The sequence below is a fragment of the Streptomyces shaanxiensis genome, assembly GCF_039537145.1.
GTDB classification, from domain to species: Bacteria; Actinomycetota; Actinomycetes; order Streptomycetales; family Streptomycetaceae; genus Streptomyces; species Streptomyces shaanxiensis.
The window spans coordinates 1,080,861-1,138,531 of the sequence record NZ_BAAAZY010000010.1 but is presented as its reverse complement, the minus strand read 5'-3'; the positions used below and the strand labels follow the sequence as shown (position 1 = coordinate 1,138,531).

General features: G+C 70.3%; 27 protein-coding genes and 5 pseudogenes (2 of these 32 cut by a window edge). 17 read left to right on the top strand and 15 right to left on the bottom strand.

Going from position 1 to position 57,671, the window contains the following annotated elements; all coding sequences use genetic code 11:
- Positions 1-314: the end of an AraC-like ligand-binding domain-containing protein gene (locus ABD932_RS18505; protein ID WP_345014009.1), read on the top strand. The gene continues 643 nt to the left of window position 1, outside the view; only the last 314 of its 957 coding nucleotides appear in the window; its start codon lies off the left edge, out of view; the stop codon is at positions 312-314.
- A gap of 91 nt (positions 315-405) precedes the next feature.
- Positions 406-1,200, top strand: coding sequence for a hypothetical protein (locus tag ABD932_RS18500; RefSeq protein ID WP_345014007.1), 795 nt, complete (start codon positions 406-408; stop codon positions 1,198-1,200).
- A gap of 71 nt (positions 1,201-1,271) precedes the next feature.
- Here ABD932_RS18500 and ABD932_RS18495 read toward each other — a convergent pair whose 3' ends face one another.
- Positions 1,272-4,541: a carboxyl transferase domain-containing protein gene (locus tag ABD932_RS18495; RefSeq protein WP_345014005.1), complete on the bottom strand. Its 3,270-nt coding sequence runs from the start codon at positions 4,539-4,541 to the stop codon at positions 1,272-1,274.
- Positions 4,542-4,543: 2 nt separating this feature from the next.
- The gene (locus ABD932_RS18490; RefSeq protein ID WP_345014003.1) at positions 4,544-6,328 is read right to left on the bottom strand and encodes an AMP-binding protein; all 1,785 of its coding nucleotides are present in this window, start codon (positions 6,326-6,328) and stop codon (positions 4,544-4,546) included.
- A gap of 990 nt (positions 6,329-7,318) precedes the next feature.
- Here ABD932_RS18490 and ABD932_RS18485 point away from each other — a divergent pair.
- Both ABD932_RS18485 and ABD932_RS18480 read left to right on the top strand, forming a co-directional pair.
- Positions 7,319-8,101 carry a calcium-binding protein gene (locus tag ABD932_RS18485; protein ID WP_345014001.1) on the top strand — a complete coding sequence of 261 codons (783 nt, stop codon included), beginning with the start codon at positions 7,319-7,321 and terminating at the stop codon, positions 8,099-8,101.
- A 65-nt stretch (positions 8,102-8,166) separates the two neighbouring features.
- A complete protein-coding gene (locus ABD932_RS18480) occupies positions 8,167-8,943 on the top strand; it encodes a calcium-binding protein (protein ID WP_345013999.1) in 777 nt (258 codons plus the stop codon).
- A 115-nt stretch (positions 8,944-9,058) separates the two neighbouring features.
- On the opposite strand, the gene ABD932_RS18475 is transcribed toward ABD932_RS18480, so the two are convergent.
- From ABD932_RS18475 to ABD932_RS18460, 4 genes are all read right to left on the bottom strand, one after another.
- The gene (locus tag ABD932_RS18475; protein ID WP_345013997.1) at positions 9,059-9,460 is read right to left on the bottom strand and encodes a helix-turn-helix transcriptional regulator; all 402 of its coding nucleotides are present in this window, start codon (positions 9,458-9,460) and stop codon (positions 9,059-9,061) included.
- Complete coding sequence (locus ABD932_RS44010; RefSeq protein ID WP_425587475.1) at positions 9,361-9,816, bottom strand: cupin domain-containing protein; 456 nt, start codon at positions 9,814-9,816, stop codon at positions 9,361-9,363. Before ABD932_RS44010 ends, ABD932_RS18475 begins: the two co-directional genes overlap by 100 nt.
- Positions 9,817-11,225: 1,409 nt before the next feature.
- Entirely contained in the window at positions 11,226-12,464 is a 1,239-nt protein-coding gene (locus tag ABD932_RS18465) for an SLC13 family permease (RefSeq protein WP_425587488.1), read from the bottom strand.
- Positions 12,465-12,583: 119 nt separating this feature from the next.
- Positions 12,584-13,702 carry a PrpF domain-containing protein gene (locus ABD932_RS18460; RefSeq protein ID WP_345013994.1) on the bottom strand — a complete coding sequence of 373 codons (1,119 nt, stop codon included), beginning with the start codon at positions 13,700-13,702 and terminating at the stop codon, positions 12,584-12,586.
- Between the two features lie 172 nt (positions 13,703-13,874).
- Between ABD932_RS18460 and ABD932_RS18455 the strand changes: the two genes are divergently transcribed.
- The 5 genes and pseudogenes from ABD932_RS18455 (at position 13,875) to ABD932_RS44005 (ending at position 18,029) form a co-directional block, all read left to right on the top strand.
- Positions 13,875-14,828 (top strand): LysR family transcriptional regulator, encoded by a 954-nt coding sequence (locus ABD932_RS18455; RefSeq protein ID WP_345013992.1) that lies wholly within the window; start codon positions 13,875-13,877, stop codon positions 14,826-14,828.
- 376 nt (positions 14,829-15,204) lie between these two features.
- A pseudogene (locus ABD932_RS18450) lies at positions 15,205-15,369 on the top strand (MFS transporter); the annotation flags it as partial.
- A pseudogene (locus ABD932_RS18445) lies at positions 15,361-16,242 on the top strand (RICIN domain-containing protein); the annotation flags it as partial. The pseudogenes ABD932_RS18450 and ABD932_RS18445, both read left to right, overlap by 9 nt.
- Positions 16,243-16,377: 135 nt before the next feature.
- Entirely contained in the window at positions 16,378-17,331 is a 954-nt protein-coding gene (locus ABD932_RS18440; protein WP_345013989.1) for an expansin EXLX1 family cellulose-binding protein, read from the top strand.
- 368 nt (positions 17,332-17,699) lie between these two features.
- Entirely contained in the window at positions 17,700-18,029 is a 330-nt protein-coding gene (locus ABD932_RS44005; protein ID WP_425587474.1) for a hypothetical protein, read from the top strand.
- Between the two features lie 49 nt (positions 18,030-18,078).
- Here the strand turns inward: ABD932_RS44005 and ABD932_RS18430 are convergent, their stop codons facing one another.
- Positions 18,079-19,221: a CE1 family esterase gene (locus ABD932_RS18430; protein ID WP_345013987.1), complete on the bottom strand. Its 1,143-nt coding sequence runs from the start codon at positions 19,219-19,221 to the stop codon at positions 18,079-18,081.
- A 50-nt stretch (positions 19,222-19,271) separates the two neighbouring features.
- A complete protein-coding gene (locus ABD932_RS18425) occupies positions 19,272-20,918 on the bottom strand; it encodes a glycoside hydrolase family 27 protein (RefSeq protein WP_345013985.1) in 1,647 nt (548 codons plus the stop codon).
- Positions 20,919-21,386: 468 nt separating this feature from the next.
- Between ABD932_RS18425 and ABD932_RS18420 the strand changes: the two genes are divergently transcribed.
- The 3 genes from ABD932_RS18420 (at position 21,387) to ABD932_RS18410 (ending at position 26,254) form a co-directional block, all read left to right on the top strand.
- Positions 21,387-23,027: a glycoside hydrolase family 43 protein gene (locus tag ABD932_RS18420; protein ID WP_345014469.1), complete on the top strand. Its 1,641-nt coding sequence runs from the start codon at positions 21,387-21,389 to the stop codon at positions 23,025-23,027.
- Between the two features lie 85 nt (positions 23,028-23,112).
- Positions 23,113-25,176 (top strand): glycoside hydrolase, encoded by a 2,064-nt coding sequence (locus tag ABD932_RS18415; RefSeq protein WP_345013983.1) that lies wholly within the window; start codon positions 23,113-23,115, stop codon positions 25,174-25,176.
- Positions 25,177-25,288: 112 nt separating this feature from the next.
- Entirely contained in the window at positions 25,289-26,254 is a 966-nt protein-coding gene (locus ABD932_RS18410) for a glycoside hydrolase family 6 protein (protein ID WP_345013981.1), read from the top strand.
- 519 nt (positions 26,255-26,773) lie between these two features.
- Here ABD932_RS18410 and ABD932_RS18405 read toward each other — a convergent pair.
- Positions 26,774-27,480: pseudogene (locus ABD932_RS18405) on the bottom strand (sugar ABC transporter permease); the annotation flags it as partial.
- Positions 27,480-27,710, bottom strand: a pseudogene (locus tag ABD932_RS18400) (Tat pathway signal sequence domain protein); the annotation flags it as partial. The pseudogenes ABD932_RS18400 and ABD932_RS18405, both read right to left, overlap by 1 nt.
- Before the next feature lie 337 nt (positions 27,711-28,047).
- On the opposite strand from ABD932_RS18400, the gene ABD932_RS18395 reads away from it, so the two are divergent.
- From ABD932_RS18395 to ABD932_RS18380, 5 genes and pseudogenes are all read left to right on the top strand, one after another.
- On the top strand, positions 28,048-30,501 hold the full coding sequence (locus ABD932_RS18395) for a SpoIIE family protein phosphatase (protein ID WP_345013979.1): 2,454 nt from the start codon (positions 28,048-28,050) through the stop codon (positions 30,499-30,501).
- 1,587 nt (positions 30,502-32,088) lie between these two features.
- The gene (locus ABD932_RS18390; protein WP_345013977.1) at positions 32,089-32,391 is read left to right on the top strand and encodes a hypothetical protein; all 303 of its coding nucleotides are present in this window, start codon (positions 32,089-32,091) and stop codon (positions 32,389-32,391) included.
- Between the two features lie 112 nt (positions 32,392-32,503).
- Positions 32,504-33,244: a class I SAM-dependent DNA methyltransferase gene (locus tag ABD932_RS18385; protein ID WP_345014467.1), complete on the top strand. Its 741-nt coding sequence runs from the start codon at positions 32,504-32,506 to the stop codon at positions 33,242-33,244.
- Positions 33,245-33,423: 179 nt separating this feature from the next.
- Positions 33,424-33,537 (top strand): annotated as a pseudogene (locus ABD932_RS44000) (S-(hydroxymethyl)mycothiol dehydrogenase); the annotation flags it as partial.
- A 92-nt stretch (positions 33,538-33,629) separates the two neighbouring features.
- Positions 33,630-34,082, top strand: a complete 453-nt coding sequence (locus ABD932_RS18380) for a DUF6069 family protein (RefSeq protein WP_345013975.1) — start codon at positions 33,630-33,632, stop codon at positions 34,080-34,082.
- 72 nt (positions 34,083-34,154) lie between these two features.
- Here the strand turns inward: ABD932_RS18380 and ABD932_RS18375 are convergent, their stop codons facing one another.
- The 5 genes from ABD932_RS18375 to ABD932_RS18355 form a co-directional block, all read right to left on the bottom strand.
- The gene (locus ABD932_RS18375) at positions 34,155-35,156 is read right to left on the bottom strand and encodes a beta-ketoacyl-ACP synthase III (RefSeq protein WP_345013973.1); all 1,002 of its coding nucleotides are present in this window, start codon (positions 35,154-35,156) and stop codon (positions 34,155-34,157) included.
- 429 nt (positions 35,157-35,585) lie between these two features.
- Positions 35,586-36,203 (bottom strand): PAS domain-containing protein, encoded by a 618-nt coding sequence (locus tag ABD932_RS18370; RefSeq protein ID WP_345013971.1) that lies wholly within the window; start codon positions 36,201-36,203, stop codon positions 35,586-35,588.
- A 1,031-nt stretch (positions 36,204-37,234) separates the two neighbouring features.
- A complete protein-coding gene (locus tag ABD932_RS18365; protein ID WP_345013969.1) occupies positions 37,235-37,714 on the bottom strand; it encodes a glycosyltransferase in 480 nt (159 codons plus the stop codon).
- A gap of 81 nt (positions 37,715-37,795) precedes the next feature.
- Complete coding sequence (locus ABD932_RS18360) at positions 37,796-39,490, bottom strand: 3-hydroxyacyl-CoA dehydrogenase family protein (protein ID WP_345013968.1); 1,695 nt, start codon at positions 39,488-39,490, stop codon at positions 37,796-37,798.
- A gap of 91 nt (positions 39,491-39,581) precedes the next feature.
- On the bottom strand, positions 39,582-57,671 hold the 3' portion of the coding sequence (locus ABD932_RS18355) for an SDR family NAD(P)-dependent oxidoreductase (RefSeq protein ID WP_345013966.1). Its footprint extends 11,730 nt past the window's final position; the window shows 18,090 of its 29,820 coding nt (coding positions 11,731-29,820); the start codon falls outside the window, past its right edge; the stop codon is at positions 39,582-39,584.

The window sequence follows — 57,671 nt, the reverse complement described above, 5'->3', positions numbered from 1 at the left end:
CGGTGGTCCGCCGCCATGTGCGCGAGCACGCGGCCGACCCCGGCCTGTCCGGCGCCTCCATGGCCCGTGCCCTCGGCTGGTCCCTCCGCCAGATCCAGCTCGCGCTCCAACAGGTGGGCACCACGCCTCGCGACCTGATCCGCGAGGAGCGCCTACGTATGGTCCGCGAGCGTCTCCTGCGCGCCGACTGCGCGCACATGACGATCACGGACCTGACGTACGCCTCGGGCTTCTCCTCGGCGAGCGCGATGAGCACGGCCTTCCGTCGGCGCTTCGGGGTGAGCCCCCGGGAGATGCGTTCCAAGGCCCGCTGATCCCGCCCGCACGCATCGGCATCGACCCCGCGCGAACGGGGCCTCCCCGTGTCATTGACGGGCAGGCAGTTGATCGCGAACGATGACCGCCATGCGCTTCCTACGGCGGGTACGTGAGGATCTCTCCGCAGGAGAGAACCTGGAGCTCTATGTCACCGCGCTGCTCTCGCTGACCTTGGCCGTACTCGGCGCGCTCGACGTGGCCGACGGCGAGGTGCTCTCGGCCGCCATCCTGGCGACGCTCGCCCTGCTGGCCGGGAGTCTGTTGGGCAGCCGCCGCCAAGTCGCCGACCTGGCCGCGCAGATGCGCGCTCGCAGCCAGGGAGAGGTGTCGGCCCAGGACTTCTTCAGCACCGACAAGCCGGACGTCGTCCAACAAGTGCACGGCGCACGGGACATCAGGATCGTCGGAGTCACACTCGCGCGAACGCTCCGCAACCTCATCGACGAGTTGGAACACCGAGCGGTCGCCGGAGCGTTGGTCAAGGTCGCACTCATCGACCCGGACACCACGGCACCCGCGGAGGCCGCCCGACGCAGCACAATGCCTGACCGGCCCGAGGTCTACCAAAACCGGCTGCGCCCATCGATCGACCTGCTACGGGACCTTGTTGAGAAGCCGGGAGTCGACGGGCGGGTGGAGGTGCGCTTTCTGCCCTTCGTCCCTGCCTTCGGGCTGGTACTCCTCGACCCACAGCGGTCCCACGGGATCACCTACGTCGATGTCTACTCACACAGTTCTGCCAGCGGGGATGCCGTCTTCACGCTGCGGCCGGGCCGGGACGGACATTGGTACGAGCACTTCCACGGCGAGTTCGAGCGTGTCTGGGCGTCGGGGCGGCCGGCCGACTCCTCGGACGGCTTTCCCGCCGTTCCGAGCGTCTGACGCCCTGCGGGCACGGCCGGCTGCGCAGCAGCACCGGTTGAACGGCCGTGTGCCCGGGCGTCGGCGGGACTTCACCAGGTGTCGACGCGGCGGCGCGAGCCGCGCTGCCCGGGCTCAGGGTCAGGGTCATGCAGCAGCGTGCTGATCCAGCGTCGGGACTCGGCCGGGTCGATGACGTCGTCGATCTCGAAGACCGATGCGACGTTGAGGGCCTTGCCGTGCTCGTAGGCGGCCGCGACCCTGCGGGCGAACTCCCGCTCGCGCTCGTCCACGTCCTCGATGGCGGCCAACTCCCGGCGGTAGCCCAGCCGCACCGCACCCTCGATGCCCATCGGCCCGAACTCGCCCGTGGGCCACGCCACCGTGAACCGGGGGATGCGGAAGCCGCCGCCGGCCATGGCCTGGGCGCCCAGCCCGTAACCCTTGCGCAGCACGATCACCCCGAAGGGCACCGTGAGCGCCGAGGCGTGTACGAACATGCGGCTGACATGCCGGACGGTCGCGGTCTTCTCCGCCTCGGGGCCGACCATGAACCCGGGTGTGTCGCACAGGGAGACCACCGGCAGCCCGAACGCGTCGCACAGCTGCAGGAAGCGGCTCGCCTTGTCGGCCGCGTCGGAGTCGATGGCGCCGCCCAGATGCCGCGGGTCGTTGGCGAGGATGCCGCACGGGCGGCCCTCCACCCGGGCCAGAGCGGTGACGACGCCGCGTCCGAAGTGCCGTCGCAGCTCCAGGACGGAGTCCACGTCGGCGAGGGTGGCTACGACCGCACGTACGTCGTACGCCCGCCTCCGGTTCTCGGGAATGAGGTGGCGCAGTTGCCGCTGGTCGGGGCACTCCCATTCCGTCACCGGGCCCTGGAAGTACGACAGATACGTGCGCGCCAGCCGGACGGCATCCGCGTCGTCCTCGGCCTCGAGGTCGATGACGCCGTTCGCCCGCTGGACCTCGACCGGCCCGATGTCCTCCGGGGCGTAGCTGCCCAGTCCCCCGCCCTCGATCATCGCCGGGCCGCCCATGCCGATGGTGGCCTCGGGCGTGGCGATGATGACGTCACAGCAGCCGAGCAGCGCGGCGTTGCCGGCGAAGCAGCGCCCCGAGCCGATGCCGACCAGCGGCACCTTCCCGTTCAGGGACGCGAACAGCGTGAAGGCCATGCAGTCCAGGCCGGAGACCACCGTGCCGTCCACATCGCCCGGCCGGCCGCCGCCCCCTTCGGCGAACAGGACGACGGGCAGGTGCGCCTGTTCGGCCAACGCGAAGAGGCGGTCCTTCTTGCGGTGGCCCATGATGCCCTGGGTGCCGGCCATCACGCTGTAGTCGTACGACATCGCCACCACGCGGGCGGAACGGGGGCCGAACCGGTCGGCCCCCACCGTGCCCACCCCGCCGACCAGGCCGTCGGCGGGGGTGCGGCGGATGAGGTCGTCCAGGGACCGGCGGCTGCGCTGGGCGGCGATGGCCAGGCCGCCGTACTCGACGAAACTGCCCGGGTCACACAGGTCGGTGATGTTTTCGCGGGCGGTGCGCCGCCCCTCGGCGTGCCGCCGGGTGACCGTCTCAGGGCGGTCGGCGTCGTTGCCGAACCGCTTGCGCGCCCGCACCTCCTCCAGATCGGCGCGTGGGGCGTCCGGATCCGGCCGCTCCTTGGGGCGCGGCTCACCGTCCGCCGCGCCGGTTGTCTCCATCACCACCAGCGGCTGACCGTGCTCGGCCAGTTCACCCAGCTCCGCGCGTACGGCGACGACCACGCCGTCGCCCGGCGCCTGGAGCAGGTGCTCCATCTTCATGGACTCCAGGACCACCAGGGTGCTTCCGGCCCGTACGCGCTCTCCTTCGGCGACGGCGACGTCGACGACGGTGGCCGTCATGGGGGCGGTGACGGTGTGCGTGCCCTGCGGCTCGAACGCGTCGGCGACCCCCGCGTCCTTCTCCGCATCCTTGTCCGGGTCTGTCTCCTGCGAGACCAGTGCGGGCAGGAGTTCATCAAGGAGCGCCGTGTGCAGCCGCCCGGCGACGACCTCGGGTGCCTCCAACAGCCGCCGCAGCACCTCGGTGTTGGTGGCGACTCCCTCTACCCTCAGCTCCGCCAGGGCTCGGCGGGCGCGGGCGAGCGTGTCGGGCAGGCTGCCGGAGCCGTCGTGGGCGACGAGCTTGGCCAGCAGTGAGTCGAAGCGCGGGCTGACCCGGCCCCCGGGAAACGCGGCGGTGTCGACGCGCACACCCGGCCCGGCCGGCGGCCAGAAGACGTCCAGCGTGCCGGCGGAGGGCAGCACCGTCCCGTCGGGGCGAACCGTCTCGGCGTTGACCCGCACCTGCACCGCGCAGCCGCGGGGAACGGGAGCCTGCCCCGCCGCGATGCGGTCGAGGCTCTCGCCCGAGGCCACCCGCAGTTGGGCCTTGACCAGGTCGATGCCGGTGACCTCCTCGGTGACGGTGTGTTCGACCTGGATGCGCGGGTTGGCCTCGAGGAAGTAGAAGCCCGGGGAGCCGTCGCCGGTGTCCACGAGGAACTCGAACGTGCCGAGACCGGCATAGGCGACCTCCCGGGCCATGCGCAGCGCCGCATCGTGCAGCCCGGCCCGCACCGCCTCGTCGAGGCCGGGCGCCGGCGCGATCTCCACGATCTTCTGCCGGTTCCGCTGCAGGCTGCAGTCGCGGTCGCCGTAGCCGACGACGGCGCCCGTGCCGTCACCGAGCACCTGCACCTCGACATGGCGGGCACGCCGCAGCAACTGCTCGACGTAGACCGCGCCGTCGCCGAAGGCGTGCGAGGCTTCGGAACGGCAGCGCCGGACGGCCTCCTCCAACTGCCCTGCCTCGTACACCGCCCGCATGCCGCGCCCGCCGCCGCCGGCGACCGCCTTGACCATCACCGCGGCCCCCTCGCCGAGGCCGGCCATGAACGCACGCGCCTCCTCGATACCGGTGTCGCCGTACGTCGCCGGCAGCACCGGCACACCGAGGCGCGCGGCGAGTTCACGGGCCGCGGTCTTGTCGCCGAGCGTCCGCAGCACCTCGGGGCCCGGCCCGACCCAGGTGAGTCCGGCGTCGGTGCACTGCTGTGCGAAGTCGGCGTTCTCGGCCAGCAGTCCGTAGCCGGGGTGGACCGCGTCGCAGCCCGTGCGCACCGCCGCGCCGACCAGGGCCGCCGCGTCCAGGAAGGCCCCCGGCCCCTCGCCGTCGAGCACCACGACCTCGTCCGCCATGCGGGTGTGCAGCGCGTCCGCCTCGTCGCGGGAGCGCAGCGCCACCGTCTGCAGGTCCAGCTCGCGGGCGGTGCGCATCACCCGTACCGCGATCTCACCGCGGTTGGCGACCAGCAGCTTGGCCAGACCCATCGTCACCGGTCCTTTTCGTCAGCATCGGCAGCGGCCGGGGACGCATCGGAAGCGGCCAGGGACGCCGGAGAGACGGCGATGCGCGCGGCCCGCTCCAGCAGTTCGCCCTTCGTCACCTTGCCGGTGGTGGTCATGGGCAGGGCATCCACGCACCTCACCACGGGCACCTTGTACGGGGCCATGTTCGCCCGCGCCCACGCGCGCACGCCCTCGGCGTCCAGCGCGGCGCCGGGGCGGGGCTGGACGAACGCCAGCGGCACCTGGCCCCGTTGGGGATCGTCCATCGGTACCACCGCCGCGGTCAGCACATCCGGGTGCCGGGCCAGCAGCGCCTCCAGCTCGGACGGGAAGACGCTCATACCCGAGACCTTGATCATCTCCTTGGTGCGGCCGAGGTAGTGCAGGCACCCGTCCTCGTCGATCATTCCGATGTCGCCGGTGTGCAGCCAGCCGCCGCGCAGGACCCGGCCGGTGGCCTCCGGCTGCCGCCAGTATCCGGTGAGCACAGAGGGAGAGCGTACGAGGATCTCGCCGCTCTCGCCCAGCGGCAGCGGCTCGGCGCTTTCCCCATCGGCCACCATGAACTCGGTTCCCGGCACGGGCAGTCCGCAGAAGACCGGCTCGGTCAGCAGGTCGTGGTCCCCGTGCTGGAACCCGGTGGTGAAGGAGTCCGCGGTGTGCGTCTCGGTCATGCCGTACGCCGCCTCCTGCAGCACGCTGTGCTCGCCGACCAGGGAGCTCCACCGGGCCCGGATCGCCGGCGTCAGCTTGCGCACGAACGACATGGCCCGCGGCTGCGCCAGGCTGGACAGGTCGGTGCCGGGCAGGCCGGGATGCTCCATCAGCTCGACGTAGTTGTCGACCGTGCCCAGCATCAGCGTCACGCGGTACCGCTCGATCGCCTGCAGCACGGCCTCGGGGTCCCACCGGGTGAGCAGCACGATGCCGCTGCCGGTGAGCAGCGGCAGCAGGATGCCGAAGTCCTCGCCGGCGATCCAGAAGACCGGCACGTAGATCAGCAGCACGTCGGGGTTGTCGCCGGAGAGGTCCATGCCGCTGGCGGCCGCCGCCGTCGCCGCGGTGTAGAGCATGTGCCGCTGGGAGTGTTCACACCCCTTGGGCAGGCCGGTGGTTCCTCCGGTGTAGTTCAGGGCGGCGAGCGCGTCCAGGTCGGCCGGCTCGTCCTGGCCGCGGGCGCCGCCGACGGCCTGCCCCCACCCAGTGCCGGTCGGGCCGGCACCGGCCAGGCCGGAGGGCAGCGGCAGCACCGGATCGGAGGGGAGCATGTCTGCGAGGCCGGTGACCAGCACGCTCCGTACGGCTGTCTCGGACCGCACCGCCTCGACCAGCGGACGCAGGGTGTCGAGAGTGATCAGGATCTCCACCCCGGCGTCGGCCAGCTCGTGCCGCAGCTCGTACTCCCGGAACATCGGGTTCACCGGGACGTGCACGGCTCCGGCGCGCAGGATGCCGAGCATGGCGACGATGAACTGCGGGCAGTTGGGCAGGAACACCCCGACGCGGTCTCCGGGGCGTACGCCGCTGCGCTGCAGCCAGCCGCACAGCCGCGCCGTCAGGTCCTCCAACGCCGCGTACGTGATCTGCTCGCCGTAGAAGGTGATCGCGACGCGGTCGGGATGGCCCCGGGCCCAGTGCCGCAGGTGGTCGGTGAGCGGCCGCTGCCCGAGCGGGTACACCACCTCCCTCGGCATCGAGGCCGGCCATACGCGCTGCTGGCGGGCCCGTACATCGGCCAAGTACTCCTCCACGCGCGCGTTGTCCGCCACGACGGCCTCCACCCGGCTCTGGCATACCAACTGGTCGGCATGTGCCGCATCACCGTAAAGGGAGCCCGCGAGCCGGGACAAGGGTCCGGACGCAGTGGGGGCAGGCCGGGGACTTCCGTCTCCTTGAACTGCGCGAGGCCGGGCCGTTGACTCGCGCGGCCGGGCCGGTGGCTGCCGACCCGCCGACGATGATCCCCACACCGGCAGGTTACGAACAAGCCAGAGCCGCGTCAGGAGGCTCGCGTACGTGTCCGAAGTGCTCTGGCGCAGTGGCGGCGCGGCCGCCACTGGACGCCCTTGACGTCCACCCTTCACACCGAGGCAGGCCGGGATACCCAGGGCCGCCGGCGCAGAGCCCGAATCCGCTTGGACATGCCGGCGGAAAGCCCTGTTCACGAGCCCTTTCAGATCGACCGTGCGGGCCGAATCAACTCACCCCGCGACTAATTGAATTCGGTACGAGTGAATCGTGAATTGACGCCGCCGGGGCTGATGAAAATCAAGCGCAGGTATGCGTGCAGTTCATCCATCCCCGGTCAGGGAGACGATCCACGCGCGGAGACCGCGTATTCGGCAATGGCGCTAATTCGGCTTCAGCACGGCTTCGCATCCCGGCATGCTCTGGGTGCCCAGGCGCCAGGGCCGATCACCGGTCGAGCAGGCGTCGGCCAAGGCGCGATGGGAGGGGTCTGCGAGGACCGAGAACTGTTGAAAGCGGCAAGGACATCCGGGTGTCGCGCCGGGATGAGCCGCAGCCGCACGTTCAGCGCTTGCGGCCACACCATTTCCCCCGTTTCCCTCGCACTCCGCGAAGGCCGGCTATTGGGTCCCGGCCGCGGTCGGCAGACCACGCGCCGGAGCCGTCAATACCTGTCTCCTCCGATTGGCCCGGCGATCGAAGCAAGGTGACCGAAGCAAGGTGACCGAAGCAAAGGGAAATGCGCACGGCTGCGAGATCGAAATTCAGCGCCCTATCGTCAGGAGCAGGTCATGAAAAGAACGAAGAGAACGCGTCACCACACCGTGGCACTTCTGGCCACGGTGTGCGGTTTCACTCTGTGCCTCACAGGCGTGGCCCGCGCGGCCGGCGCACCGACGCCACACATTCTCGCCACGACACTGGTGAACAAGACCGGCACCACCATCACGGTCACCGCCGGAGTCGGACGGGGCAACACGATCAGTGTCTGGCAGTCAGGCAGCAGCATCAGAATCAGAGACACCGGAGACACGGTCGCCCCGTCCGGCGACTGCTACGCCATCAACACGACCGAAGTCGCCTGCAGGGCCGCCGACACCACCGAACTCGTGGTCAACGCCGGCGACCAGGACGACAACGTCACCTCCTCGCTGGCGGCCCTCGGCGTCACCCTCATCGGCGGTGCCGGCAACGACAACCTCTACGGCGGGTCCGCCAACGACACCCTCGAAGGCGACGAGGGCTCCGACTTCCTCTCCGGCGGCGCAGGCAACGACACGCTGACCGCAGGAGCCGAGGCGGACAGGATCTTCGGCGGCTCCGGCAATGACTCCATCGAGGGACGCGGCGGCTCGGACGTCGTGGACGGCGGTGCCGGCAACGACGTGATCTACGGCGGCAACGGCAACGAGCGGATCGTCGCCGGCACCGGCAACGACTACGCCGAGGGCGGCAACGGCCGGGACACCATCGACGCCGTGGACAACGTCAGCGGCAACGACTACGTCGAAGGCGGCGCCGACGTGGACGACTGCCGCGCCGACTTGGGCGACAACGTCAGCGGATGCCCCTGACCAGCGCGAGTGAGCAGCACGCCAGTACCCGTACAACAGCGAGACAACACGAAAGGCGGGCACCGATGAGAACACGGAGTATCTGCACCACGGTGGTGGCGATCGGCGCACTCACCTGCGCCCCACTGACCGCCGCCTCCGCCGCGCCCGGTGCGGCCCCCGGCGGGGGCCTGGCAGGCACCACGGTCGTGCAGGAGGTGGGTGACGCCCTGGTCGTCACAGCTGACCAGGGGGTGGCGAACGACATCACCATCCGGCGTCAAGGCAACGTTGTCGTAGTGACGGACGCCGGGGACACCGTGGCCGCCGTCGCCCCGTGTCAGTCGACCGGGACGCACACTGCAGAGTGTCCGCTGCCGGTCACGTCGATACGGGTCAACGCCGACGACGCCGATGACAGGGTCACCATCTCCCCGAACCTGGAGGCCGCGGGAACGGTGATCGGCGGTGCGGGTGACGACCGCCTCATCGGCGGCCCCCGGGCGGACCGGCTCGTCGGCGATGATCCGGCTGCCACCGGACTGCGGGCGACGCCGGGCAACGACACCATCAACGGCGGCCCCGGCAACGACACGATCTCCGGGCTGGCCGGCAACGACACCATCAACGGCAATGCCGGCAACGACACCCTCAACGGCGACAGCGGCAACGACACCCTCGGGGGTGACCAGGGCAACGACACCCTCACCGGGGGCAGCGGCAACGACACGCACATCGGCAGCGAGGGCAACGACACCCTGAACGCCGTGGACAACGTGATCGCCAACGACAGCCTCGACGGCGGCCTCGGCTTCGACACCTGCAACCGCGACACCGGCGACACGGCCCTCAACTGCCCCTGATCAACGACCCTTCGTGCGGCCGGATGTGAAACTCACGAGGAAGCGTGAGAGCCCCCTGGGACCGATCGGGTCGAAGGCGTCGCCGGACAGCCGTACCGGCTGTCCGGCGACAGGATCACAGGCGGGCAGAACGACAGCAGGTGAAGACCGGCTGCTGGTCGGCGATAGCGACGGTGGTGGGACCCTTGGTCAGGCCGCGCTCGGCGCCTGCCGAAGGTGGCGCCCGTACGCGCCTACTGCACCGGTTGTGTCGTGCGTTGTGCGCGCCTGAGACGCGTCCGGGAGCAACACCGAAAGCGCGCTTGAAGGCGCTGGCGAAGGCGAATTCGGAGGTGTACCCGATCTGTTGGGCCACCACTGCTTGTGGATCGTCTCCATCGCGCAGGATCCGAGCCGCGGCGCTCAGCCGCCACCAGATCACATACGCCATCTGCGCCTGTCCCACCAAGTGGGTGGCCCGCCTCGCGAAGACCGTCCTCGACATGCCGAGCCGATGGGCGAGTTCTGCACCGTCCACGGGTGCGCCGTGTGGCGGTGAATGTGGTTCAGCGCAGCGGCGATCGCCGGATCGGTCAACGCGGCGCACCAGCCGGCGGAGGGGCTGCGAGAGGTCTCCACATCCAGCCACGCACGCAGGACGTAGACCAGCAGCAGGTCCAGCAGGGCAGGCAAGGCGGCGTCCACTCCCGGCCTTGAGTCCCGCACGTCCGCACCGAGCAGATCGACAGCGGTCCGCAGCGCCGGGTGGCGGCCTGGTCCCGCGGGAATGTGGATCACCTCGGGCAGTGCCCGCAGGAAGGGGTGCACCTGTCCACGGTCGAGCCGGTACGCACAGCACAGCAAAACGGCCCGCCTCCGCCGTGCCCTGCCCACGGGTCACTTGCGACGACGTCCCTGCCTTCCGGGTCCGCCTCGGGTGGCAGGAGGGCCAGCATCTGGTCGGGATAACTCCTGATGCCGTGCATGGCCCCGTAGGGCAGGAAGACCACATCGCCTGCCGTCAGCAGCAACGCCGCGCCGTCGGGCGGCAGAACAACGAACACGGGTGATGACGGGGGAATTCAGTCAGCACCAAACCAGCACGAGAGTCAGCACGACACCGCCAAATCACCCCCAACTACGCTTCCCGAACAGCACTCCTTTCGTCCCTCTCCAAGCCTCTCAGCCGCCCTCAACCGCCCCTCCACGAGCGGGCATGGTGGTCCCACGCATACCACGCCCCGAACTATGTTGCCCCACCACATGTGCGCCTGACCTGCACGTTTCTACGGTGTGCGAACACGTACCCGTCCCCACCGCACACGAGGAAGTGGCGCACATGGCCTCCGGAACCACCGCTCCCCCACCACCCGCGAACCTCCGTCGCATCGTCGCCGCAAGCCTCATCGGCACCGCCATCGAGTGGTACGACCTATTTCTCTATGGCCACGCCACAACCGGATGAGACGGGACTCCTCGGCTCGGAGATCCGACCGCCACCGGACCATCACCGCCCCAGCTGAGACCGTCTCCGCGAGTCGAACACCCGCAAGATGCTTTAGCGGCTTTCGCATGTGCTCGCTGCCCAGGTCAACATGGGTGCGGGTCAGGCAGCCCAGGATGTCGTCGGCACGAACGAACTGTCTTGCCGGGAACGTCCTGGCGCTTCTGGGCACCGCGCTGACCTGCGCGGTAGCCCCGTCGCATGGGACCGCGTGCACATCAGAGATGGTTGGCCTGCCCGCCTGCGTGTTCGTGTCACCAGAGCGAGTGTCCGCAGACGGTCGTTCCGCGGTGGCCGTCCAGTCGCGGAGCCCCAAGACGCCGTACTGCCACCCATCGCTCGACGATCCCAAGGTCGAGCAGCTCTTGTCGCTGTGGCAGCAGCACATCGACCGCGAGCAAAGACGCATCCTCGACGGCGCCCGGCCCTACCTCACCCGCTCGGGAGCTACCGGCCACGAGCATTCCAGTGGACATCGAGCGGGTCCCGAGGCGACCTGTGCCCTCGTCGTTTCTGGTGTGGTGCTGGTGCAGGGGCTGTTTGACGTCAGTCGGCCTGGGGGCGTTGCCACGTCCTGGCGCCGTACTGGACGGCGAGGCGGAGCGCGAGGTGGATCTGCAGGAGCTGTTCGCCAAGGGGAGCGGGGGCCTACCTGGTCGAGGGCGGCCCTCGAGCGGAGTGCTAGCTGAAGGGAGCGGCGCGCGGCGTCGCCCCCCCTGGTCCTGTACCCAGATCAGCAGGGAAGGCGCCGTGCGTCGTCCAGCTCGGCGCCCTCCGCTGTCCTTCGTCGGTCTTTGCGCTATGACCAGGGCAGGACCAGGGCGCCCCAGGCGACGACGGGGCCGAGGGCGACGATTCCGCCGGTGTAGCCGATGACTTGGCGGTAGAAGCGGCGGGTGTCCACCCCACGGGCGTTGCTGAGGACGAGTGCTCCGTTGGTCGAGAAGGGGGAGGTGTCGACGATCGTCGTGGAGACGGCGAGCGCGGCGATCAGTCCGACGGCGCTGAGGTGGCTGGAGAGCAGCAGCGGTACGGCGATGGGGATGATCGCTGTGAGAATCGCGGTGGAGGAGGCGAAGGCGGAGGTGATGGCCACGGTGAAGCACAGCAGCAGGGCGACGACGACCGGGGCGCCCATGCCCGCCGCGTGTTCGGAGATCTCCTCGATGATGCCGGCCTTCTCCAGCATCGCGATGTACGTCATCATGCCCGCGACCAGAAGCAGGGTGGACCAGCTGACACCGTCCACGGCCTTCTCCTGCCGCTTCATGTCCACCAGGGCCAGCAGGGCGCCGGCAGCCAGCGCAAGGAAGCCGATCTCCAGGTGGAAGCCGAGCGCGCCGACGACGAGGGCCACCAGACAGGCGAGGGTGAGCCACTGCCGCCAATCGGGCCTGCCGGGGACGAGGTCTTCGTCGTCGGCTGCCTCCGCGGCGCCCTCGACCAGCGGAGCAGGACGCTTGGCGAGCAGGGCGTAGGTGAGGATCGAGAGCACCAGGTTGATCACGAAGCTGGCGCTGAACAGCGCCAAGGCGGAGACCTGCAGATCGGTCTTGTCGACGAGGCCGAGCACCAGCGCACCGGAGACGGCCAGCGGGGAGAACGCCCCCGCGTGCCCGCCGCTGATCACCATCATGCCGACGACCAGCGGGTTGAGCTTGTAACGGTAGGCGAAGTTCATGCCGATCGGCGCGAGGATCGCGACCGCGGCCGGGGTGAACGTACCGAACGCCGTCAGCAGGGCGGCCACCAGGAACAGCACCCAGGGGATGAGCTCGACCTTGCCGCGTACCAGCCTTACCCCGGCCGCGACGAGCCAGTCGATGGTGCCGTTGCGGCGGGCGACGGAGAACAGGTAGGTGACTCCGACGATGGTGACGAAGAGCTTCGCCGGGAACCCCTCGAAGATCTCGTCCTCGGTGAGGCCGAGCGAGGCGGTCCCGACGGCGAAGGTGGCGACGAAGGCGAGGATGCCCAGGTTGATCGGCAGCACGGTGCCGACCACGAACATCACCAACAGGGCGCCTATGGAGATCACTTCAGCAGACATCTTTGTCCTTGGTGCGGTGGGGACGGGGTGGCGCGCCCCGAGGGCGCGAGGGTATCCCGGTGTGGACGGCTGGGCGCCGGCCTGACCGAGGTGATGTTCGTCGCGGCTCAGGCGGCTTGCGGGCTGCCTGCTTCCGGTACGTAGATTCGGGCGTCGGCGAGGAGACGGGCCGCGCGCTGCACGGTGACCCGGTGCGGCAGGCCGTCCCTCACATCGGTGCAGCGGACCGCGACGACGCCGGCAGGCGTGCCGAGGCGCAACCACTCGTCGGTCGGGCCGCTTGTGGTCCGGGAGACCACGGACCCCTGCAGCAGCCCGGCCGCCGCGACGGCGACGGCAGAGGTCAGGCCGATCGCGGGGTGCGGGGCGTTCATGCTGAGCATGCGCACCGACACGTCGTAGTCCTCGGCAGCGACCGGTTCACCGAGGGTGGTGGTGTACGGCACCGGCGGGCCGACCAGGCCCACCTTGGGCACCGCGTCGCCCGGTTCCTCGCCCGGCCGGAGCAGCCCCATCAGGGGTGCGGCGGTATGACGGACGGTGCGCAGCCAGGGAACGTCCGCGGTCATCCGCTCCAGCGACTCGGCACCGGTACGCCCGGCGCTGGCGGCATCGACAAGGACGACCGGCGCTCCCGCGGTCACCATGCTCACGCGTACCGGCTCGGCGTCGCCGACCCGCAGGTCCTGGGCGGCCTGGCCGGTGGGGAGCAGTAAGGCAGTGGTACCGGCGGGGTCGCGGAAGGTGAGGCCGACCGCGACCCCGCCGGCACGGGTGCCGGGTACCGTCTGGCGGCCGAAGTGCTGCACCACGCCTCCGTGGGTGTCGACGATCCCTTCGAGGACCGCGCCGGTATTGGTGTTGCGCATCACCACGCGCGTCCGGTCGCCGGTGACCGGAACCATTCCTTTGGTCACCGCGTACAGGGCGACGCCGGTGGCGCAGTTGCCGCAGTTGCTCGTCCACTCCACCGAGCCCGTCCCGATGCCGACTTGGGCGAACAGGTAGTCGACGTCGACGCCGGGCTCGGGTGAGGCGCTGACCACGGCCGCTTTCGAGGTGGTGGGGGTCGCCCCGCCCACACCGTCCAGCTCCACGGGATCGGTGGCGCCGTACGCGGCGACCAGCAGCCTTTCGAGGTCGCCACGGTCGGTCGGGACTTCGACCTGGTTGAACAGCCAGCACTTGCTTGTGCCGCCACGCACCAGGGTCGCGGGAATGTGCACGTCTGAGGCTCTTCCTGGGTCAACGGAGGTAGGGAAAAGGGCCGAGGCAGCGGTTACGGGCGCATTGCGGGCCGGTGAACCGCTCGGCGATTGCGGAGACCTTCGCAGAGGCATGACTTCGGAACAATCGCAGTTCGCTTCACCTGGGTTTAGCTCAGCTAAAGTCGATGGCATGCTCAACGTGCGTCGCCTGCTGCTGCTCACCGAGGCCACCGAACGCGGATCACTCACTGCCGCGGCGGCAGCCCTCGGCATGACCACCTCCGCCGCCTCCCAGCAGATGTCCCTGCTGGAGCAGGAGGCAGGGCAGCCCCTCATCGAGCGGCTGCCGCGTGGTATCCGCCCCACCCCGGCGGGTGCCGCGCTGGCGGAACGCGGTCAGGCCATCCGCCGGGAGCTCCGTGCAGCCCAGGCCGACCTGGACTCCTTCACCGCCCTCGACCAGGGCACCTTGCGGCTCGGTTCCTTCCCCACGGCGAGCGCATCCCTGCTGCCGCTCGCGCTCACCCGCTTCCGACGCCGCCACGCAGGCATCCGCATCGAGGTACGCGCCGGAGTCCTCGCGGAGCTCAGGGAGATGCTGCACACCGGCGAGGTGGAGCAGGGGCTGCTCTGGGACTACGAATGGAACCGCCTCGACGATCCGGCGCTCTCCCTCACCCACCTGCTGGACGACCCCACGGTGCTGGTCGTCCCCGCCGACTCGCCCCTGCGCACACATCCCTCCGTGCGCCTCGGCGACCTCGCCGACCAGGAGTGGATCATCCGCGCCGACAACCACCCCGTCGCCGACGTCCTGCGCCGAAGCTGTCGCCAGGCGGGATTCGAGCCGCGCATCGCCTACTCATCGCACGACTACCAAGAGGCGCAGGCCATGGTCGCCGCCGGTCTCGGCATCGCGCTCGCACCCCGCCTGGCCCTCACCAGCCGACGCAGCGACGTACGCCTCCTGCCGTTCGCCTCCGACGTCCCGGCCCCCACCCGCCGCATCCTCCTCGCACGCGCCGCGGCACGCCCCGCCACCCCACCCGCCCAGGCGATGGCCCGCGTCCTGCGCACGGTGGCGCAGCGATTCACCACCCCAGACCTGCACCGGGCCCAACTCGGGGCGGTCCGGCGGAACTGACGGCGCGGCCACAGCGGGTCCAGCCGGTACTCGGCGCACAGATGGCGAAGGACAAGGTGGAGCCGCAGACCACTGTTGTCGTCGACGGCGGCAAAGGGCAGGTCCTCGGGACGGCTTCGTGGGATGCAAGGCGCAGAGAGCGACAGCAACGCTCGGGGTATCGGGGTCAGCATCAACAGGTAACCGGTGTGGACCTGCTGGTGTGGGCGCCCGCACCATCGACCAGACCCGCGGCGGGCGAGACTCGGCCCGATGAGATGTCCAGGTCTGGCCGACCACGGCCAAACGGAGGCCGGTCACTGACGGGACCTCGGAGAATGACGGACACCTCCATGACCGATCTCATCTCCCTCGTCCTGACCCGCCGAACCATCCGGTCCTGACCCAACTCACCTTCAGCATCAGCTTCTACGCCGTCCTGCCGTTACTGGCCGAGCACCTCGGCACAGCGTTCGGCATGGCGGGGTGGATGGTCGGCTTCGTCCCGGGCCTGCGGACCTTCAGCCAGCAGGGCCTCTTCGTGGTCGGCGGAACACTCAGTAGTTCCCGTTTCCGGTACGCCGGGTCGGTGAAGCTCCTCGGCACCACCGCCGGCACCTACATCGACCTCCCTGCACCGGCCCAGAGCTCCTCCGGCCTCACGGTCTCCCCGCCGTCCTCGGCGCCCTACAGTGCGAACGCATACGTCCTCAAGCTCACCTTCTCCGGCACGATCCCGGCGCTGCGGCCGCTCGGCGGATCCGTCGCCTTCACGAACGTCAACTACACCGGCAACTCGGCGGTGCTCCCCCTCGGTGACCCCACCACGGCCGACCTCACCGCGGCCGGGCTGGGCGCGGGCAGCATCTCCTCCCTCCGGCCGACCCCCGGCTACCAGGTGATCGGCTACTCCGGGGACAACTTCTGCGGCACCTCCTGGACCTTCACCGCCGACAACCCCGACCTGCGGGTCACCGGCAACAACGACCAGATCGCCTCACTGCGGGTCCAGTTCAACCCGGCGACGTACTTCCGGATCACCAACGCCACCAACGGACTCGCCCTGGACAGCGGCGGCAACGTGGACTCCGGGGCCAGCCTCAAGCAGTGGACCTGGAACGGCAGCGCCAACCTGCAGTGGCAGGCGGAGGCGGTCGGAGGCGACTACTACCGGCTGGTCAACCGGACCAACGGCATGGTCGCGGACGGCTGGGGCGCCGCTACCAACGGCTCTCCGGCCCGCCAGGCCCCCTGGAGCGGCAGCAGCAACCAGCAGTGGAAGATCGTCCACCGCGGCGGCAACCGCTACTCGATCGCCAACCGCACCACCGGCCTGGTCCTCGACGGCGGCGGCAACGTCGCATCGGGCTCCGTCACCAAGCAGTGGATGTACGGCAACAGCAGCAACCTGCTGTGGAGCTTCACGGCTGTCTGATCCTCGGAACATGCGAGCGGCTGCGCCGGCGTACTACTCCTATCGCCAACCGGCTGAGAAATCGACGGCAACCTTTTCGTCTCGTGCGGTCACTGAGCAGTGCACCATCGGCTCGATCTTCCGAACGGACGGGAAATGACGACAGCGAGGCAGGCCGCGCGGCAGCGCAGACGCAGACGCAGGCTCATGCTGGCCAGTACGGTGGCGGTGACCGCCGCGGGCGTTCTCGCCTACCTGGTCATGGGCTTGCTCCCCGACCGGAGGGAAGAGGCAGGGCCCACCGCCGCATCGACGGTCGCCACCACCCAGGTAAGGGCCACAACCCCGTCCGACACGAGGACCCCAACCGCATCGGAGACGCCGACCGCGAGCAGCAGTTCGAGTCCGACGGCCACCGCGAGCACCCAGTCGCCACGACCGTCGGCCACGAGCACCCCGCAGTCCCCGCGAACCGCGTCCCCCACGGTGTCCTCGGCGGGGCGGATCCGGCCCGGCAGCACCTACACCGGCGTCGCCACTGCCTACGAGGCCGAGGACGGAGACGGCGCCTGCCTGTTCGGCCCAAGTCCCGACCTCATGATCGCGGCCATGAACACCACTGACTACGAGACGTCCAGGGCATGCGGCGCGTACGTGCTCGTCCGCGCGGCCAACGGCAAGTCGATCACCGTACGGATCACCAACGAATGCCCCCTGCCCTGCGCACCCGGGCAACTCGACCTCAGCCAACAGGCCTTCGCCAAGCTCGCCGACCTCAAGGTCGGCCGGATCCCGATCACCTGGCAGCTGGTGAGCCCCAACACCTCCGAGACCATGTCCATCAGGTACAAGACCGGGTCCAACCCCTATTGGTGCGGCATCCAGTCGATCGGCCACCGGAATCCGGTCGCGCGTCTGGAGGTCAAGACCGACGGTGGCTGGCGGCAGTTGCCGCGCACCGAATACAACTACTTCATTTCCGCCGACGGCAGCGGGTGCGGCAAGGCGATCAGGATCACGGACATCTATGGAGAACGACTGACCATCACCGGGATCGCGCTGCGGCCGAACGTGGTGCAACCGACCGGGGTTCAGTTCGCCCGGCACTGACCCCGCCCTCCGCCCGCGCACCTCTCCCGCGGGACCGACGGGACGTCCGGACGGACGCCGAGCTGCCCACAGCCACGGCGTCCGTGCCGGATACGGCGAGAACGGAGAGCAGGACGAGTGCGCACGCCGGGCCGAGTACGGTCCAGGGCGCCAGTTCTACGTACGGCTGGTTCTCGGACAGCAGGCGGCCCCACTCCGCGGTGGGCGGCTGCTCGCCCAGACCGAGAAATCCGAGGGAGGCCCGTACGAGGGCCGTGGTGGGCAGGCGCAGCAGGGCGTTGCGCAGGACACCCGGCAGGTACGGCGGGCAGCAGGTGGTAGCGGAGCAGGTATCCGGGGCCGGCGCCGAAGGAGATGGAGGCGAGCATGTGGCCGCTCGCTCGCTCCTGTTCGAGCAGGGCGGCGGCCTGGGCGGCGTAAGGGGTCCAGCCGACCAGGCAGACCGCGAGGGCGGCACCCGAGGCGGACGGGCCGGTCACCGCGGTGGTCAGCAGTCCGGCGAGGACCGCCGGCATCGTCGACACCACTTCCGTGAGCCCCGCGCCGACCTGTGCCGCCATGCCGAGCACCAGCCCGGTGAGCGTGCACACCGCAGTCACCACGAGAGCCACGCCCACCGTGCGCAGCGCCCCATGGCCCAGCCGGGCCAGCAGATCCCGGCCGAGCGCCGGGCGCTTGCGTGCCGCCCGGCGCCATGACAGCCGTCCGCGGCGACGGCCCTCGCCGCGGACGGCACCAAGAAGACAGTCACTTCGGTGCACTCCCTGTGACAGCGCAGGCAGTGCCGTTGAGGGTGTAGGAGGTCGGCGGGGCGGTGTTGCCGGTGTGGGCTGCCTGGAAGCCGAGGTCGGCCGAAGCGCCTGGAGCGAGGGCGGCGTTGTGGGAGGCGTTCCTGACCGTGCCGGTGATCCGGCAGGACGCCGTCCCCGGCGCCGGGTTGGAGGTGTGGAACTGCGTGAAGAACTTCCAGACCTCCTGCGGCAGCCAGGTCCTGGAGCCGCTGTCACCGGCGGCCCCGTCCTGCGGAGCGGCGATGTGACCTTCGTCGAACGCGGCCCAGGCGACCGGATGCCCTGCGGAGCACCCCGCGTAGGTGGTGACCCGGTGCGTCAGGCTGCCCTGCGCCGGCTCCGGCGGGTTCTGGGGGGTGCAGCCGTTGTTCCTGACGAACCTGTCCCTCAGTGCCCGTCCGCCGGAGATGCCTAGAACGCTGTCCCTGAGGCCGTGCACTCCGAGGTAGGCGATCGGCTGGGTGCCGCCGCTGCATCCACTGAGCTGCCCGCCGCTCTGGACCGCGACCGCGCGGAAGACCGTCGCGCGGGAGCACGCGAGGGCGTACGACATGGCGCCGCCATAGCTGAATCCCAGGGCGAAGCGCTGTGTCGTGTCGACGCACAGGGCCGCCTCGATCCGCCTGATCATGTCGTCGACGAGGGTGACGTCCTCGCCGCCGGCGTTGGCCCAGCCGTTGTTGAGGCCCTGGGGTGCGACGAAGATGGCGCTGTTGTTCGCCAGTCGCTGGAGTCCGTAGTAGGCCCAGGTGCCCGTTTCCACGGTGCGACCGGTGGCGACGTCGGTGGAGGTGCCGCCCAGCCAGTGGAACCCGAAGACCAGCCGGTAGGGGCGGTTGCGGTCGTAGCCGTCGGGGATGCGCAGGATGAAGTTCCGGTTCTTGCCGCCGCTCTGGATCGTGTGCGTACCGCTCGTCAGGGTGGGGGCCTTGCCGCAACCCGGGGTCGCGGCTGCGGTGCCGACGGTTGCTGCGGCCGTGCCCGAGGCCGTGATCGGAGTGATCTCGCCCTGCCCGCGGCCCAGTGCCGTGCCGCCCATGGTCAGGACGACCAGCACCGCGACCACGGCGGTCCATAAGAGGGATCTTGTCCTCGTCATCGTGCAACTCTCCTTCTGTTGGAACATCGCCATGTGCCGGCAGGACTCCCTCACACGCGGGTCCATTTCTGGTTGTTCTGGCCGTTGCAGGTCCTCAGGACCAGCGGGGTCCCGTTGGCGGTTCCTGCCTGTTCGGCGTCGAGGCACAGTCCGGCGTGGACGTTGCGGATCGACCCGTCGGAGTTCACGGTCCACTTCTGGTTGTTCTGGCCGTTGCAGGGCCAGATGATGACCCGGGTGCCGTTGGTGGTGCCCTGGTTGTAGGCGTCCAGGCATTTGTCGCCGTAGACGCGGATCTCGCCGCCGGCCCAGGTGGTCCACAGCTGGTTGGCGGCGGTGTGGCAGTCCCAGATCAGTACCGTGGTCCCGGCCGCGGTGGAGGCACGGTCGACGTCCAGGCAGCGTCCGGATCCGTTGCCGCGCAGGCGTGCGGTGGTGGAGGCCAGTGGGCTGCCGCCAGTCATCTTGAACACGGCGACACCGTGTGCGGGGACGCTCGCGGAGATCTGGCCGGAGGTGCTGGATGTGCCGCCGGTCCACAGGTCGGTGAGGGTGAACGGCCCTCCGGTGAGGCCGACCTGGGCGGCCGTGGTGGTGACCGTGGCGGTGTTGCCGCCCCGGTTGAACAGGCCCACGGCGACCGAGCCGTCGGACAGGGGCCTGGCGAACACCTCGGTGTCGCCGTCGTCGCGCACGCGGCGTCCGCCCGCGCCCAGCGAGTCCTGGTTCACCGCCAGCAGGCGGGGGTTGCGCAGGATCGCGCTCACGTCGGCGGACATGGTGCGAATGTCGTTGCCTGCCATGAGTGGGGCACTCATCAGCGCCCACAGGGCGAAGTGGGAGCGGGACTCGGTCAGTGACAGGCCGGGACGGCCCACGACGAGCATGTCGGGGTCGTTCCAGTGTCCCGGACCCGACTGGGCGGCCAGGGGCGCGGTGATGTCCAGGACGTTGCCGACGCCCATCGGGTAGCTGTTGGTGTTGTTGTTCTGCCAGATGTCGAGCAGGTCCTCGGTGGTGCGCCACAGGTCGGCGACCTCGCCCCAGTTGTAGGTGTCGCCGGTGGGGGCGTGGAAGCTGTTGGGGTTGATGCTGTAGACGATCGGCCGGCCGGTGGCGCGCAGGGCGTCGCGCATGAGGGTGAACTGTGCGATCTGCTCGGTGAGGGTGCCGTTGCCGGAGCACCAGTCGTACTTGAGGTAGTCCACGCCCCATGAGGCGAACGAGGCGGCGTCCTGGGCCTCGTGGCCCTTGCTGCCCGTGGAGCCGGGGTAGGTGCCCACGCCCTGCGCGCAGGTTTTCTCGTTGGGTGCCTGGTAGATGCCGAACTTCAGGCCCTTGCCGTGGATGTAGTCCCCGAGCGCCTTCATCCCGCTGGGAAACTTGGTCGGGTTGGCCCGGAGGTTGCCCGCCGCGTCGCGCTGCGGGTCGAACCAGCAGTCGTCGACGACGACGTACCGGTAGCCGGCGTCGCGCATGCCCGAGGACACCATCGCGTCGGCAGCTTCGCGGACCTGCGCCTCGGTGATCCCGCACCCGAAACTGTTCCAGCTGTTCCAGCCCAGCGGAGGGGTGAGCGCCGGGCTGCCCGGCGCAGCCTCGGCGGTCGTGCCGGCGGAGGCCGTCAGGGACGCGGTGAGCGTCAGCACGGTGGTCGCGAGGAGGCGGAGCAGCCGTCCGCCTGATCGTCTGGGCACCAAGGGGCTCCTTAGAGGGAAGGGCGCCATGGACGGGTACCGAGAAGACAAATGTCACGTCCATGACATGACTGGAGGGGGCAAGTGCGGTTCGAAGTTTCGTGGCTCATTCGGAAACTCAAGGCTCCACGGATATTAGAGAGGCCATCGAGCAAGTCAACACCTGCCACCGAACAGCCCTTCACGATGCAGCAGTGAAGACCTGTGAAAGGCGACATACATGCACCTTCCCGGTAATCAACCTGCACCAACATGGGATCACCGGCTTCGAATGTTTCGAAGCATACGACGATTCGTGCGAGAGGTATTGACGGGGTTCACCGGCCTCCTATCATCCAGGGTGCTCGACAAGTCGATCCACGTTCGACATCGCGTATACACAGAGCCGCTCCGCACGAGCCGAGCAAGGCACTCCGGGCAACTCCAACCAACACGGCTGGGCCACAGAAGGAGACGCCGCACGTGCAAATGTCATGGACTCATCAGACCCTGTCTCGCCGCCGCGCGGTGACGGCCGCCGCCGGTCTGGCCGCCGGTGCCCTGCTTCCTCCGGCCGCGGCCCCCGGCACCGTTTCCGCCGCTGCCCAGGGCCCGGACCTCGCGACCGCGGCGGCCTACACGAACCCGGTGATCTGGCAGGACTTCGCGGACATCGACGTCATCCGCGTCGGTGACGCCTTCTACGCCTCGGCCTCGACGATGCACTACTCGCCGGGCGCGCCCGTCCTGCGGTCGTACGACCTGGTGAACTGGGAGATCGCCGGCCACTCGGTGCCCGTGCTCGACTTCGGCGCCAAGTACGACCTGCACGGTGCCCGCGGCTACGTCAGAGGGATCTGGGCGTCGTCACTGGCCTACCGGCCGAGCAACAGGACCTTCTACTGGCTCGGCCAGATCGACTTCGCCCGGACGTACGTCTACACCGCCACCGCCGCCGAGGGGCCATGGAACAGGCTGACGACGATCAGCACCCCCTACTACGACGCGGGGCTGCTCGTCGACGGTGACGACACCCTCTACGTGGCGTACGGCAACACCACCATCAGCGTGGCCCAGCTCTCGCCCGACGGCCGCACCCAGGTCCGCACCCAGCAGGTGTTCACGACACCGTCGAGCGTCGGCACCCTTGAGGGCTCCCGCTTCTACAAGATCAACGGGCAGTACTACATCTTCCTGACCCGCCCCGCGAACGGCCAGTACATCCTCAAGTCGTCGAGCGGCCCCTTCGGTCCGTACACGATGCGGCAGGTCTTCCTCGACCTGCGCGGACCGATCCCCGGCGGTGGCGTCCCGCACCAGGGCGGGCTGGTACAGACGCAGAGCGGCGCCTGGTACTACATGGCCTTCGTCGACGCCTATCCCGGTGGCCGGATGCCCGCTCTGGCACCCGTCACCTGGACCTCGGACGGCTGGCCGGTCGTGCAGCTCGTCGACGGCGCATGGGGCACCTCGTATCCTCGCCCGGCCGTGCCCCCTCCGCCTCGCCCGGTGGCCCCGATGACCGGCGTCGACACCTTCGACGGGCCGGTCCTGAAGCCGCGATGGGAGTGGAACCACAACCCGGACAACACCAAGTGGTCGGCCGGCAACGGGCTGACCCTGCGGACCGCGACCGTCACCAACGACCTCTACTGGGCCCGCAACACCCTGACGCACCGCATCCAGGGCCCCACCTCCACCGCCACGGTCCAGCTCGACCACTCCGCGATGCGGGACGGCGACCGGGCCGGACTGGCACTGCTGCGCGACTCCTCCGCCTGGATCGGCGTTCGGCGTGACGGCGGCGTCCCACGGCTGGTGATGGTCAACGGGCTGACCATGGACGGCAACTGGAACACCACCAACACCGGCGGTGAGGTCGCGAGCGCGGCCGTCTCGGGCAGCCGCGTCTGGTTGCGCGCGACCGCGGACATCCGCCCCGGCACCGGACGCCTCGGCACCTTCTCCTACAGCACCGACGGCACCACTTTCACCCGCCTCGGGCCGGCCTTCTCCCTGGGCAACGACTGGCGGTTCTTCATGGGCTACCGATTCGCCCTCTTCAACCACGCCACGCAGGGCCTCGGCGGCGCGGTCCGCGTCACGCGGTTCGACCTGTCCACGCCCTGAAGCGGCCCACCGATCACCCCCCCCCACCCCGAGGAGGTCCACCGACCGCACCACGCAACCCCCCACACCCCCCACGAGGAGAACCATGAACCCGCTGAAACGGCTCGGCTGTCGCCGAGCCTCGATCCTCGGCCTGCTGGCCGCGACCGTCCTGGTGACACCCGGGACCGCGACCGGCGCGGCCGACGCCGTCAAGGCCTCCACTCTGGGCGCCCAAGCGGCCCAGTCCGGACGGTACTTCGGAACCGCCGTGGCCGCGGGCCGGCTCGGCGACGGCACTTACACCGGCATCCTGGACCGTGAGTTCAACTCGGTCACGCCCGAGAACGAGATGAAGTGGGACGCGACCGAGCCGTCCCGCGGCTCGTTCAACTTCGGCCCCGCCGACCAGATCGCCAATCGCGCACAGGCCGGCGGTAAGCGCCTGCGCGGCCACACCCTGGTCTGGCACTCCCAACTGCCCGGCTGGGTCAGCTCCATCAGGGACGCGAACACACTGCGCGGCGTGATGAACAACCACATCACCACCGTGATGAACCGCTACAAGGGCCGGATCCACTCCTGGGACGTGGTGAACGAGGCCTTCGCCGACGGCCCCAGCGGTCAGCTCCGCAGCTCGGTCTTCCGGGACGTGCTGGGCAACGGCTTCATCGAGCAGGCCTTCCGCACCGCGCGCTCCGCCGACCCGGCGGCCAAGCTCTGCTACAACGACTACAACATCGAGAACTGGAGCGACGCCAAGACCCAGGGTGTCTACCGCATGGTCCGCGACTTCAAGGCGCGCGGCGTGCCCATCGACTGCGTCGGCCTCCAGGCCCACTTCGGCACCGGCGGCCCGCCCGCCAGTTTCCAGAGCACGCTGTCGAACTTCGCCGCCCTCGGCGTGGACGTCCAGATCACCGAACTGGACATCGCGCAGGCGTCGCCGACCGCGTACGCCAACACGGTCAGGGCCTGCATGAACGTCGCACGCTGCACCGGCATCACGGTCTGGGGCATCCGCGACAGCGACTCCTGGCGTGCCTCGGAGAACCCGCTGCTGTTCGACCGGGGCGGCAACAAGAAGCCTGCGTACAACGCAGCGCTGACGACGCTGGGCGGCACACCCACCGCCACCCACTCCACGCCCGCCGCCACCACGCCCGTCACCACCAGCGGCAAGCCCGCCGCCCCGCGCAGCGCCACCAACGCCGCTGCTCTGCCCAGCCGTTACTCGTGGAGCTCCAGCGGCCCGCTGATCGCGCCGAAGCCGGACTCGACCCACAACATCGCCGGGATCAAGGACCCGACGGTCGTCCAGTACAACGGCAAGTACCACGTGTTCGCGAGCGTCGCCAGCTCCTCCGGCTACAACCTGGTCTACCTGAACTTCAGCGACTGGTCCCAGGCCGGCTCGGCCACGCACCACTACCTGGACCGCACCGCCATCGGGTCCGGTTACCGGGCCGCACCGCAGGTCTTCTACTACGCGCCGCAACGCCTGTGGTACCTCGTCTACCAGACCGGCAACGCCTCGTACTCCACCAACCCCGACATCAGTAACCCGAACGGGTGGAGCGCGCCGCGCCACTTCTACTCGTCGATGCCCGACATCATCAAGCAGAACATCGGCAACGGCCACTGGGTCGACATGTGGGTGATCTGCGACAGCGCCAACTGCTACCTGTTCTCCTCCGACGACAACGGACACCTGTACCGCTCGCAGACGACCGTCGGCCAGTTCCCGAACGGCTTCACCAACACCGTCATCGCGGCCCAGGACTCCAAGTACGCCCTGTTCGAAGCGAGCAACGTGTACAAGGTGCAGGGCAGTAACCAGTACCTGCTGCTCGTCGAGGCCATCGGATCGGACGGCCGACGCTACTTCCGCTCCTGGACCACGAGCAGCCTCGCCGGCTCCTGGACACCCCTGGCCGCGTCCGAGAGCAACCCGTTCGCACGGGCGAGCAACGTCTCCTTCCCCTCGGGCGCCTGGACCCGGGACATCAGCCACGGCGAGATGATCCGTGCCGGCTACGACCAGACACTGACCATTCCCGCATGCCGGCTCCAGTACGTCTACCAGGGCATGAACCCCAACGCGGGCGGCGACTACAACCTCCTCCCGTGGCGGCTCGGCCTCCTGACCCAGACCAACTCGACCTGCTGACCGACCATGCCGTGGGGAGCGCTTCCCGTGGGAGCGCTCCCCCTCCATACTCGCCGCCGACCTTCGGACGCACGCACCCCCTGCCAGATGTCAGAAAGCCGAGGTAACCGTCATGCGCCGCAGACTCCTCGCCCTGGTGGCAGCACTCTCCTCACTGCCGCTGGCGCTCGCCGCCGCCCCGCCCGCCCACGCGGCCGACCCGACGACCATGACCAACGGGTTCTACGCGGATCCCGACTCCAGCGCGAAGCGATGGGTCGCCACCAACCCCGGTGACGGCCGCACACCCGCGATCAACGCCTCGATCGCCAACACACCGACGGCCCGCTGGTTCGGCTCCTGGAGCGGCACCATCGGCACCGCCGCCGGCGCGTACGTGGGCGCCGCGGACGCCCGGGACAAGCTGCCCGTCCTGGTCGCCTACAACATCTACAACCGCGATTACTGCGGCGGGCACTCTGCGGGCGGAGCCTCCTCGCCTGCCGCCTACGCGAACTGGATCGCCCAGTTCGCGGGCGGAATCGCCGCCCGCCCTGCCGTCGTCGTCCTCGAACCCGACTCCCTCGGGGACTACGGCTGCATGACCCAGGCGCAGATCGACGAACGCGAGAGCATGCTGACCGGAGCGCTCACCGAGTTCAACCGTCAGGCCCCCAACACCTGGGTCTACCTGGACGCCGGCAACCCGGCCTGGGCGAGCGCGGCGACCATGGCCGGGCGCCTCCACGAAGCGGGCCTGCGGCAGGCCCACGGCTTCTCACTCAACGTCTCCAACTACCTGACCACGGCCGAGAACACCGCCTACGGCAACGCCGTCAACAGGGAACTCAGTGCCCGGTACGGCTACACCAAGCCGTTCGTGGTGGACACCAGCCGCAACGGCAACGGCTCCAACGGCCAGTGGTGCAACCCTTCGGGCCGCCGCATCGGCACCCCCTCCCAGCTGGGCGGAGGCGCCGAAATGCTCTTGTGGATCAAGGTTCCGGGCGAGTCCGACGGCAACTGCGGCGTGGGAACCGGCTCCTCGGCCGGGCAGTTCCTCCCGGAGGTCGCCTACAAGATGGTCTACGGCTACTGATCCGGGTCCGCTCGGGCGCGGGTCCCGCGGCAGGTCAGGGCGAGAGCGTTCCTCCGGCTGCTCGAAGAGGAACTCGCGCTGAGGAGGGAGACGACGTACTCGTGGCCGGACTGGAACGGCGCCACCCGTCGTGCAGCGGGGCAAGCCTGACGTACACCAACGCCCTCGGACCCAACGGCGTGACGGCGGGTTCGGCGTGGAAGTACACGCCGGCCCGCGGGGCCGGGGGGGGGGAACATCTCCCCGTCCAAGGGACGCTACGAGTTCCCCGGTCCGGCCGTCGACCCGCGCAGGGAAGGCCGAGAAGAGGACAGTCCGGACGCCCGCGTCGGACGTCTCACCGAGGGCCCGCTCGCTGTTCGCCCTGCGCGGCCCCTTCCGTCGGCGGCTGACGCGCTGTGTCGGTGAGTTCGCCGGGGGGGACGGTCCGCCTGGGTGACGGGGTCTGCATCCCGGCGGCCCGTAGCCGAGCCGAGCAGGCCGCCCGCGACACCGCGAGCGGCCTGCTCTTCGGACACCCGCGGCCAGCGCCGCGAGGAAGACGATGATCCCCCAGCCGGCGTCCTTCCAGACGGCCTGCGCGGTGACCAGGTACTTGAAGAGGTCCGCGTTGATCATCAGGTCGAAGCCGCTCCAGCCGTGGTTCTCCAGGGTATGAGCGATGATGCCGGCGCCGCCGAAGATCTGCTGGAACACGGTGACCACGAGGACCCATGAGAAGAAGTGCGGCAGATACATGATCGCCTGCGCCACGGCCCGCACCCGGGGCCGGATCACGCTGTTGATGAGCAGCGCGAGGGCGATGGGGACCGGGAAGAACAGCACCAGCTGGAGCACGAACAGCACGATCGTGTTCTTCGCCGCGCTCCAGAACAACGGGTCGTCCATCATCCGCGAGAACTGCTCCACACCCACCCAGGGACTGTGGAACATCGCCGTGACGCCGTTGTCCGCGGCGTACGGGTCGTAGTCCTGGAAGGCGACGACGTTGCCGAGCAGCGGGACGTAGTTGAAGAGCAGGAGCAGGATGATGACGGGCAACGTCATCAGGATGAGCGCGCGGTCGCGGCGCCACCGGACCCGGAAGGGAACCTTGCCCGCCTTGCCGGCCCTGCGCGGGCGCACTCTCCTTCACGGTGGCTGTGGTGACCGCGGCCGTCGGTTCCTCGACCGCCGCCGGGGGGGTGACGTGTCCCGTCGGGCCTGCTCCCGGCCGTGAGAGACATCAGTTGCCGCTGCCGTTCTTGTCGATGAGCTGCTTGTACCAGTCGCGCAGCTTGTCGCCGCCGGAGGACTTCCAGGTGGAGATGGCCTGCTGGACGTCGGACAGCTTCTTGTTGCCCCGCACGAAGTCGATCTCCAGCTGCTCGAACTGGCTGGCGAGGGTTGCGTAGCGGCTCGGCTCGACGATGTTCATGCCGAACGTGGACGTCTTCTTCACGAAGGGACCCTGCCGCGCCGACCTGACGGCCGGTCGGGCGGGCTGGAACTCGTTGAGCGGCGCGCCACCCGTTTCGTGGACGAGCCGGCCCCGTCCTTCGAGACCCGCCGACCCCAACAGGTGCCCCGTGAGGTGCGGCACGGAGCCGGCCCACATCGGCGAACGCACTGCGGCTGCTGTCGAGCGGGGACGCGCAGGCCCCCACGTCTCGGCCGCTCCGGCACCCGGCACCCGGCACCCCGAACGCACCAGCCGGAGCGCCGTGGAGCGGGGGCCGAACTAGGCTGGAAGCAGCCGCTGGAAACCAGCCCTGACGGGCACGGCTGTCCGGACGGAGGCGTGGTGCGTGGAGATGGCCGACAAGCAGGATGCCCCCACTGCCGCTGTCGTGGTGGACCCGGACGGCATGGTGAGCGGCTGGAGCGAGGGGGGCCGACTGCTGCTGGGCTGGACGGCGGAGGACACCGTCGGGCGCCCCGTGACCGACCTGCTGGTCGATCCCCCGCCACCCGGCTTCCCTGAGGGCTACGGCGCCGGCCCCGACCCCTCGGGGTTCATCCCCCTGCGCCACCGGGACGGTTCCACGGTGGACGCCGTGGTGACGGCTCACCCGCTGCTCGGCGCCGACGGGCGGGCGCTGGGCCACGTGGTGACCATCCAGCGTTGGGGACGCCGTCCGGTGATCGCCGACCGGGCCTTCGAGCAGTCTCCCTTCGCTCTGGGCGTTTACGACCCCGACCTGCGGTTCCTGTGGATCAACGCCTCCTCGTGCCGGGTGATCGCGCACTCCGAGGAGCAGGTGCTCGGCAAGAAGTACCGCGAGGTGCTTCCCGAATTCGACCGCACGTTGTTTCCCGAACGGGACGACAAGCCCTACACCGACGCGCTCGCCCAAGTGGCGAGGACGGGCGAGCCCACGCGTCTGATCACCGTCTTCCGCCCGCGCGGCAGCGACTACGCCAACGCCTGGGCCACCAGCATCTGGCCCGTCCGGGATGCCGAGGGCAGGGTACGCGGGATCGCCAACTGGGGATTCGACATGAGCGCCGAGTACTGGGCTCGGCAACGCCTGCTCATCCTCAACCAGGCCAGCGGCGGCATCGGCCGGACACTCGACGTGATCGGCACCGCCCAGGAACTGGCCATGACCCCGGTGCCGAGATTCGTCGACCTCGTCAGCGTGGATCTCTTCGATGAGGTACTGCACGGAGAGGAACCGCCCTCCGTGTCCGCGTTCTCGCCCGGCGAGACGATCAGGCTCAGCCGTGCCGCCCAGCACAGCGCGAAGGACGGCGCCGACCGGGCTCCCGGACCCACGAAGCCCGTCACGCACCGACCCGGTTCCGTCGCCGCCCGCTGCATGGCCACCGGCAGGTCCACAGTCGAGCTCGCCGCTGACCCCGGCCAGGGCGGCGAGTGGGCCTTCGGGCCTGGGCTCGCCGCCGACCCGGCCCATTGGCCACCGGGCAACCCGGTGATCGACGAGTCCATCGCCGCGGACGGGCTGACGGGCCGGATCACCGTGCCGCTCCGGGCGCGCGGCGCGCTGCTCGGCGTCGTCACCTTCTCCCGCCTCGACCGGCCCGAGGCCTTCACCGCCGACGACCTGATCCTCGCCGAGGAGCTGACCGCCAAGGCAGCCGTCGCCATCGACAACGCCCGCCGGTACTCGCGCGAGCGCTCGACCGCGCTGACCCTGCAACGCAGCCTGCTGCCACAGGGACTGCCGATCCAGGAGGCGGTCGAAGTGGCCTCCCGCTACCTGCCCGGCGGGACCGAGGCGGAAGTGGGCGGTGACTGGTTCGACGTCATTCCGCTGTCAGGCGCCCGGGTCGCCCTGGTCGTCGGCGATGTCGTCGGTCACGGACTGCACGCCTCGGCCAGCATGGGCCGGCTGCGTACGGCGGTCCGCACCCTCGCCGATGTCGACCTGCCGCCGGACGAGCTGCTGACCCACCTGGACGACCTGGTTCTCCACCTCGCCAGCGACCTCCAGCCCGACAGCCACTTCCAGCCCAGCGGCGAGTCCGGCGCCACCTGCCTGTACACCGTCTACGACCCTGTCTCCCGGCGCTTCACGCTGGCGAGCGCCGGCCATCCGCTGCCGCTGATCGTCTCTCCGGACGGCACCAGGACACCCGTAGCCGCACAGCCGGGACCGCCGCTCGGCATCGGTGGGCTGCCTTTCGAGGCCACCGAGCTCGAGCTGCCCGAAGGTAGCCTGCTCGCCCTCTACACCGACGGGCTGGTGGGAAGCCGCGAGCACGACGTCGACCAGCGGATCACCGAACTGCAGCGGGTCCTGGAACACTCGGCCACCTCACTGGAGGCCCTGTGCGACTCGGTGATGGACGTCATGCTCCCCGAACGCCGCACCGACGACGCCGCCCTGCTGCTCGCTCGCACTCACGCGCTGGATCCCCACCACGTCGCCGACTGGGACATCGAGCCCGACCCCGCGCAGGTACCGCGCGCCAGGAAGTTCGCCGTCGACCAGGTCGACGCCTGGGGCCTGGAGGAGGCGGCCTTCGTCACCGAACTGGTCGTCAGTGAGCTGGTCACCAACGCCATCAGATACGGCGAGCCGCCGCTCAGGCTGCGGCTGATTCGCGATACGTCCCTGATCTGCGAGGTCTCCGACGCCAGCAACACCGCTCCGCACCTGCGCCGGGCCCGCGCCTTCGACGAGGGCGGCCGCGGCCTGTTGCTCGTCGCCCAGCTCACCCAAGGGTGGGGCACCCGGCACACCACCAACGGCAAGACGATCTGGTGCGCGCAGACCCTCCCCCAGTCTGAGCCGCACTGAGATCCAAGCCCACGGACGGTCGCCGGCCGCGCGGCGGGGCACGCAACGGCACCGCACCTAGGGTGCGGGAGCCCGCCGCCTCGCGAGGGCCGGCACCACATCCGGGCGACGAGGCCTGGTCGCTGCATGGGTGGTACGGCGTTCGCCGTCCCGGACGCCCGGAGCACGAGCGGGGTGAAGCGCGCTCGGCTCAGTACCGCGGAGCAGCCCCGAGTTGGCGCCGTCGCGGATCTCGATCGCGCTGCCACCATGCGTATCGGCGGTGCCCGCACGTGCCCTCCCCGGTGGACGGAAAATGACCAGCACTGGACGATTTTCAGCCCACGACTGAGCCGGACAGGACACGTACGTTCGTCGCATGTCAACCAGCAAGCAACTCCTGACGTCGGTTCAGGTGGCGCGACCCAGAGACCGAGTCGCACAGCACCAAACCAGCACGGGAGTCAGCAGGCCACCGTCGAATCACCCTCAACTGCGCTTCCCGGACAGCATCAATTTCGCACTCTCCTGACCTCTCAGCCGCCGCGCCGCGAGCAGGCATGGTGGCCCCACGCATAACCTCAGCCCGAACTATGTTGCCCCACCACATGTGCGCCTGACCTGCACGTTTCTACGGTGTGCCAACACGTACCCGTCCCCACCGCACACGAGGAAGTGGCGCACATGGCCTCCGGAACCACCGCTCCCCCACCAACCGCAAACCTCCGTCGCATCGTCGCCGCAAGCCTCATCGGCACCACCATCGAGTAGTACGACAACTCATTCGATCGGGGCTAGGGCCTGCGGTTTTCCATGATTCCGGCCCTCGAAGTCAGTACGGAACCAGCACGGGGTTGGCGGCGTGCTGACTCGGTGCTGGCGGCCTGCATCGCAGCACGCTCCATTGGCCCGGTCGGCATCCGCGCATGGTTGCTCAGTGTCACCAACGGCTTGAGCTGACAGTGATATACCGACACGGTGCCTTCGTCCTCTTGACCTGCCAAGCGGACCGATGATCGTGTGCCCGCCCTGCTGAGGCAACGCAAGCGCCCATGCGCACTTGCGTGCGCCCATGCCTGCGCTCGTACGGTGCCGAGCCATGTCAGCATCTGTGGAAGAGGTACTCGACCGGCTCAGCACAGAGATCTCCGTGCGTACCAATTCGACCGCCGCTCTGGTTACGGACATGGACAAGGCGGCCGCGGCCATCGATCGACAGCGCGCACGGAAGCAGGATGAGAAGGAGCCGAGTTCCCGTAAGCCCGAACTCGGGCCGTTACGAGGCGCCGACCGGCAGGATCTCGTTTCCACCCCCTGGGACTTGCACTCAACGGCAACCATCAGAAGGCCACCAAGCGCACCGCCAAGGCTGACCGCTCAGTATTCAAGCAGCTGGCCAGGGGCAGCGAGCGCGCCGAGCACTTCCACCTTGCCAAGTGGAACACCACGCCGTGCCTCTTGATGTCCACGGAACTACTCGCGCTGGACGAAATCACCGTCAACGCTCTGCAGGCGCCGGGCGAAGGACTGCTGCCCGCGAGGCCAGCCACAGGGCGAGGGAGCGCGGACGCAGTGCTGTCGGAGCGGAACCTCGCGTATGCCGGTGCGGTGAAGGTACCTGCCGACGGCGGCCAGGAACGGATCCAGGACGGATTCGTCGTCCCCCGCAAGGAGCTCGGCTGGTATGGCCAGTTACTCGCGCGCACCGGAGCCGCCGGCCAGCTGGCCTTCGCCGGCGCGGGCACCGAGATCGCCCAGTACCTGACCGAGAAGCAGGGCAACAAGCACTACAAGCAGCAGACGTTCGCCGGTTCGTCCAGCGTCCGGGACGCGCGGCACACCGCACCAAGTACGGAACGATCTCCACGAGATCGGTGGTCGCCTCACGGAAACGCTCCGCGATGGCCGTGATCTCGTGCGGGGCTGGGTGCGCGTACTCGCCGATCACGGCCTCCAAGTCGTCGTACAACTGCTCGTCGATCGCTTCGCGGCGAGCGAGTGCGAGGAGCAGTACGGTCGCGAAGTGATCGATGCGGACGGCTACTTCGGAGAGAACATCGCGGCCACCTACGACGAGTCGACGGCGGACATGTCCCGTCCCGACGTGGTGGGCCCCGCGGTCGACCTATTGGCCGAACTCGCAGGCAGCGGCCCGGCGCTCGAACTCGGCATCGGCACCGGCCGCATCGCGCTGCCGCTGGCCGGCCGCGGTGTGCCGGTGCACGGCATCGACACGTCCCGCGCCATGGTGGACCGGCTGCGCGCCAAGCCCGGCGGCGACGCGATCGACGTGACGATCGGGGACTTCGCGTCGACGCGGGTGGAGAAGAGCTTTTCCGTGGCGTATCCGGTCTTCAACACGATCATGAATCTGACGTCCCAGGACGCCCAGGTCCACTGCTTCCGCAACGTGGCGGCGCACCTGGCGCCGGGCGGCTGCTTCGTCGTCGAGGTCATGGTTCCCGAGCTGCGGAAACTCCCGGCCGGGCAGAACGCCGTACCGTTCCACATCAGCGAGTCGCGCTGGGCGTTCGACACCTACGACGTCGCCACGCAGGCGATGAACTCCAACTACGTCACCATCACCGATGGCCGTGCCGAACACTGGTCCATCCCGTTCCGCTACATCTGGTCCGCCGAGCTGGACCTGATGGCCCGCCTCGCCGGACTCCGGCTGCGCGACCGGTGGCAGGACTGGACGCGCGAGCCGTTCACCAGCGAGAGCGGCAAGCATGTGTCGGTGTGGAAGAAGCCGGTTGGCTGACGCCGGTTCAGGCTCACTGGCTGGTTTCAGGCGCCCTGGTCGGTGCGTGTCAACAGCAGGACCGCCGCTCCGCGACGGCCGTCGACGCCGCCATGGCGACGGCTCCCGCGACCCCGCGCCGCGAGCCTGGTCCCCCACCACCGCTCGGATGAAGCTCGAAGTGCCGCTGCCGGACGTCTTCGCGTGACTTCCCGATGCTGTTCGTGACCGAGACCATCCAGCTCGACGAGGTGGAGAAGGCGTTCGAGCGGATGCACCACGGCTACGTCCCGCGCTCGGTGGTGATGCTCTGAGCGCAAAGCGCGCAACTTCCTTGCCGCATGCCAGATGCGGCGCCCCTATCGTCGGGCGGACCGCCCCTTCTCCTCGACGACACGGGAGTGCCATGACCATTGAGAAACTCCATCGCGGCCAGGTCGTACTGGGTACCGTCGCCGCGGCGGTACTGGGCAGCGCGGGCAATGCCCTGGTGTCGTGGGTGGCGCGGAGCCTCGGCTCGGATCCGCAGGTGATCCAGGGCTTGCAGCCCAAGGGGTACGTGGTGCTCACCACCCTCGGCGTGATCGTGGGCGCCGTCGTGTGGGCACGGATCCGCCGGCGTTCCGAGCGTCCCCGGGCAGTGCTGCGCAAGCTGGTGCCGACCGTGGTCGGGGTGTCCTTCCTCGCCGACGTTCCGGTGTTCTTCCTCGATGGCGCGGACGTGCTCGGCGTGTTCGCGCTCATGGTCATGCACGTGGTGGTCGCGGTGATCGCCGTGCCGATCTTTCGGCGTGTCATGCCCCTGGCGGAGGACCGTACCTCGCCGACCGATGAAGTCCACGCGCCGCTCGGGGCCTGAGCAAGTACGGGCCCTGTTCGGGAAGTTGTGGTGCGGGGCCGCGCTGATGCCCGGCCCCGCCGAGGTGCCCCGCTAGTCCGCGAGGGCGATCTCCGGCCACGTCAGCGATGTCGACCCCCAGGTGAGGCCGCCGCCGAAAGCGGTCAGCAGCACGCGGTGGCCGGCGCGCAGTTCTCCGTCGCGTAGACCGTGGTCGAGGGCCAGCGGGATCGAGGCTGCTGAGGTGTTGCCGACGCGGGCGATGTTGGACACGAAGCGGTCGCGGTCCACCCGCAGTTCCGTGGCGACCGCGTCCAGGATGCGGGCGTTCGCCTGGTGCGCGACGACTCGGTCCACGTCGGACGTCTGCAGCCCGGCGCTCTTCAGCGCGGACTGCGACGAGGCGGCCATCCGGGCGACGGCGTTGGCGAAGACCGCGCGGCCCTCCATCCTGAAGTACTGGTCGCCCGGGTCGGCCGGGGCCGGGGAAGAACGCTGCCGCGATCCGCCCCCGCGAACGGTGATGAGGTCCGCGAGCTCGCCGTGGCTGCCGAGGTCGAACGGGCCCAGCGCGCCCGGCTCTTCGGAATCGCCGGCGCGCAGCAGCACCGCGCCTGCGCCGTCCCCGAAGATCACGGAGGACGTGCGGTCCTCGGGGTCGAGGATCGTGGAGTAGGTGTCCGCGCCGATCACGAGCAGCGACTCGACGAGTCCGGATGCGATGAGACCGGCGCCGACCGCGAGGCCGTAGACGAAGCCGGTGCAGACGGCGGCGAGGTCGAAGGCGGGCACGGTGCCGAGGCCGAGGCGGGAGGCGATCTCGGGTGCCGTCGCGGGGCAGGGCCGGTCGGGGGTGGTGGTGGCCAGCAGTACGGCGCCCGCTCCGGGCACGCCCGCCGAGCGCAGGGCGCGCCGGGCAGCCTCGACGGCGAGATCCGATGTCGCCGTGCCGGGGTCGATCATGTGTCGGGTGGCGACGCCGATGCGGCTGCGGATCCACTCGTCCGTGGTGGCGAGTCTGTGGGTGAGTTCCTCGTTGGTCACTGTCCTCGGCGGGAGCCATGATCCGAGTCCCGCGACTATCGCTGCCGGCATTCTCGTCCTTCCTCACGGGTCGACGTCCAGCGGCGCTGTGGGCAGCGAGCGGCTGGGAGAGATGGAGGCGCAGAGGCGCATGGTGAAAGACGTGCGACGGCCCGCCCGCCGCGCCACAGCGAGCGGGCGGGCACGACCGCCGGTCTTGGAGGAATGAGGTGAGCCGACGGATGCCGTCGGCTCGGGATGAGACCACAGGGCGCGCGAGGCCCCGCGGTGGTTGCGGGTGGGGGGACGGGCTTCGGGTCGTGCTGTGCACGGCCCGGGCGGCGGAACGGATGGGCGCCACTGCTGGGAGTCCACGGACCGAGCGGTGGTACGTGGTGCGGTGGGTGGCGAGTTCGGTGCGGGGACGGGCGTCGGTGTTCCGGGACGGCTCTGGGCGGTGGCCCTGGCCGTCGGCGTCCGGATCCGGCTCGTCCGGGGCGGTCACTTCACATAGTCGGGCGACACCTTCGGCGGCCATTTGCCGACACTCAGGACGCCGAGGCTGTATGCGCGGCTGACGAGGGCGGCGCGGTTGGGTGCCTTGAGCTTCTTGAGCATGGTGCCAACGTGGTACTCGACGCCCTGCCTGCTGAGGAACAGGCGGGAGGCGAGGCATATCGTGGACTCGCCGCTGGCTATGCCTTCCAGGATGCGGGCGTCGATCTCGCTGAGGATGCGGGTGCGGTCGACGACGACGGCGTTGGCCTGTACGGCCTCCTCCGGGTTCACGACGACGACGAACCCGACGAGCTCGCCGCACGCGGCGTGCACGGCGATGCCCGTGATGTCTCCGGTGAACACGGCCTGCCGGGGCCCTATGCCGGCGAGGTGCTCGACGAAGCGTTCGCGGCGCCCCTCGAGGAGGCGTTGGAACTGTTTGCGCATGGGGGCGTGCACACCGGGGTGCAGCAGGTCGTAGAAGCTGCTGCCGACCAGGGTCTCCCGGTCGCAGCCGAACTGGTCGACGAACTCTTCGTTCGCCTCGACGACGCACATCTGGGGGTCCAGGCTCGCGAGGAGGAGGCCGGACCGGTCCAGGAGCGTTCTGAACACATCCACTTCGGGCACGTTCGTAGCCGTTGCCGGACCAGAGGACTGGTCAATTCCAAGATAGCCAGCGGCGGCAGTCTGCATAGAAGCTGTCCTCACTTGAGCTAAATTTGAGGTAACTGAATCCCAGCTCCTCCCGGAAAGTCGACGCCTCTCCGGGAGGAATTCCGGGAATCCCCCGGGCTTGATCGTAAGGAAATTCTTATCGCAGGGTCAATGAAGCCCTCCCACCATTTGATGACTATCCGTCAGTAACCTGGGACCTTCGTCGACGCATCACACACAGAAGAAACACGGACGAAAGCAGACATTCCACATAAATGAGCAGGTCACCAGACCCATGAGACAGCGCGAGATGTAGGTTCCCGACGATCCCCTCGGCCTTGGACTGTTTGCACACACACCACAGCCCGGCCAAGTACCGAGATCGACAACACACCGGGTGCCAGTTCGCGGGAACCGCATGATCCACGCCACCCGAGGGCGCATCACCGGGCACCGTCGGTCGGATCGACTCGCCCACCACGTGACTTGAGGGACGCCTCGACACCCCTCCGGCTGCCGCCAGGGCCCTTACGCCGCGCGGCGGACCCCGGGATCCCTGCACCGACAGGCCCTTTTCCGCCAAGATCCACCTTGGGTTTCACGGCCCATTTCCGCTCTATTGCAGCTCCGTTACCGCGTGAACCCTCTCGCATCACCACCGGTGCCGGAAGTTTACAATTCGGCGGGCTGGAGCGGCGCCGACCGACAGGGAACGGACAGAAAGCGCCTATGACGTGCGCACCTGCAGGCACCCACTGCAACCCAAGTTATTTACCAAGCCTTGGTGAACCGGCACCCCTGGGCCGCGAAGATTATTACGGAACTCTTCACAAGCCCTTCCCATCCTCCAGAAATAGCCCGACTCATTCGAGCCACTTTCCCGCACGAACAACAGAGGCGCGCCGAAACCGCACACCACCCCACCTCACAAGGTGACGCGCGTCAATGTGAGTGCCCTAGGCAACCATTAATCCGGATCCGCCTCGACGAGCCGGTCACCGGTGCCCTCGGTGTCGGGCCGAGCGCTCCAAGCACGCCGGAACGAGCCGGTACAGCCCGGGCCCTCCGGACACGAACGCCAGCCCGAAGCGGGTGAGGAAGTCGATGAACTCGTCGTCGACGAACTCGTCCTGCACGAGTTCGATCTCCCCGGCCGCCCTCGGCTCGATGGCCGCCGCGACCGCGTTGGCGGTCTTGTCGTAGATGACGACGTCCGGCAGATCGTCGGCGAAGTACCCCCGCGCGAAGGCGGCCGGCGAACTGCTGTCGTCGAGGAACCCCACGACGTCCCAACCGTCTTCCGTCGCCCCCGAAATGGCCAGCCGCGCGGCCAGCTCGGACCCGGTCGCCCAGGTGACCCGGTGGCCGCGCCGGACGAGTTCCTCGATCAGTGCCAACATGGGCAGTTCCTGCCCGTGCTCGGGGTCGCTGAAGACGGCGACGTGCCGTCGCTCCCCGAACGCCTCCTGAGTCATGACGCCCCCAACCACCTCTCGGCGGGCGATGGCCGCCCCCCACGTCCTGTCGCCAAGCGTAGCTCCGACGACACGAAAGTCTCACTCCACCTGTTCGGCCACTCGGAACCCGCGCCGGGTCTTGCGTCCCAGGTGGCCGGCGGCCACCAACTGCCGCAGCGGCTCGGCCGGGGCGCCCTGCGACCCGCTGAGCATCTCCATGATCGCGAGCGACACGTCGAGTCCGATCGTGTCGAGCAGGGTGAACGGCCCCATCGGGTACGGGTACGCCGTGCTGACCGCGGCGTCGATCTCGGCCACGGTGACATCGGTGCGGGCGAGCAGGCGCACGGCGTCGTTGAGGTACGGGAACAACAGGAAGTTCACGATGAACCCGGTACGGTCCGTGCAGTCGACGGCCGTCTTGCGCAGCCGTGCCACCAGCGCGTGTGCCGTGGCGTGCACATCGGGGTCGGTGTGGCGGGTGCGCACCACTTCGACCAGCCGCATCACGGGTGCCGGGTTGAAGAAGTGCAGGCCGATCACATCGCGGGGCCGGCCGGTGTGCTCGGCGATCTCGGTGACGGACAGGCTGGAGGTGGTGGTGGCGATGACGGCGCCCGGTGGGAGGTGTGCGTCGATCGCGCGCAGCACCGCGGGTTTGACGGCCATGTCCTCGGCGACGGCTTCGACGACCAGGCCGGCGTCCGCGAGGCCCTCGTAGTCCGTTCCCGTGGTGAGCCGGGCGAGGATGTCCAGCCGGTCCTGCTCGGTGATGCGGCCCTTCCTGACGGACCGGGCGAGTGAGGCGGCGACGGCGTTCCGGGCGGCCTCGGCCTTGTCCGCGGTGCGGGCGACGAGAGTGGTGGGGATGCCCGCGACGGCCAGGACCTCGGCGATACCGCGCGCCATGGTGCCGGAGCCGGCCACACCGGCCCGGGTGATCGCGCGGGGCGTTCCGGTGACGGCGGTGACACGGCCGGTCCGCACCCGGGCACCGGCATCGTCGTACCGGTGGAACCCGTGCCCGGTCTTGCGTCCCAGGCGTCCCTCGGCCACCAGCCGGTCGAGCAGCGCGGCGGGCTTGACGCCCAGGGCCGTGAGGGAGGCGTGGACGGTGTCGAGACCGATCAGATCGAGCATCTCGAACGGGCCCTGCCCGAGGCCGCAGCCGAGTCTCATGGCGGTGTCGATGTCCTCGACGTCGGCATAGCCCTCGGCGGCAAGGTCGACGGTCCGGTTCAGCCATGTGTGGACCAGCGCGGCGGCCACCTCGCTCGGCCGGCGGCCGAGGGGGACCACCTCCGTGTCCGCGAGAGCGGCCACGCTGCGCGCCAGTTCGGACGTCCGCCGTGCCGCCATGGCGGTCTCGACGAGCACGGCGTTGCCGCCCTCGGGCGGCGGGAGGAAGTAGCGCAGGCCGACGACGCGGTCCGGAGCCCCCGAGGCGATCGCGAGCTCGGACACCGACAGCGTGGACGTGGTGGTGAGCAGGACCGTGCCGGGCTCGACCAGCTCGACCAGCCCACGCAGCACGGCTTCCTTGGCGGCCCGGTCCTCCGGTACGGCCTCGATCACCACGTCGGCGCGCTTGAGGTCGGCCGGTTCGGTGCCGAGGGTGAGCAGTGGCCTGTCGCCGAGCGTGAGCAGCGGCCCGTCCAGTCGGTCACCGACCCGGGCCACCACGACCGGGTCGTGGTCGACGCCGATCACCTCCGTGCCGTTGCCGAGCAACGCGCGGGCCAGCCCCTCGCCCAGCGAGCCGAGCCCCACTATCCCGATCACGAGCTCCGTCATGGCGTCGTACTCCTTACTTGATGGGGTCTTTGGGACCAATGGGCCCTTTGAGACCCGGGCCGGCCGGTCGGCCGACCCGGCTCTGTGCCGGCTACAGCCCCAACTCGGAGTCGAGCAGGGCGAACATCTCGTCGTCGGACGCCGTCTCCAGGTCGATCCCGCCGTCGCCCGTGTCTGCCTTGCGCAGCTCCGCCCACTTGGTGCGCAGCACCTCCAGGCGGCCGGCGACCTGCTGGTGGAACCGTTCGTCGAGGGCGCCCGTGGCGTCGGCGAACGCCTTCTCGATCCGGTCGAGTTCGGCGAGCAGGGCCGGTGTTCCCTGGGCGGGTTCGCCGATGTTCAGCTCGGAGCGGAGCAGCTCGACCAGGTCGTTCGGGGTCGGGTGGTCGAACACCAGCGTGGCGGGCAGGCGCAGACCGGTGACCGTGCCGAGGCGGTTGCGCAGCTCGACGGCGGTGAGGGAGTCGAAGCCCAGCTCCTGGAACTGGCGCTCGGGTTCGATCTCCTCACCGGCGCCGTGGCCGAGCACTTCGGCGACCTGACCCCGGACGACCTCCAGCAGCATCGCCGTGCGCTCGTCCTGCGTGAGCCCCGCCATCCGGCGCACCAGAGAGTCGGCGGTCTCCTGTCCGACGACGGCCCGCTTGGACTTCGTCCGGACGAGACCGCGCAGCAGTGGCGCCGGCTCGCCCAGGTCCCGCAGCACCGCCAGGTCCAGGCGGACCGGCAGCAGGACCGGCAGCCCGGTGCCGAGCGCCGCGTCGAAGAGGCGTACGCCCTGCTCCTCGGTGAGCGCGGGCAGGCCGCCGCGGGCCATGCGTGCCGCGTCCTGTGCGGTGAGCATGCCGGTGTCCCAGGCACCCCAGGCCAGCGAGACGGCGGGCAGTCCTTCGGCCCGGCGGCGGGCGGCGAGGGCGTCGAGGAACGCGTTGCCCGCCGCGTAGTTCGCCTGCCCCGGGTTGCCGAGCGTCCCGGCGACCGAGGAGAACAGCACGAAGTGGTCCAGGTCGTGGGCGAGTTCGTGCAGGAACCAGGCCGCGTCGGCCTTCGGCTGGAGCACCGGGGCGATGCGGTCCAGCGTCAGCTGTTCGACCGTGGCGTCGTCGAGGACACCGGCGGCGTGCACGACCGACCTGACCGGGTGCCGGTCGAGCAGGGCCCTCAGATCATCCCGGTCGGCGATGTCGCAGGCGACCACCGACACGGTCGCGCCGGCCGCCTCCAGTTCACTCACGTCCGCCTCGCCCTTGCGGCTGACCAGCACCAGTTCGGTGACGCCGTGCTGGTCCACCAGGTGCCGGGCGATGATCCGGCCGAGCGCGCCGGTGCCGCCGGTGATGAGGACCGGCCCGGCCCAGGCCTGCTCCTCCTGCGGCTGCGGCGCGGGGGCCAGCCGTCCGGCGAGAACCTCCCCGTCGCGGATGACGACCTGCGGTTCCTCGACGGCGACGGCCTGGCGCAGCACGGCGAGCGACGAGCGCCGATCGTCGAGGTCGAGCAGGCCGAAACGCCCGGGGTGTTCGGACTGCGCCACGCGCACCATGCCCCACACGGCGGCGCCCACCACGTCCGGGACATCACCGTCCACTGCGGCGATGGCACCCCGCGTGACGAACACCAGCCGTCCGGGCCGTTCGGCGGTCAGCCACTCCTGGATGTTCACCAGTGCGTCGGACACCGCCGCGTGCGCCGAGTCCACGACGTCCTCGGAGACGGCGACGACCTCGACCAGCACCACGCCCGCGTCCGCGGCGGCGATGTCCGGGTGGACCCGGCCGCCGACGAAGCTGTCCGCAAGGCCGAAGGCGTCCTCACCGGCGACCGCGACCGGCTCGTCGAAGGCGCTGTTCGCCGCGATGGGCGTCCAGTTCAGGGTGAACAGCGAGTCGCGCCCGACGCCGGAACCCGCCAGCTGCTGCGCGGAGACCTCCCGCACCACCAGGGACTCCACCTGGGCGACCGGGGTGCCGGACAGGTCGGCGAGGGCGATCGACATCGCCCCGCTCTCGTCGCGCTCCATCCTCACCCGTACCGCCGAGGCACCGGTGGCCTGCAGCGAGACGCCTTCCCACGAGAAGGGCAGGGCAGCGGATCCGCCGCTCCCGGCACGCTCCTCGCCGCCGAGCAACGCGGTGTGCAGGGCGGCGTCGAGCAGCGCCGGGTGCAGGCCGAACCCGCCGGCTTCCGTGCCCTCGGGCAGGGCGACCTCGGCGTACACGGCACCGGCCGCCCGCCACGCCCGCCGCAGCCCCTGGAACGCCGGCCCGTAGCCGAAGCCGACCTCGGCGAACCGGTCGTACGCGCCGTCGAGGTCGATGGCCTCGGCGCCGGCCGGCGGCCACTCGGCGGTGCCGGACCCGAGGTCGGACGCGGGGTCCGACGGGGCGGGCCGACCGCCCGTGGTGAGGAGGCCGGTGGCGTTCTCGGTCCAGGGCAGGTCCGTGTCCTCGGGCCGCGAGTAGACCGTCACGGTACGTCGACCGTCGTCGTCGGCAGTGCCGACGGACACCTGCACCTGGACACCGCCCTGTTCGGGCAGGACCAGCGGCGCGGCCATCGTCAGCTCCTCCACGGTGTCGCAGCCCAGCTCGTCACCGGCCCGCAGCGCCAGCTCGACCAGCGCGGCACCGGGCACCAGGGCCCGGCCCATGATCACGTGGTCGGCGAGCCAGTGGTGCGTACGCAGCGAGAGCCTGCTCGTGAACAAGTGGCCTGCGGAACCGGCGAGTTCGACGGCCGCACCGAGCAGCGGGTGTACGACACCGCGCAGACCGGCGGCCCGGACGTCGCCCGCGCCTTCGGCGACCTTGGGCCAGTAGCTCTGCCGCCGGAAGGCGTAGGTGGGCAGGTCGATGAGCCTTCCGCCCGGGTAGAAGGACGTCCAGTCGACGTCGGCACCACCGACGTGCAGCCGCGCCAGGGCGGTCAGCGCCGCGGTCTCCTCCGGCTTGTCCTTGCGCAGGACCGGGATCGCGACCGCGTCGGCCGCGTCCTGGGCGACCATCGCGGACAGCACACCGTCCGGGCCGATCTCCAGGAAGGCCACGTCACCCAGTGCCCGGACGTTGTCGTGGAAGCGGACGGCGTCGCGCACGTGCCGCACCCAGTACTCGGGGTCGGTCACATCGCCCGACGTGCTGAACGGGATGCCCGGGGCCTCGAAGTTGATGTCCTCGACCACCTCGCGGAAGTCGTCGAGCATCGGGTCCATCAGCGGGGAGTGGAAGGCGTGGGACACACGCAGCCGCTTGAACTTCCAACGCCCGGCGATCTCCAGCACCTCGGCCTCGTCGCCCGCGATGACCACGGAGGCCGGGCCGTTGACGGCGGCGATGGAGACCTTGTCGGTCAGGTGCGGCAGCACCTCCTCCTCGGAGGCCACCACCGAGACCATCGCACCACCAGCAGGCAGCTCCTGCATCAGACTCGACCGCGCCGTGACGAGGAGGCACGCGTCCTCCAGGCTCAACACACCCGCGACATGCGCCGCCGCGATCTCGCCGATGGAGTGACCGGCCAGGTGATCGGGCCTCACGCCCCACGACTCCACCAGCCGGTACAGGGCCACTTGCAGCGCGAACAGAGCGGGCTGCGTGTAACCGGTCTGGTTCAGCAGCTCCTCGTCCTCGCCCCACATCACCTCGCGAAGCGCCGGGTCGAGATGGACGAGTACGGCGTCGAAGGCCTCCGCGAACACCGGGAACCGGTCGTACAACTCCCGCCCCATCCCCAGCCGTTGCGAACCCTGCCCCGAGAACAGGAAGGCGAGGGGTTTGCGGGCCGCCACGCCCCGGGCGAGTTCCACACCGTCGAGCAGGACTGCGCGGTGGCTGAACCTCGATCGGGCGGTGAGCAGCGAGTGGCCGATGTCGATCGGGTCGCCGTCGAGTTCCCGGACCCGCTCGATCTGGCCCGACAGCGCTGCCTCGGTCTTCGCGGACACCAGCCACGGGACGCCTCGCACGGGCTCGATGTCCGGGGCGGCCGGGGAGTCCACCGCGGGTCCCCGCTCCAGGATGACGTGCGCGTTGGTGCCGCTGATGCCGAAGGAGGACACGGCCGCGCGCCGGGGGCGGTCGACCTCGGGCCACTCGGTGGTGTCGGTGAGCAGGTCGACGGCGCCTTCCGTCCAGTCCACGTGCGACGAGGGCGTGTCCGCGTGCAGTGTCCTGGGCAGGATGCCGTGCTGCATCGCCTGCACCATCTTGATCACTCCGGCGACGCCGGCGGCGGCCTGGGTGTGACCGATGTTCGACTTGATGGCACCGAGCTTGAGCGGTACGTCGCGGTCCTGGCCGTAGGTCGCCATCAGGGCCTGCGCCTCGATGGGGTCTCCCAGTGTCGTTCCGGTGCCGTGGGCCTCGACGGCATCCACGTCCGCGGTGGACAGACCGGCGCTCGCGAGCGCCTGCCGGATCACCCGCTGCTGCGACGGACCGTTCGGCGCCGTGAGCCCGTTGGACGCACCGTCCTGGTTCACGGCAGAACCCTTCACCACGGCCAGGATCCGGTGACCGTTGCGCACGGCATCCGACTGCCGTTCCAGTACGACGACACCGGCGCCCTCGGCCCAGCCCACGCCGTCCGCGCCGTCGCCGAACGCCTTGCAGCGGCCGTCCTCGGACAACCCGCGCTGTCGGGAGAACCCGACGAACGAGCCCGGCGTGGACATCACCGTGACACCTCCGGCGAGGGCGAGGGTGCACTCCCCGGAGCGCAGCGCCTGCATCGCCCAGTGCATCGCGACCAGCGACGACGAGCACGCCGTGTCCACGGACACCGACGGGCCCTCCAGCCCGAGCACATACGAGACACGGCCGGACACCACGCTCGGCGAGGCGCCGGTGCTGCCGTAGCCCTCGGTGTCGGCGCCGCCGATCAGCTGCGTGTAGTCGTTGTACATGACACCGGCGAACACACCGGTCCGGCTTCCCCGCAGGGACACCGGGTCGACGCCCGTGCGCTCCAGGGCCTCCCACGCCGTCTCCAGCAGCAACCGCTGCTGGGCGTCGGTCGACAGTGCCTCGCGCGGGGACATCCCGAAGAACTCGGCGTCGAACTGGTCGGCGTCGTGCAGGAAGCCGCCGGAGCGGGTGTACGACGTGCCGGGGTGGTCGGGGTCGGGGTGGAACAGGGTGTCCAGGTCCCAGCCTCGGTTCGTCGGGAACGGCGTGATGGCATCCGTGCCGTCGAGCACCAGCTGCCACAGCTCTTCGGGGGTCGTGACCCCGCCGGGGTAGCGGCAGGCCATGCCGACGATGACGATCGGGTCGTCGGACAGGGCCGCCGTGGACACGGCGGGCAGGTTGTCCGCCGGGGCCTGAGCGCCGAGGAGTTCGTCCTTGACGTAGGCAGCGAGCTGGTGGGCGGACGGGTAGTCGAAGACCACGGTGGCGGGCAGCTTCAGTCCGGTGACCGCGGTGAGGCGGTTGCGCAGCTCGACCGCGGTGAGCGAGTCGAAGCCCAGTTCCTGGAAGGCGCGCTCCGGGTCGACGGCGGCGGTGGTGTCGTAGCCGAGGACCGCGGCGACCTCGCCGCGCACCAGGTCCACGAGCGCCGCGGTGCGGCCCGCCTCGTCGAGGGCGGACAGCCGCTGGACGAGACCGGATGCGGTCTCCGCCCCGGCGATCCTGCGGCGCGACTTGACGCGGATCAGGCCGCGCAGCAACGGTCGTACGGTTCCCTGGGCCTTGAGGGCCGCGAGGTCGAGTTCGACCGGGAGCACGGCCGCCGCGTCGCTGCCCACGGCGGCGTCGAACAGTTCCACGCCGTGGTCCGCGCTGATGGCGGGCATGCCCGAGCGGGCCATGCGCTCGGCGTCGTCCTGAGCCGGCATGCCGGTCTCCCACGCACCCCAGGCAAGGGACACCGCGGGCAGCCCTTCCGCCCTGCGCCGGACGGCGAGGGCATCGAGGAAGGCGTTGCCCGCCGCGTAGTTGCCCTGTCCGGCGTTGCCGAAGACACCGGCGGCACTGGAGAACAACACGAACTGCGCGACATCACCGAGGAGTTCGTGCAGGTTCCAGGCGGCGTCGGCCTTCGGTCGGAGCACGCTGTGGAGACGCTCCGGGGTCAGCGAGGCGACCACACCGTCATCGAGCACACCCGCGGCGTGGACGACGGAGCGGACCGGGTGCCGGTCCAGGAGCTCGGCGAGCGCGTCCCGATCGGCGATGTCGCAGGCGACCACCGACACCGTCGCCCCGGCCGCCTCCAGCTCCGTCACGTCGGCCTGGCCGGTGCGGCTGGCCAGGACGAGCTCCGTCACACCGTGCCGCTCGACCAGGTGCCGGGCAATGATCCGGCCGAGGCCACCGGTACCGCCCGTGATGAGCACAGGACTCTCCCAGACGGCCGCCTCCTGGGCGACGTGCGCCCGGGCCAGACGGGCGGCGAGTACCTTGCCGTCGCGGATCACCACTTGCGGCTCGTCGAGGTCGAGCACCGCGAGCAGCGTCGCGAGCGAGGACTCCTCGGCGTCGAGGTCGATCAGGCCGAAGCGGTCCGGGTGCTCGGACTGCGCCGAGCGGACCAGGCCCCAGGCGGCGGCGCCGGCGAGGTCGTCGCCGTCGACCGCGCCCCGGGTGACGAACACCAGGCGGCCGTCGCGGTCGTCGGCGATCCACTCGTGCAGCAGCCCCAACACCTGGCGGGTGGTGCGGTGCGCGCCGTCCGCGCCGGGCTCGCCGGACAGCGGCACCAGCACGACCGACGTGTCGGCGAGCGCGAGCCGGCCTTCCACCCGGCCGACCGACAGCCCGAGCACGTCGGGGCCGAGAACGCTGACGCTCCGGCCCGCCTCGGCGGGCGGCACGGCGACCGGCGTCCACTCGACGGCGAAGAGCGCGTCCTGGCGGCGGGCACCGGTCTCCTCGTGGGTGACCGCCCGCACCACCAGCGACTCGACCGAGGCGACGGCGTTGCCCGCCGGGTCGGCGAGCGCGATCGACGTTCCGGCGGCATTGCGGGTCAGACGCACCCGCAGCGCGGAGGCGCCGGTCGCGTGGAGGGAGACGTTCTCCCACGCGAACGGGAGCCCGGCGGTGCCGCTCTCGTCGAGCAGCAAGGCGTGCAGGGCCGCGTCGAGCAGGGCCGGGTGCAGTCCGTACGGCGTGACGTTGACGTCGTCGGGCAGCGCCACCTCGGCGTATGTGTCGTCGCCGATCCTCCATGCCGCCTTCAGGCCCCGGAAGGGCCCGCTGTAGGTGAACCCGGCCCCGGCGAACCGGTCGTAGCAGCCCGTCACGTCGAGCGGCTCGGCGCCGGCCGGCGGCCACACGCTCGTGTCGAAGTCGATCCGACGCTCGCCACCGGCGAGCGCACCGGACACGACCTGCGTCCACGGCACGTCCACGGCCTCGGCGGGCCGGGCGTGCACGGTGAAGGTACGACGGCCCGACTCGTCCTCGGCGGACACCCGTGTCTGCAGGGCGAGGCCCCCGGTCTCCGGCAGGATCACCGGCGCGGACAGCGTCAGCTCCTCCAGCCGGTCGAGCCCGAGTTCGTCGCCGGCCCGCACGGCCAGTTCGACGAGGGCCGCACCCGGCACCATGACGCTGCCGTTCACGACGTGGTGGGCCAGCCATGGGTGAGTGCGCAGGGCGAGGCGGCTGGTGAACAGGAAGCCCTCGCCGTCGGCGAGTTCCGCCGAGGCGTTCAGCAGGGGGTGACGGAGGGCCACCAGGCCGATGCCGGACGCGTCGTCACCGCCGATGCGTACGGCGGGCCAGAACGCCTGGTGCTGGAAGGCGTAGGTGGGCAGGTCGATCGGCCTGCCGCCCGGGTAGAAGGACGTCCAGTCGACGTGGGTGCCGTGGACGTGCAGGGTGGCGAGGGCGGTCAGGGCCGCGGTCGGCTCCGGCTTGTCCTTGCGGAGTACCGGGATGCTCACTGCTTCAGGTGCGTCCTGGGCGACCATCGCGGACAGCACGCCGTCCGGGCCGATCTCCAGGAAGGTCGCGTCGGCGAGAGCCTGGACGTTGTCGTGGAAGCGGACCGCGTCCCGGACGTGGTTCACCCAGTACTCGGGGTCGGTCACATCGCCGGACGTGGTGAAGGGGATCTGCGGTTCACGGAACTCGATCTCGCCGATCGCCTCCCGGAAGTCCTCCAGCATCGGGTCCATCAGCGGCGAGTGGAAGGCATGCGACACCCGCAGCCGCTTCGACTTCCAACGCCCGGCGATCTCAAGGACCTCGGCCTCGTCACCGGAGATCACCACGGACGCCGGGCCGTTGACTGCGGCGATGGAGACGTTGTCGGTCAGATGCGGCAGCACTTCGGCCTCGGAGGCCATGACCGAGACCATCGCGCCACCGGCGGGCAGTTCCTGCATCAAGCTGGAACGGGCCGTGACCAACAGGCACGCGTCCTCCAGGCTCAGCACGCCCGCGACGTGCGCCGCGGCGATCTCGCCGATGGAGTGACCGGCCAGGTGATCGGGCCTCACACCCCACGACTCCACCAACCGGTACAGCGCCACCTGAAGCCCGAACAGAGCGGGCTGGGTGTAACCGGTCTGGTTCAGCAGCCCCTCGTCCTCACCCCACACCACCTCACGCAGCGCAGGGTCGAGGTACATCAGGGCGTCGTCGAACGCCTCCGCGAACACCGGGAAGCGGTCGTACAACTCCCGCCCCATACCGAGCCGCTGCGAACCCTGACCGGAGAAGAGCAGGGCGAGGGGGCGACCGGAGCGGGCCCGGCCCCGGGCCAGTTCGATGCCGTCCAGCAGCACCGCACGGTGGTCGAAGAGCGTACGGCTCGTGAGAAGCGAGTGGCCGATGTCGACGGGGTCGCCGTCGAGTTCCCGGACCCGGTCGATCTGGCCCGACAGAGACGCCTCGGTCTTCGCAGACACCAGCCACGGCACGTCGGAGGTGGGGGCCTCGACAGCCGTTGCCGGTGCGACGGGTGCTTGTGCGACCGGCTGCTCCAGGATGACGTGCGCGTTCGTGCCGCTGAGGCCGAACGACGAGACGCCGGCCCGGCGCGGGCGCCCGACGGTCGGCCAGCCCGTCGGTTCGCCGATCAGCTCGACGGCGCCCTCGCTCCAGTCGACGTGTGCCGACGGCTCGGTGACGTGCAGCGTCGGCGGGAGCACGCCGTGCTCCAGCGCCTTGACCATCTTGATGACACCCGCGACGCCCGCGGCCGCCTGGGCGTGGCCGATGTTGGACTTCACCGACCCCAGGTAGAGCGGTACGTCGCGGTCCTGACCGTAGGTCGCCATCAGGGCCTGCGCCTCGATGGGGTCGCCGAGCGTCGTACCGGTGCCGTGCGCCTCGACGGCATCCACGTCGGCGGTGGACAGGCCTGCGGATGCGAGTGCCTGCCGGATGACGCGCTGCTGCGACGGACCGTTCGGCGCCGTAAGCCCGTTGGAGGCACCGTCCTGGTTGACCGCCGAGCCCTTGACGACGGCCAGGATCCGGTGGCCGTTGCGGAGGGCGTCGGACTCGCGCTCCAGCACCAGCAGGCCGACGCCCTCCGACCAGCCGACGCCGTCGGCACTGTCCGAGAACGCCTTGCAGCGGCCGTCCTGCGCGAGCCCGCGTTGCCGGGAGAAGCCGACGAAGGCGCCCGGTGTGGACATCACGGTGACACCGCCGGCGAGGGCGAGGGTGCACTCGCCGGAGCGCAGCGCCTGCATCGCCCAGTGCATCGCGACCAGCGACGACGAGCACGCCGTGTCCACGGAGACCGACGGGCCCTCGAAGCCGAACGTGTAGGACACGCGGCCGGACGCCACGCTGGGCGAGGTGCCGGCGCCCTGGTGCCCCTCGGCGTCGGCCTCCAGGATCTGGGCGTAGTCGGAGTACATGACACCGGCGAACACACCGGTCCGGCTGCCCCGCAGGGACGTCGGGTCGATGCCGGTGCGCTCCAGGGCCTCCCAGGTCGTCTCCAGCAGTAGCCGCTGCTGTGCGTCGGTGCCGAGCGCCTCACGCGGGGACATCCCGAAGAACTCGGGGTCGAAGAGCCCGGCGTCGTGCAGGAAGCCGCCGGAGCGGGTGTACGACGTGCCGAGGTGGTCGGGGTCGGGGTGGAACAGGGTGTCCAGGTCCCAGCCTCGGTTCGTCGGGAACGGCGTGATGGCGTCGTCGCCGCTGACCACCAGGTTCCAGAGGTCCTCGGGCGAGTCGACTCCACCGGGGTAGCGGCAGGCCATGCCGACGATGACGATCGGGTCGTCGGTGGTGGACACGGGTGCGGGCAGGAGCTCGGCGCTGTCCGCCACGGAGCCGAACAGTTCGGCGTGCAGGTGGTCGGCGAGGGCCAGTGCGGTCGGGTAGTCGAACACGAGCGTCGCGGGCAGCTTCAGGCCCGTGGCCGCCGTCAGCTGGTTGCGGAACTCGACCGCCGTGAGCGAGTCGAAGCCGAGGTCCTGGAAGGCCCGCGCGGAGTCGACCGCGTCGACACCCGCGTGGCCCAGCACCTGCGCCGCCTGGGCGCACACCAGACCGACCAGTTCGGTGCGGCGTGCCGTCGGGTCGAGGGCGGCGAGGCGTGCGACCAGCGAGGACGCGGCCTCCGAGCCCGCGACGGCCCGGCGTGCCTTGGTGCGGACGAGTCCGCGCAGGAGGGGCGCGACGGTGGCGTGACCGCGCAGCGCCGAAAGGTCCAGCCGCACGGGAAGCACCAGGGGTTCGCCGGTCGTGAGCGCCGCGTCGAACAGTTCCACGCCGCGTTCGGCGCTGATGGCGGGCATGCCCGAGCGGGCCATGCGCTCCGCGTCCTCCTGAGCCGGCATGCCGGTCTCCCACGCACCCCAGGCGAGGGACACGGCGGGCAGCCCTTCCGCCCTACGGCGAGCGGCCAGAGCGTCGAGGAAGGCGTTGCCCGCCGCGTAATTGCCCTGTCCGGCGTTGCCGAAGACACCGGCGGCACTGGAGAACAACACGAACTGCGCGACATCACCGAGGAGTTCGTGCAGGTTCCAGGCCGCGTCGGCCTTCGGCCGCAGCACGCTGTCGAGACGCTCCGGGGTCAGCGAGGCGACCACACCGTCATCGAGCACACCCGCAGCATGGACGACAGAGCGGACCGGGTGCCGGTCCAGGAGCTCGGCGAGCGCGTCCCGATCGGCGATGTCGCAGGCGACCACCGACACCGTCGCCCCGGCCGCCTCCAGCTCCGTCACGTCGGCCTGGCCGGTGCGGCTGGCCAGGACGAGCTCCGTCACACCGTGCCGCTCGACCAGGTGCCGGGCAATGATCCGGCCGAGGCCACCGGTACCGCCCGTGATGAGCACAGGACTCTCCCAGACGGCCGCCTCCTGGGCGACGTGCGCCCGGGCCAGACGGGCGGCGAGTACCTTGCCGTCGCGGACGGCGAGTTGAGGCTCGTCGATGGCGAGGACCGCCGCGATCAGGTCGGCGCCGGTCGCGGTACGAGCCTCGTCGTCGGCCGCGCCCACCAGGTCGATCAGGCCGAAGCTGCCGGGGTGCTCGGACTGCGCCGACCGCACGAGGCCCCAGACGGCCGCACCGACGAGGTCGCCGCCGACCGTGGCGTCACGGGTGACGACGACGAGCCTGCCGGGCCGTTCGGCGGCGATCCAGTCCTGCAGGGCGGCGAGGACGCGCGCGGTGGCGGTGTGCGCCGCCCCCACCACGTCGCCGTCACCGTCTCCGTCTCCGTCTCCGACGACGGGCAGGAGTACGACTCCGGCCTCGGTGTCGCCCGGGGACGCCACCGTCTCGAAGCCGAGTCCGAACGGGTCGTCGCCGAGGACCGCCACGGTGCCGGCCGGCACCGCGTCCTCGGTGCCGACGGGCACCCAGTCGACTCCGAAGAGCGCGTCGCGGCCGATGTTCGGGGCGCCGAGCCGGTCGGCGGCGACCGGGCGGACGACGAGGGAGTCGATCGAGGCGACCGGCGTGCCGGTGGGGTCGGCGAGCGCAAGGGTGCGGGTCGTGCCGGACGCGTCCCGGGTCATCCTGAGGCGCAGCCGCGATGCCCCGGTGGCGTGCAGGCTGACGCCCGTCCAACTGAACGGCAGCCCGGCCTCGGCCGTCTCGTCCAGCAGCGCGGCGTGCAGGGCCGCGTCGAGCAGCGCCGGGTGCAGCCCGTAGCCGCCCGGGGCCGCGTCGTCGGGCAGGGCGAGCTCGGCGTAGACCTCCTCGCCCAGACGCCATGCCGACCGCAGCCCCTGGAAGGTCGGCCCGTAGGCGAAGCCCGTGTCGGCGAAGCGGTCGTAGCAGTCCTCATGGTCCATCGCGACGACGCCGGCCGGCGGCCACACGGCGGAGTCGAAGTCGGCCGGGGGCCGCTCGCCCGTCGCGAGCACACCGGAGGCGTGCTGGGTCCACGGCTCCTCGACGTGTGCCTCCGGCCGGGCGTGCACGGTGAAGGTACGGCGCCCCGCCACGTCCTCGGCGGCCACCCGCAGCCGGACCTGCACACCGCCACGGTCCGGCAGGGCCAGCGGCGTCACGAGGGTCAGTTCGTCGACGCGGCCGCAGCCGACCTCGTCACCGGCGCGCAGCGCGAGCTCGACCAGCACGGCCGCCGGTACCAGGCGGTGGCCCATGATCTCGTGTTCGGCGAGCCACGGGTGCGTGCTCGTCGAGAGCCTGCTGGTGAAGACGACGCCTTCGTCCTCGGCCAGTTCGACGGCCGCGCCCAGCAGTGGGTGCTCCATGCCGACCAGGCCCAGGCCGGTGGCGTCGTGCTTCGGGCTCGCCGGGGCGGGCCAATAGCGCTGGCGCTGGAAGGCGTAGGTGGGGAGGTCGATCGGCCTGCCGCCCGGGTAGAAGGACGTCCAGTCGACGGGGGTGCCGTGGACGTGCAAGGTGGCGAGGGCGGTCAGGGCCGCGGTCGGCTCCGGCTTGTCCTTGCGCAGGACCGGGATCGCGACCGCGTCGGCCGCGTCCTGGGCGACCATCGCGGACAGCACACCGTCCGGGCCGATCTCCAGGAAAGTCACATCGCCCAGAGACCGGACGTTGTCGTGGAAGCGGACCGCGTCCCGGACATGGTTCACCCAGTACTCGGGGTCGGTCACATCGCCGGAGGTCGTGAAGGGAATCTGCGGGGCGTGGAAGGTGACGCCGTCCAGCATCTCTCGGAAGTCGTCCAGCATCGGGTCCATCAGCGGCGAGTGGAAGGCATGCGACACCCTCAACCGCTTCGACTTCCACCGCCCGGCGATCCCCAGGACCTCGGCCTCGTCACCGGCGATGACCACGGCGGCCGGGCCGTTGACGGCAGCGATCGACACCTTCTCCGTCAGGTGCGGCAGCACCTCGGCCTCGGTCGCCTGGACCGCCACCATCGCACCGCCGACAGGCAGTTCCTGCATCAGGCTGGAGCGCGCCGTGACGAGGAGGCACGCGTCCTCCAGGCTCAGCACACCCGCGACATGGGCCGCCGCGATCTCGCCGATGGAGTGACCGGCGAGATGGTCGGGCTGCACACCCCATGACTCCACCAACCGGTACAGCGCCACCTGAAGCGCGAACAGAGCGGGCTGGGTGTAACCGGTCTGGTTCAGCAGCTCCTCGTCCCCACCCCACATCACCTCACGCAGAGCCGGGTCCAGATGGACGAGTACGGCATCGAAGGCCTCGGCGAACACCGGGAACCGGCCGTACAACTCCCGCCCCATACCCAGCCGTTGCGAACCCTGCCCCGAGAACAGGAACGCAAGCGGCTTACGGACAGCCACGCCCCGGGCGAGTTCGACTCCGTCGAGGATCACGGCACGGTGGTCGAAAGTCGTACGCGTGGTGAGCAACGAGTGCCCGATGTCCACCGGGTCACCGTCGATCTCCTTGACCCGTTCGACCTGCTCCCGCAGCGCCGCCTCGGACTTCGCGGACACCAGCCACGGCGCGAATTGGCCGCGTGGTCCTTCCGCAACCGGCGCCTCCACGAGCGGCTGCTCAAGAATCACATGCGCGTTGGTGCCGCTGACACCGAACGACGACACCGCCGCGCGACGCGGCCGGTCGACCGACGGCCACTCGGTGGCACTGTCGAGCAGCTCGACCGCGCCCGCCTCCCAGTCGACCTGGGACGACGGCTGGTCCACGTGCAACGTCCGGGGCAGAACCCCGTGCTCCAGCGCCTTGACCATCTTGATGATGCCCGCGGCGCCCGCGGCCGCCTGGGTGTGGCCGATGTTGGACTTCACCGACCCCAGGTAGAGCGGTACGTCGCGGTCCTGGCCGTAGGTCGCCATCAGGGCTTGGGCCTCGATGGGGTCGCCCAGTGTCGTTCCTGTGCCGTGGGCCTCGACGGCGTCGACGTCCGCGGTGGACAGACCGGCGCTCGCGAGAGCCTGCCGGATCACCCGCTGCTGCGACGGACCGTTCGGCGCCGTAAGGCCGTTGGACGCACCGTCCTGGTTCACCGCCGAGCCCCGCACCACCGCCAGGATCCGGTGACCGTTGCGCACCGCGTCCGACTGACGCTCCAGCACCAGCAGACCGACGCCCTCGGCCCAGCCCACACCGTCCGCGGCGTCGCCGAACGCCTTGCAGCGGCCGTCGGCGGACAGGCCGCGCTGGCGGGAGAAACCGATGAACGCTCCCGGCGAGGCAAGGACCGTGACACCGCCGGCGAGGGCGAGGGTGCACTCCCCCTGCCGCAGCGACTGCGCCGCCAGGTGCAGCGCCACCAGCGACGACGAGCACGCAGTGTCGACCGTGACCGCCGGGCCCTCGAAGCCGAACGTGTAGGACACCCGGCCCGAGACCACGCTCGGTGAGCCGCCGGTGCCCTGGTAGCCCTCGGCGTCACCGTCGAGCATCAGGGAGTAGTCGTTGTACATGACGCCCGCGAAGACGCCGGTCCGGCTGCCCTTCAGCGAGGTCGGGTCGATGCCCGCCCGCTCCAGCGACTCCCAGGTCGCCTCCAGCAGCAGGCGCTGCTGCGCGTCGGTGCCGAGGGCCTCTCGCGGGGACATGCCGAAGAACTCGGGGTCGAACTGGTCGGCGTCGTGCAGGAAGCCGCCGGAGCGGGTGTACGACGTGCCGACGTGGTCGGGGTCGGGGTGGTAGAGGGCGTCGAGGTCCCAGCCGCGGTTCTCCGGGAAGCCGGTGATCGCGTCGGTGCCGTCCAGCACCAGGTCCCACAGCTCCTCGGGGTTGGTGACCCCGCCCGGGTAGCGGCAGGCCATGCCGACGATCACGACCGGGTCGTCCGCCTGGGCCGTCGCCGCCACCGGCACCGGTACGGCCGGTGCGTCCGTGCCGAACAGCTCGTCCTTGAGGTGGGCGGCCAGTACGGCGGTGGTCGGGTAGTCGAAGGTCAGCGTCGCGGGCAGCCGCAGTCCGGTGACCGCGCCGAGGCGGTTGCGCAGTTCGACCGCCATGAGGGAGTCGAACCCGAGGCTCTGGAACGCCTTCGCCGGGTCGACGCCGTCGGCGCCCGCATGCCCCAGTACGGCGGCGACTTCGCCGCGCACCAGGTTCACGAGCTCGTCGAGGCGTGCGGGGTCCGTCAGTGCGCCGAGTCGGCGGGTGAGGCTCGACGCCGTCTCGGAGCCGGCGATCGCACGCTGGGTGCGGGTGCGGATCAGGCCGCGCAGCAGCGGGCGGATCTCGCCGTGGCCGCGCAGGGCCGGGAGGTCGAGCCTGAGCGGCAGGAGGGCGGCTTCGCCGGAGGCGATCGCCGTGTCGAAGAGCGCGAGGCCCTGTTTGGGGCTGAGCGGCGGGGTGCCGGCTCGTGCCATGCGTTCCGCGTCGGCGTCCGACAGCATGCCCGTTCCGCTCCACGCGCCCCAGGCGAGCGAGACGGCCGGCAGGCCGCTGGCCTTGCGGTGGGCGGCCAGGGCGTCCAGGAAGGCGTTGCCCGCGGCGTAGTTGGCCTGCCCTGCGGCGCCGAAGGTGCCGGCGGCGCTGGAGAAGATGACGAACGCGCCGATGTCCTGGGCGAGTTCGTGCAGATGCCAGGCCGCGTCGATCTTCGGACGCAGTACGGCCTCCAGCCGCTCCGGCGTCAGTGACTCCACCACACCGTCGTCCAGCACGCCGGCCGCATGCACCACCGAACGCACGGGGTACCGCTCCAGCAGATCCGCCACCGCGGCACGATCCGCCACATCACAAGCCACGACCGACACCCTCGCCCCGGCCGCCTCCAGCTCACTCACGTCCGCCGCCTCACCCCGGCGGCTCACCAACACCAACTCATCCACACCATGCGCCTCGACCAGATGACGCGCGATCACCCGACCCAGACCACCCGTACCGCCCGTCACCAGCACCGGCCCTTCGAGCCGCACCGGCTCAGAGGTGACCTCGGCCGACGCGCGGGCGAGGCGTGCCGCGAAGGCCGCGCCGCCCCGGATCCTGAGCTGAGGCTCCTCGCCGGTCAGCGCGCCCGCGGGGACGTCGCCGTCGGTGTCGACCAGCACGAACCGGCCCGGATGCTCCGACTGCGCCGACCGCACCAGACCCCACACCGCCGACGCCGCGACATCACCCTCACGCGTCACGAAGACAAGTCGCTCGGCACGGTCCTCCGCGATCCACCGCTGCACCAGGGCGAGCGCGCGGGCCGCCTCGGCGTGGGCGGAGCCGACGACGTCCGCGCCTCCGGTGATCTGCACGATCTCGGCGTGCCCGTCGGCGCCGTCCGGCAGTGTGACCGGCACCCAGTCGAGACGGAACAGGGAGTCACGGCCCGCCCGGCCGATCTGCTCGGCGGACACCGCACGCGCCACCAGAGCACCGATCGTGGCCACCGGCGCTCCGGTGGAGTCGGCGACGGCGATGCGCCAGGCGGAGCCGGTACGGGTCAGCCGGACCCGCAGCGACGAGGCACCGGTGGCGTGCAGCGACACGTTCTCCCACGAGAAGGGCAGACCGGCCTCGCTGCCCTCGAAGAACCCTCCGGCGTGCAACGTCGCGTCGAGCAGCCCCGGGTGCACGCCGAACGCCGAGGCGTCCACGTCCTCCGGAAGCGCGACCTCGGCGAACACCTCGTCACCGCGCCGCCACGCCGTCCGCAGCCCCTGAAACACCGTGCCGTAATCGAACCCGGCCTCGGCGAACCGTTCGTAGGCCCCGGCGATGTCCAGGGGTTCGGCGGCCGGCGGCCACGCGGTGGCGTCGAAGTCGTCCGTGTGCGTGCCGGCCGCGAGGAAGCCGTCGGCGTGCCGCGTCCACGGAGCGTCCTCGCCGTCGGGCCGCGAGAAGACCTCCACGGTGCGCCGCCCCGACTCGTCCGCCGTACCGACGGACACCTGCAACCGCACCGCGCCCCGCTCCGGCAGCACCAGCGGTGCGGCGAGGGTCAGTTCGTCGACGCGGTCGCAGCCGACCTCGTCCCCGGCGCGCAGCGCGAACTCCAGGAACGCGGTGCCGGGCAGCAGCACCTGCCCGAAGACGCTGTGGTCGGCGAGCCACGGGTGCGTACTCAGCGAGATCCTGCTGGTGAACAGGTGCCCGTCCGAGCCGGCGACATCGACCGCCGCACCGAGCAGCGGGTGCTCCACGGCGGTGATGCCGACCGCGCCCACGTCACCCTTGCGGCGTGCGGTGGCCGGCCAGAAGACCTGGTGTTCGAAGGCGTAGGTGGGCAGGTCGACGCGGGAGCCGCCCGGGTAGAAGGACGTCCAGTCGACGGGGGTGCCGTGGACGTGCAGCCGCGCGAGGGCGGTGAGTACGGCGTCCTCCTCCGGCTTGTCCTTGCGCAGGACCGGGATCGCCACCGCGTCAGCCGCGTCCTGGGCGACCATCGCGGACAGCACACCGTCCGGGCCGATCTCCAGGAAAGTCACATCGCCCAGAGACCGGACGTTGTCGTGGAAGCGGACCGCGTCCCGGACGTGGTTCACCCAGTACTCAGGGTCGGTCACATCGCCGGACGTCGCGAAGGGAATCTGCGGCTCACGGAACTCGATCTCGCCGATCGCCTCCCGGAAGTCCTCCAGCATCGGGGCCATCAGCGGGGAGTGGAAGGCGTGCGACACCCTCAGCCGCTTCGACTTCCAACGCGACGCGATCTCAAGAACCTCGGCCTCGTCACCCGCGATGACCACGGACGTCGGGCCGTTCACGGCAGCGACGGAGACCTTGTCGGTGAGGTGCGGCAGCACCTCCTCCTCGGAGGCCACCACCGAGACCATCGCACCACCAGCAGGCAGCTCCTGCATCAGGCTGGAGCGCGCCGTGACGAGGAGGCACGCGTCCTCCAGGCTCAGCACACCCGCGACATGCGCCGCCGC

Bases quoted from the DNA above. Each gene is read 5' to 3' on its own strand.
- ABD932_RS18500 (WP_345014007.1), top strand. From the start codon at position 406: ATGCGCTTCCTACGGCGGGTACGTGAGGATCTCTCCGCAGGAGAGAAC.
- ABD932_RS18495 (WP_345014005.1), bottom strand. From the start codon at position 4,541: ATGGGTCTGGCCAAGCTGCTGGTCGCCAACCGCGGTGAGATCGCGGTA.
- ABD932_RS18485 (WP_345014001.1), top strand. From the start codon at position 7,319: ATGAAAAGAACGAAGAGAACGCGTCACCACACCGTGGCACTTCTGGCC.
- ABD932_RS18480 (WP_345013999.1), top strand. From the start codon at position 8,167: ATGAGAACACGGAGTATCTGCACCACGGTGGTGGCGATCGGCGCACTC.
- ABD932_RS18455 (WP_345013992.1), top strand. From the start codon at position 13,875: ATGCTCAACGTGCGTCGCCTGCTGCTGCTCACCGAGGCCACCGAACGC.
- ABD932_RS18440 (WP_345013989.1), top strand. From the start codon at position 16,378: ATGACGACAGCGAGGCAGGCCGCGCGGCAGCGCAGACGCAGACGCAGG.
- ABD932_RS18430 (WP_345013987.1), bottom strand. From the start codon at position 19,221: ATGACGAGGACAAGATCCCTCTTATGGACCGCCGTGGTCGCGGTGCTG.
- ABD932_RS18420 (WP_345014469.1), top strand. From the start codon at position 21,387: ATGTCATGGACTCATCAGACCCTGTCTCGCCGCCGCGCGGTGACGGCC.
- ABD932_RS18415 (WP_345013983.1), top strand. From the start codon at position 23,113: ATGAACCCGCTGAAACGGCTCGGCTGTCGCCGAGCCTCGATCCTCGGC.
- ABD932_RS18410 (WP_345013981.1), top strand. From the start codon at position 25,289: ATGCGCCGCAGACTCCTCGCCCTGGTGGCAGCACTCTCCTCACTGCCG.
- ABD932_RS18395 (WP_345013979.1), top strand. From the start codon at position 28,048: ATGGCCGACAAGCAGGATGCCCCCACTGCCGCTGTCGTGGTGGACCCG.
- ABD932_RS18380 (WP_345013975.1), top strand. From the start codon at position 33,630: ATGACCATTGAGAAACTCCATCGCGGCCAGGTCGTACTGGGTACCGTC.
- ABD932_RS18375 (WP_345013973.1), bottom strand. From the start codon at position 35,156: ATGCCGGCAGCGATAGTCGCGGGACTCGGATCATGGCTCCCGCCGAGG.
- ABD932_RS18365 (WP_345013969.1), bottom strand. From the start codon at position 37,714: ATGACTCAGGAGGCGTTCGGGGAGCGACGGCACGTCGCCGTCTTCAGC.
- ABD932_RS18360 (WP_345013968.1), bottom strand. From the start codon at position 39,490: ATGACGGAGCTCGTGATCGGGATAGTGGGGCTCGGCTCGCTGGGCGAG.